41 protein-coding genes are annotated in these 40413 nt (G+C 53.4%); 23 read left to right on the top strand and 18 right to left on the bottom strand.

Annotated elements, in window-relative coordinates:
* Window positions 1-98: 98 nt before the first annotated feature.
* From Abor_RS08345 to Abor_RS08300, 10 genes are all read left to right on the top strand, one after another.
* Window positions 99-758 (top strand): ABC transporter substrate-binding protein, encoded by a 660-nt coding sequence (locus Abor_RS08345; protein ID WP_232015176.1) that lies wholly within the window; start codon window positions 99-101, stop codon window positions 756-758.
* A gap of 76 nt (window positions 759-834) precedes the next feature.
* Window positions 835-1998, top strand: a complete 1164-nt coding sequence (gene hpnI / locus Abor_RS08340) for a bacteriohopanetetrol glucosamine biosynthesis glycosyltransferase HpnI (RefSeq protein ID WP_048841403.1) — start codon at window positions 835-837, stop codon at window positions 1996-1998.
* Window positions 1999-2103: 105 nt separating this feature from the next.
* Entirely contained in the window at window positions 2104-3528 is a 1425-nt protein-coding gene (hpnJ, locus tag Abor_RS08335; RefSeq protein ID WP_048841402.1) for a hopanoid biosynthesis associated radical SAM protein HpnJ, read from the top strand.
* A 59-nt stretch (window positions 3529-3587) separates the two neighbouring features.
* Entirely contained in the window at window positions 3588-4445 is an 858-nt protein-coding gene (gene hpnK, locus Abor_RS08330) for a hopanoid biosynthesis-associated protein HpnK (protein ID WP_048841401.1), read from the top strand.
* 159 nt (window positions 4446-4604) lie between these two features.
* Window positions 4605-4793 carry a hypothetical protein gene (locus tag Abor_RS08325; RefSeq protein WP_126621174.1) on the top strand — a complete coding sequence of 63 codons (189 nt, stop codon included), beginning with the start codon at window positions 4605-4607 and terminating at the stop codon, window positions 4791-4793.
* A 183-nt stretch (window positions 4794-4976) separates the two neighbouring features.
* A complete protein-coding gene (locus tag Abor_RS08320; RefSeq protein ID WP_048841411.1) occupies window positions 4977-6635 on the top strand; it encodes a carbohydrate porin in 1659 nt (552 codons plus the stop codon).
* A 151-nt stretch (window positions 6636-6786) separates the two neighbouring features.
* Window positions 6787-7005, top strand: a complete 219-nt coding sequence (locus Abor_RS08315; RefSeq protein WP_048841399.1) for a hypothetical protein — start codon at window positions 6787-6789, stop codon at window positions 7003-7005.
* A complete protein-coding gene (gene dcd / locus Abor_RS08310) occupies window positions 6996-7550 on the top strand; it encodes a dCTP deaminase (RefSeq protein WP_048841398.1) in 555 nt (184 codons plus the stop codon). Before Abor_RS08315 ends, dcd begins: the two co-directional genes overlap by 10 nt.
* 9 nt (window positions 7551-7559) lie before the next feature.
* Complete coding sequence (gene murA / locus Abor_RS08305; protein ID WP_048841397.1) at window positions 7560-8822, top strand: UDP-N-acetylglucosamine 1-carboxyvinyltransferase; 1263 nt, start codon at window positions 7560-7562, stop codon at window positions 8820-8822.
* A 176-nt stretch (window positions 8823-8998) separates the two neighbouring features.
* Window positions 8999-10072, top strand: a complete 1074-nt coding sequence (locus Abor_RS08300; protein ID WP_048841396.1) for a hypothetical protein — start codon at window positions 8999-9001, stop codon at window positions 10070-10072.
* Window positions 10073-10170: 98 nt separating this feature from the next.
* Here the strand turns inward: Abor_RS08300 and Abor_RS08295 are convergent, their stop codons facing one another.
* The 4 genes from Abor_RS08295 to budA all read right to left on the bottom strand — a co-directional run bounded on the left by Abor_RS08295 (window position 10171) and on the right by budA (window position 14211).
* The gene (locus Abor_RS08295; protein WP_048841395.1) at window positions 10171-10758 is read right to left on the bottom strand and encodes a LutC/YkgG family protein; all 588 of its coding nucleotides are present in this window, start codon (window positions 10756-10758) and stop codon (window positions 10171-10173) included.
* Window positions 10755-12149, bottom strand: a complete 1395-nt coding sequence (locus Abor_RS08290) for a lactate utilization protein B (RefSeq protein ID WP_048841394.1) — start codon at window positions 12147-12149, stop codon at window positions 10755-10757. The genes Abor_RS08295 and Abor_RS08290 overlap by 4 nt, the downstream gene beginning before the upstream one ends.
* Complete coding sequence (locus Abor_RS08285; RefSeq protein WP_048841410.1) at window positions 12146-12889, bottom strand: (Fe-S)-binding protein; 744 nt, start codon at window positions 12887-12889, stop codon at window positions 12146-12148. Before Abor_RS08285 ends, Abor_RS08290 begins: the two co-directional genes overlap by 4 nt.
* Window positions 12890-13440: 551 nt before the next feature.
* Window positions 13441-14211 (bottom strand): acetolactate decarboxylase, encoded by a 771-nt coding sequence (gene budA / locus Abor_RS08280; protein WP_306297623.1) that lies wholly within the window; start codon window positions 14209-14211, stop codon window positions 13441-13443.
* A gap of 130 nt (window positions 14212-14341) precedes the next feature.
* Between budA and Abor_RS08275 the strand changes: the two genes are divergently transcribed.
* Together Abor_RS08275 and Abor_RS08270 are read left to right on the top strand one after the other, a co-directional pair.
* Window positions 14342-15277 (top strand): LysR family transcriptional regulator, encoded by a 936-nt coding sequence (locus Abor_RS08275; RefSeq protein WP_048841393.1) that lies wholly within the window; start codon window positions 14342-14344, stop codon window positions 15275-15277.
* Between the two features lie 108 nt (window positions 15278-15385).
* Complete coding sequence (locus tag Abor_RS08270) at window positions 15386-15694, top strand: STN domain-containing protein (RefSeq protein WP_052946399.1); 309 nt, start codon at window positions 15386-15388, stop codon at window positions 15692-15694.
* 264 nt (window positions 15695-15958) lie between these two features.
* On the opposite strand, the gene Abor_RS08265 is transcribed toward Abor_RS08270, so the two are convergent.
* From Abor_RS08265 to Abor_RS08235, 7 genes are all read right to left on the bottom strand, one after another.
* Window positions 15959-16414, bottom strand: a complete 456-nt coding sequence (locus tag Abor_RS08265; protein WP_048841392.1) for a 23S rRNA (pseudouridine(1915)-N(3))-methyltransferase RlmH — start codon at window positions 16412-16414, stop codon at window positions 15959-15961.
* Between the two features lie 62 nt (window positions 16415-16476).
* Window positions 16477-16899 carry a ribosome silencing factor gene (gene rsfS, locus Abor_RS08260; protein WP_048841391.1) on the bottom strand — a complete coding sequence of 141 codons (423 nt, stop codon included), beginning with the start codon at window positions 16897-16899 and terminating at the stop codon, window positions 16477-16479.
* 125 nt (window positions 16900-17024) lie between these two features.
* The gene (locus tag Abor_RS08255) at window positions 17025-17678 is read right to left on the bottom strand and encodes a nicotinate-nucleotide adenylyltransferase (RefSeq protein ID WP_048841390.1); all 654 of its coding nucleotides are present in this window, start codon (window positions 17676-17678) and stop codon (window positions 17025-17027) included.
* 20 nt (window positions 17679-17698) lie between these two features.
* Complete coding sequence (locus Abor_RS08250; protein ID WP_261767214.1) at window positions 17699-18997, bottom strand: glutamate-5-semialdehyde dehydrogenase; 1299 nt, start codon at window positions 18995-18997, stop codon at window positions 17699-17701.
* A gap of 53 nt (window positions 18998-19050) precedes the next feature.
* Window positions 19051-20145 (bottom strand): redox-regulated ATPase YchF, encoded by a 1095-nt coding sequence (gene ychF / locus Abor_RS08245; protein ID WP_048841388.1) that lies wholly within the window; start codon window positions 20143-20145, stop codon window positions 19051-19053.
* Entirely contained in the window at window positions 20145-20726 is a 582-nt protein-coding gene (gene pth, locus Abor_RS08240; protein WP_048841387.1) for an aminoacyl-tRNA hydrolase, read from the bottom strand. Before pth ends, ychF begins: the two co-directional genes overlap by 1 nt.
* Window positions 20727-20821: 95 nt before the next feature.
* Window positions 20822-21433, bottom strand: coding sequence for a 50S ribosomal protein L25/general stress protein Ctc (locus Abor_RS08235; RefSeq protein ID WP_048841386.1), 612 nt, complete (start codon window positions 21431-21433; stop codon window positions 20822-20824).
* Between the two features lie 196 nt (window positions 21434-21629).
* On the opposite strand from Abor_RS08235, the gene Abor_RS08230 reads away from it, so the two are divergent.
* The 4 genes from Abor_RS08230 (at window position 21630) to Abor_RS08215 (ending at window position 25829) form a co-directional block, all read left to right on the top strand.
* Complete coding sequence (locus Abor_RS08230; RefSeq protein WP_048841407.1) at window positions 21630-22676, top strand: threonine aldolase family protein; 1047 nt, start codon at window positions 21630-21632, stop codon at window positions 22674-22676.
* 123 nt (window positions 22677-22799) lie between these two features.
* The gene (gene aspS / locus Abor_RS08225; protein WP_048841406.1) at window positions 22800-24596 is read left to right on the top strand and encodes an aspartate--tRNA ligase; all 1797 of its coding nucleotides are present in this window, start codon (window positions 22800-22802) and stop codon (window positions 24594-24596) included.
* Window positions 24597-24660: 64 nt separating this feature from the next.
* Window positions 24661-25542 (top strand): EipB family protein, encoded by an 882-nt coding sequence (locus tag Abor_RS08220; protein ID WP_052946398.1) that lies wholly within the window; start codon window positions 24661-24663, stop codon window positions 25540-25542.
* On the top strand, window positions 25536-25829 hold the full coding sequence (locus tag Abor_RS08215) for a HigA family addiction module antitoxin (RefSeq protein ID WP_048841385.1): 294 nt from the start codon (window positions 25536-25538) through the stop codon (window positions 25827-25829). The genes Abor_RS08220 and Abor_RS08215 overlap by 7 nt, the downstream gene beginning before the upstream one ends.
* Here the strand turns inward: Abor_RS08215 and Abor_RS08210 are convergent.
* Window positions 25826-26101, bottom strand: coding sequence for a hypothetical protein (locus Abor_RS08210; RefSeq protein WP_158319725.1), 276 nt, complete (start codon window positions 26099-26101; stop codon window positions 25826-25828). The two genes, Abor_RS08215 and Abor_RS08210, sit on opposite strands and share 4 nt — an antisense overlap.
* Before the next feature lie 451 nt (window positions 26102-26552).
* Between Abor_RS08210 and Abor_RS08205 the strand changes: the two genes are divergently transcribed.
* Window positions 26553-27719, top strand: a complete 1167-nt coding sequence (locus tag Abor_RS08205; protein ID WP_158319724.1) for a sensor domain-containing diguanylate cyclase — start codon at window positions 26553-26555, stop codon at window positions 27717-27719.
* A 73-nt stretch (window positions 27720-27792) separates the two neighbouring features.
* Here Abor_RS08205 and Abor_RS08200 read toward each other — a convergent pair whose 3' ends face one another.
* From Abor_RS08200 to Abor_RS08190, 3 genes are all read right to left on the bottom strand, one after another.
* Window positions 27793-28338, bottom strand: a complete 546-nt coding sequence (locus Abor_RS08200) for a hypothetical protein (protein WP_048841382.1) — start codon at window positions 28336-28338, stop codon at window positions 27793-27795.
* Between the two features lie 19 nt (window positions 28339-28357).
* Window positions 28358-29578 (bottom strand): aminopeptidase, encoded by a 1221-nt coding sequence (locus Abor_RS08195; RefSeq protein WP_232015218.1) that lies wholly within the window; start codon window positions 29576-29578, stop codon window positions 28358-28360.
* Between the two features lie 288 nt (window positions 29579-29866).
* A complete protein-coding gene (locus Abor_RS08190; RefSeq protein WP_048841380.1) occupies window positions 29867-30421 on the bottom strand; it encodes a DUF1643 domain-containing protein in 555 nt (184 codons plus the stop codon).
* A 155-nt stretch (window positions 30422-30576) separates the two neighbouring features.
* Here Abor_RS08190 and Abor_RS08185 point away from each other — a divergent pair, with 155 nt between their 5' ends.
* Together Abor_RS08185 and gabT are read left to right on the top strand one after the other, a co-directional pair.
* On the top strand, window positions 30577-31533 hold the full coding sequence (locus Abor_RS08185; RefSeq protein ID WP_048841379.1) for a LysR substrate-binding domain-containing protein: 957 nt from the start codon (window positions 30577-30579) through the stop codon (window positions 31531-31533).
* A gap of 173 nt (window positions 31534-31706) precedes the next feature.
* Window positions 31707-32990 carry a 4-aminobutyrate--2-oxoglutarate transaminase gene (gabT, locus tag Abor_RS08180; protein ID WP_048841378.1) on the top strand — a complete coding sequence of 428 codons (1284 nt, stop codon included), beginning with the start codon at window positions 31707-31709 and terminating at the stop codon, window positions 32988-32990.
* Between the two features lie 86 nt (window positions 32991-33076).
* On the opposite strand, the gene Abor_RS08175 is transcribed toward gabT, so the two are convergent.
* The 3 genes from Abor_RS08175 to Abor_RS08165 all read right to left on the bottom strand — a co-directional run bounded on the left by Abor_RS08175 (window position 33077) and on the right by Abor_RS08165 (window position 36318).
* Window positions 33077-34291, bottom strand: coding sequence for a cation:proton antiporter (locus Abor_RS08175; RefSeq protein ID WP_048841377.1), 1215 nt, complete (start codon window positions 34289-34291; stop codon window positions 33077-33079).
* Window positions 34292-34773: 482 nt separating this feature from the next.
* On the bottom strand, window positions 34774-35379 hold the full coding sequence (locus tag Abor_RS08170) for a histidine phosphatase family protein (protein WP_048841375.1): 606 nt from the start codon (window positions 35377-35379) through the stop codon (window positions 34774-34776).
* 6 nt (window positions 35380-35385) lie between these two features.
* Window positions 35386-36318 (bottom strand): ribose-phosphate pyrophosphokinase, encoded by a 933-nt coding sequence (locus tag Abor_RS08165; protein WP_048841374.1) that lies wholly within the window; start codon window positions 36316-36318, stop codon window positions 35386-35388.
* 254 nt (window positions 36319-36572) lie between these two features.
* Between Abor_RS08165 and Abor_RS08160 the strand changes: the two genes are divergently transcribed.
* From Abor_RS08160 to Abor_RS08145, 4 genes are all read left to right on the top strand, one after another.
* On the top strand, window positions 36573-38075 hold the full coding sequence (locus tag Abor_RS08160; RefSeq protein WP_048841373.1) for an MATE family efflux transporter: 1503 nt from the start codon (window positions 36573-36575) through the stop codon (window positions 38073-38075).
* Window positions 38047-38256, top strand: coding sequence for a hypothetical protein (locus Abor_RS08155; protein WP_048841372.1), 210 nt, complete (start codon window positions 38047-38049; stop codon window positions 38254-38256). The genes Abor_RS08160 and Abor_RS08155 overlap by 29 nt, the downstream gene beginning before the upstream one ends.
* Window positions 38257-38382: 126 nt before the next feature.
* On the top strand, window positions 38383-38961 hold the full coding sequence (locus tag Abor_RS08150; RefSeq protein WP_048841404.1) for a YqaA family protein: 579 nt from the start codon (window positions 38383-38385) through the stop codon (window positions 38959-38961).
* A 124-nt stretch (window positions 38962-39085) separates the two neighbouring features.
* Complete coding sequence (locus Abor_RS08145; RefSeq protein ID WP_048841371.1) at window positions 39086-40090, top strand: SDR family oxidoreductase; 1005 nt, start codon at window positions 39086-39088, stop codon at window positions 40088-40090.
* Window positions 40091-40413: the final 323 nt, after the last annotated feature.

The raw sequence follows: 40413 nt of genomic DNA, 5'->3' as shown, positions 1-40413 counted from the left end.
CTTACCGCACCCCACATCGTACAAACCGCTCTCAGCGCGCTGGGCATCGGAGACATGCTTTCAGTGAACTTGCAAAACCGCTCAACGGGAACAAAATCATGAGCATGAAACGCATCTCTCTTCGCGCAGGGCTTATGCTTGGTCTGGGCATGGCTCTTCTCCCTACTGCTGGGCAGAGCGTGCTCGCTCCAGCGGCACTGGCACAAACCGCACCGGCTAACGCCGTAAGTGCGCCCGTTCAGCAGCTTTATGCCGCTTTAGGCAAAATTCAGACCTCGCACGCGAGCTTTGATGAGCGGGCAAAAATTGCAGGCGCTGCGGTTGACCAAGCGTTTGACCTTGATGCCGTACTGGCTGCCTCTATTGGCACACGCTATCAGGCTATTGCGGCAGACGATAAACAGAAGCTGCTTGCCGCATTCCGTGATTTTACCATTGCGCGCTACGTTTCCAGCTTCAAACCCGGTGCTGGCGCACGCTTTACCATTACCCCTACCGTTGAAAACTCACCCGTTGGTGGCAACAAAATCGTCAACACCTTCATTGGCTCAGATGACAGCATGCCCGGCACTCCGGTTAGCTACATTATGCACCAAGGGGCTTCTGGCTGGCGTATTACAGACGTGCTGTTGGCAGAGTCTCGTATTAGCCAGGCTGCCGCCCAGCGGTCAGATTTTCGTTCCACCCTCGCCTCTGGCGGTGTATCTGGCCTGATCACCGTGCTGGAACGCAAGGTCAAAGCATTCTCTAACGATTGAGGCAGGATACACGAGTCGTGACACAAAACGGACAGACCAATAGCCCGGCCAAGGGCCAGAAAGCGGCTACTCTGTAATGTCCGTCTTCCCTGTTTTGGCTTATGTAAGTGCTGCTGTTGCAGCGTGTGGTTGCCTTCAATCTTTTGCAGGTGCAGCCCTTTTGCGGCGCTTTCATATGCGAGAGCGCCGCCCTGTTACACTTAAACCCCTCCCGCCTGTTACGGTTCTTAAACCGCTTTACGGTTCCGAACCGTTGCTTGAAGAAGCTCTCGAGAGTTTCTGCACCCAAGACTACCCAAACATGCAGCTTGTGTTTGGTGTGCGCGAGCGTGACGACCCAGCCATAGACAGCGTAAAGCGGCTGCAAGAGCGCCACCCACATCTTACTATAGACGTGGTGGTTAACCCTGCGGTGCATGGGTTAAACCGCAAAATCAGTAATTTGCTTAACATGCTGCCGTTTGCCCAGCATGACATACTGGTTATTTCCGATTCTGATATTCACGTCAGCCCCGATTACCTGCGCCATATCGTCAGTGCGCTGCACAAACCGGGTACAGGGCTTGTCACCACGCTATATGCCGGGTTGCCAGCCACCCCCAGCTTTGTGCGTATGATGGCTGCCGGGCAGATTAACCATTGCTTCCTGCCCGGTGTTATTCTCTCGCGCTATCTTGGTCGCCAAGACTGTTTGGGGGCGACCATGGCCCTAACCCGCAGCATGCTAGAGACAGTCGGCGGTCTTGAAGCTCTGCTGCCACATGTCGCTGATGATGCCGTGTTGGGCAGGTTGGTACGCCAACATGGCTACGACATTACGATAGCCGACACCCTAACCTGGACAACCGTTGCCGAAAACACAGCCTCTGACCTGCTTTTGCACGAGCTACGCTGGGGCCGCACCGTTTGTGCGCTAGCACCCGCAGGCTATGCTGCCTCTTCTATCCAGTTACCCTTGTTCTGGGCCGCACTGGCGGTAGTGTTCCAGCCTCATGCTCTGTGGGCATACCTGCTTTTTGGTACGGTGTGGGGCGTTCGGGCCATTACGGCCTTTATTATTGACCGCACGGTTGGCTCACGCCCTGTATGGCCGCTGCTCCTGCTGCCTATGCGGGACTGGCTGTCTGCTGCCATTATGGTGGGCAGCGCCAGTGGCACACGGGTAGACTGGCGCGGCCAAACCATGCACGTGGCCCCCCATACTGTTACCCCCCCTGTCAGCAAGCAATTATCCCCCTGATGAGTGATACGGCTTGTCTCAGGCCGCTCTCAGGGGTAATGCCTTCCCAACAAATTCTTTGAGTCTTCTCAAAAACACCTCCCAGCCTTGTCAGGACATACTCCCATGATGAGAACCCTTTTTCTGCAACCCCCGTCTTTTGATGGTTTTGATGGTGGCGCAGGCTCCCGTTACCAAGCCAAGCGCGAAATCAAATCTTTCTGGTACCCGACATGGCTGGCACAACCCGCTGCTATGGTTGAAGGTAGCCGTTTAATTGACGCCCCCCCTGCCCGTATGGGTATGGAGCCGATTCTAGAAGACGTAAAAAACCGCGATCTGGTTATTCTGCACACCTCTACCCCGTCTTTCGCGAAAGACGTGCAGGTTGCCCAGATGCTCAAAGACACCAACCCAAAACTGATTATCGGGATGGTTGGTGCTAAAGTTGCTGTTCAGCCAGAAGAAAGCCTGCTGAAAGGCCCACCGATTGACTTCGTGGCCCGCAACGAATTTGACTACACCATTAAAGAAATCGCTGAAGGCCGCGATTTCAAAGATGTAGACGGCATTACATGGCGCAACAAAGACGGTGAAATTATCACCAACCGCGACCGCGCCATGATTGAAGACATGGACAGCCTGCCCTTCGTGACCGAAGTATACAAGCGTGACCTGAAGATTGAAGACTACTTCATTGGTTACCTGATGCACCCCTATATTTCTATTTATACGGGCCGTGGCTGTAAGTCTCGCTGCACCTTCTGCCTGTGGCCGCAGACCGTTGGCGGCCACCGCTACCGTACCCGTAGCCCAGAACATGTGGCTGCCGAAATTCGGTTGGCAAAACAATACTTCCCGCAGGTCAAAGAATTCTTCTTTGATGATGACACCTTCACCGATGACCTGCCCCGCGCAGAAGCCATTGCACGTGAACTAGGCAAACTGGGTGTTACGTGGTCTTGCAACGCAAAAGCCAACGTACCGCGCGAAACCCTAAAGGTACTGCGTGACAACGGCCTGCGCCTGCTGCTGGTTGGTTACGAAAGCGGTAACCAGCAGATTCTGCACAACATTAAAAAGGGCATGCGCGTAGAAGTAGCCCGTGAATTCACCAAAAACTGCCATGAACTTGGCATTAAAATTCACGGCACCTTCATTCTCGGCCTGCCGGGCGAAACGAAGGAAACCATTCAGGAAACCATCAACTTCGCCAAAGAAATCAACCCGCACACTTTGCAGGTTTCTCTGGCCGCGCCATACCCCGGCACAGCGCTGCACAAGCAGGCTACCGAAAACGGCTGGCTGGACGAAAGCAATGCTGAGCTGATTGACGAAAACGGCGTGCAGATGGCACCGCTGCACTACCCGCACCTGTCACACACGGAAATTTTCAACAGCGTTGAAGAATTCTATAAAAAATTCTACTTCCGTGCGCCTAAAATTGCTTCCATCGTGAGCGAAATGGTGCGCTCACCCCAGATGATGAAACGCCGCCTGCGTGAAGGGGTTGAGTTCTTCCACTTCCTTCGTGACCGTAACGCGGCCTAACGCTTTTACCGCCTGCTTTCTAGGCTTTACGCTACAGAAAGCAGGCTGAAATTTTGCTTATGAAACGCGCCATTATCTCGGCTGATGATTTCGGCCTTTCTGTTGAAGTCAATGAAGCTATAGAGATTGCACACCGCGATGGCGTGCTTTCAACTGCCAGCCTTATGGTGGCTGGCCCTGCGGTAGACGATGCCATTGAGCGTGCAAAACGCCTGCCCACCCTTAAGGTTGGGTTGCATTTGGTGGTTATTGAAGGGGCCTCTGTACTACCCCACCTACAGCTACCGCTTATTACCCAACCCGATGGCTGGTTTTCCTCTTCACAACTTGGGCTTGGGGTTGATTACTTCTTTCGCCCTGAAGGCCGTGCTGAATTACGCTCAGAAATTACAGCTCAATTTGAAGCCTTCAAACGTACTGGCTTAGTGCTAGACCACGCTAATGCCCACAAACACATGCACCTGCACCCAACAGTTGCCCGCATGATGATTGATGTTGGCCGCCCCTATGGCCTGCGCGCCATTCGTACCCCGTTTGAGCCAATAGAACCCCTTCTGGCGGCAGGTACCTATACAGACACGCTCGGCGATGCCGCCTTGCGGTACTGGACACGCTTGCTCCGCCACCAAATTCGCTCTGCCGGTATGGTAACAAATGACTGGTGCTTTGGGTTGGCATGGAGCGGGCACATGACACCAGACCGGGTTGCAGCCCTAGCCGCACACCTGCCCGAAGGTGTGTCCGAAATTTATTTCCATCCCGCCACGCAAAAAAACGCTTTGCTGCAAAAACTCATGCCCACTTACGAACACGAGGCAGAATTTGAAGCCCTGTGCTCATCGGGCTTTAAAGCCGTGCTGCACCATGCGCATGCTGTTCTATCAAGCTGGCAAGATATTCAGCCAACACATAGCTAGTTGTTATAACATTTTAAATATGCATAGCTTTGGGTAACAATATTATCAAAACATCTTTATTTGTGTTATAACTGCAAAAGTTGCGTTGACGCCTAGCGCCCTTTCTGTTTCAAATTTCTGCCTGACCACAAAATAATAAAGAAATGGTCTCGCCTTAAAATGAAACAGTCTTTCTGCTCTACAGCCTTGCTCTCTCCCTCCCACAGTGCGGCTCTGGCCGCGCCTGTGGCATCTGGTGCTGTCGTGTTTTTTCCGGCTTTTAAGACAAAAGCCGCTGTCGTGTTTGTGGGCACATCTGCAGTGCCCCCTCGGTTCGTGTTTAACCCTGTATGGCAAGGTTTTGCATAAAGCAGCCCTTGCTGTGTCTGGGTTTTACTGGCCCGCCTGAACCGTTTTACGACCCCCCATTTTTCAAAAAAGAGCTGCCCCATGAGACAGTCACAAGAACGCCGCACAAAGCGGCGCACGACGTCGTGTTTTTCTAAGCACCCAGACAAAACGCGAGATAAAGGCTTTGTAGCCCTTGCCGCTATGGCTTTGTGGTCTGGCGCCTATACCCACGCCGGTTATGCAGCCCCCGTTTCGCTTGAAAAATCTGTGGCGCCGGTTACAGATTCCATCGTAAGCCCAGCCAGCAAAGCACGCCCTAACCCAACAGCCGCTATACGCCCCCTTAATACCGGGCAGTTAGATGCTGGCAGCTTAGGGCCAGACCCATCTGCCATTAAGCGGCCGAGCAATACGCCTATTCCGCCAAGCGGTGTGCCTATTTTGCCCTCTCCGGGTTACGCCACCATGAGCGTACCCTCTTATGCCCCAGCGGGTGAGGAACAAGGTGCTGCACATACGCTAGAACTTGATGCGCTCACCAATTGGGAAGGCCCCTCCGGCCTTTTGCCCCCCCGCCTTGATGCCCTGCGCCGTATGGATATGAACGACCCATACTACGTACCCACCGCTGGTACTGGCCACCTTGTGCCTTTTCTCAACAAACCACGGGCATGGATGCACGACCGCGGCTTTACCTTTTCTTTCACCTACAAAGGCGAGGCCATGGGCGTTGCCACAGGGGGCTTGAAAAAAGGGGTTAGCTATGTACACGAGCTCACCCTGCAAGGTATTTTTGACCTAGAGCGCATGGCCCGCCTTAAAGGCTGGTCTGTGCATGCGCTGGTTATGGAGCGCGCCGGTAAAGCCCTGCAAAGTGGCCGCTTGGGCGAAAACTATATTGCCATGCAAGAGGTTTACTCTCTCTCTGGCAACGTGGCCGCTCATCTGGTTGATTTGTATGCAGAAAAGCGCACGCTCCATAACAAACTAGACGTTATTTTTGGCCGCATGTCGCTTACCCATGTGTTTGCCACATCGCCCCTGTTGTGCTCCTTCATGGTCACGTGCTCTGCACCTGTAGCGCTTAAACAAAACCCCGGCTTTAGCGTGTACCCCAAAGCAACATGGGGGGCCCGCGTGCGCCTACGCCCTACCAGAGACACTGCCTTGCAGGTTGGCGCCTACTCTGTCAGTGCCTTAACAGACAACCCAAGTGGCTGGTCTTGGGGGGCGGAGAACACTACCGGTCTGTCTTTGCCGGTTGAGTTCACATGGCAGCCTTTTTTGACCCGCAACCGCCTACCCGGCCACTATGTTATTGGCTACGCGCACGACACCACGCGCTATGCTGATAAAGTGGCGTCGTCCCTACCCGCTAAAGTGGCAGCTACAATACCAGGCAGGCGCTCTGCCCCATCTGATATGTTCTGGCTTGAAGCAGACCAAATGGTTTACCGCTTGGGTGGCCGTAACATGATGGCCGGTGGCTACCTGATGGCCGGTTATGTGCATGTTACCCCCCGCGTGGTTAACCTGTCTGACCAAGCCTATGGTGGGTTTTCGTTTGTGGGGCTTATTCCCGGCCGCCTGACAGACCGCTTTGGCGCGCTCTATTCTTGGTACCATGTCAGCCGCCGCCGCCGCGAAAGCCAACTTATTGCCCAAGATGCCGGGCTGCCTTTGGGTGCAGGTGTGCATGGCGTGCAAGACAACTCACACGTTATCGAGTCCTATTACGCGATAGATGCTGCACCCGGCCTGCTTATACAGCCCTCGTTTCAGTACATGATTCACCCCGGTGAGACGCACCATATTAAAGATGCAGCCATTATTGGGCTTAAGCTTATTGCCAACCTGTAAATAACCGGCAGCCCGCCCACCTTGCGTGGTCGGGCTATGGCCTAACATCTTTGCTTATTACGCTCAGCAGGCAAGCCCGCAGCCCTAGGCATAGCGGGCCTGCTCTGCTACTCAACCAAAGCAAGACTATCCACCCTTATTAGACGCTGGCATGACTGACACGCCTTCACACTCCCCTTCGGGCACCAACCTGTCTGACAAAACCGCAAAAGCACAGGCCGAGCGCGCCGCCCGGCAGGCTGCTGCCCTACGCGCCAACCTGCGCCGCCGTAAACAGCAGGCCCGCACCCGGCAGGAGCAGGAGGCAGACGCGCAGGCACCCACAGCCCTGACCACAGATAACAACGGAGACACCCCACCATGCCCGTGATGCCCGATACCTGGATCCGTCAAATGGCAACCGATCACGGTATGATCGAACCGTTTGTCGAGTCTCAAAAGCGTGAAGGCGTCATTTCCTACGGGTTGTCTTCTTACGGTTACGATGCTCGCGTAGCAGATGACTTCCGTATTTTTACGGACGTTAACAACGCCATTGTAGACCCCAAAAATTTCTCACCCGATGGCTTTGTGTCTCGCAAGGCTGATGAGTGCATTATTCCGCCCAACAGCTTTGTGCTGGCCCATACGATTGAGTATTTCCGTATCCCGCGTGATGTGCTGGTGGTGTGCCTTGGCAAATCTACCTATGCACGGTGCGGTATTATTGTGAATGTCACCCCGCTTGAACCAGAGTGGGAAGGCCAAGTCACAATTGAAATTAGCAACACCACACCGCTGCCTGCCCGCATTTATGCCAATGAAGGTATTTGCCAGTTTCTGTTCTTTAAAGGCGACAGCCCGTGCGAGACCAGCTACGCAGACCGCGCAGGCAAGTATATGGGCCAAAACGGCGTTACCACCCCCCGCATGTAAGCGAGACTAATGGACAAATTTATTATTCGGGGCGGGCGGCCTCTCCACGGTGAAATTACCATTGGTGGGGCTAAAAACGCAGGACTTAAGCTGCTTGTTGCTGGCCTGCTTACCTCTGAGCGCCTTGTGCTTACAAACGTGCCGCATATTGCCGATATTGCAACAATGCGCGCCCTGCTTACCCAGCATGGCCTAAGCGCTGAAGCCGTTAATGGTGATAAAACCACCCTGTCTGTAGGGGGGGATATTACCAGCACAGAAGCCCCTTACGACATTGTGTCCAAAATGCGGGCCTCTATTTTGGTGCTTGGCCCGTTGCTAGCTCGCTGCCGCGAAGCCCGCGTGTCTTTGCCCGGTGGCTGCGCTATTGGCACCCGCCCGGTAGACCTGCACCTTAAAGGGCTGGAAACACTCGGGGCCAAAATTACACTCGAAAACGGCTATATTAATGCCCGCGCACCTAATGGGCTGGTGGGTGAGCGCATTGTGCTGCCGTTTGCCTCTGTCGGGGCAACAGAAAACCTGATGATGGCCGCCACCCTCGCTAAAGGCCGCACAGAAATAGTCAATGCCGCGCGCGAACCTGAAATGGTTGATCTGGCAAACTGCCTGAACGCCATGGGCGCCAAAATTACCGGCGCAGGCTCCGGCCATATCATGATTGATGGGGTTGAGGCCCTGCACGGCGCACAACACCGCATTATGTCTGACCGTATTGAATGCGGCACCTACGCCTGTGCTGCCGCCATTACCGGTGGTGACCTACGCCTTATTGGTGGCCAAATAGAGCATTTGGGCGCTGTTGTGCGCGCGTTTGAAGAAGCCGGGGTTGAGGTCACACAAGAAGGAGACGCCATGCGCGTGCGCCGCACAGGCGCGTTGCGCGGGGTCGATATCATGACCGAGCCTTACCCCGGTTTTCCAACAGATATGCAGGCCCAGTTTATGGCGCTGCTCTCTGTGGCCGAAGGGGCGTCCATGATTACGGAAACCATTTTTGAAAACCGTTTCATGCATGTGCCCGAGCTTAACCGCATGGGGGCGCGTATTAACGTACACGGGTCTTCTGCCATTATTCGTGGTGTGCATGGCCTTTCTGGCGCACCCGTTATGGCCACAGACCTGCGGGCCTCTTTCTCTCTTATCATTGCAGGTCTTGCCGCCCACGGAGAGACAATTTTAAGCCGCGTCTACCACCTAGACCGTGGGTATGAAGCAGTAGAACGCAAACTGGCAGCCTGTGGTGCTGCTATTGAGCGCGTTAAAGACTAAACCACACATAAAGCCTGCTGGTTTGAGGGTTAAACGGCCCCAAACCAGCCTTTGGCCTTTTGGTAGCCTACACGGGTTGGCAAACCCTGCCCCCGCACGCTAGGCTTTACCCAACCTGCTACCCACATGCCCGTCCCTTACGCCCGCCTCTAACACAGAGAAGCAAGTCGCCCCGCATGCGTGGATTTTTAAAACCAGTTTTTTACACTGCCCTCATGCTGCTAAGCAGTTGTTACAATGTTGGGTCTGTACGGCTAGACCAAGACCAAAACGACTATTCCCGCGCCTTGATTGAGTCGAGCAAACGGCAAACCCTGCTTAATGTTGTACGCCTGCGCTATGGTGATACGCCGGGCTTTTTAGACACCACTCAACTTATTTCTGGCTACCAGTTGCAACGCTCTGTGTCTGTAGGTGTGGGCACAGATACAGGCTATGTACGGCCCTATGGCGGCGTAGGCGCCCAACTACAAGAAAGCCCCACTTTTACCTTTCAGCCTGTAACGGGCGACGCTTACGCCCAAAGTTTTTTACGCCCCTTACCGCCGGGTAGTCTGCTGCCCCTTGCTATGGGTGGCCTCCCTATTGATGTGCTGTTCAGGCTTGCGGTGCAATCTGTCAACATGATCAGCAATGCCGGGGCTATTGGTGGCAATGTTGGCCGTGGTTCACCCGAATTTTTTGAACTCATTCACGACTTACGGCTCCTGCAAGTTGCGGGTTTATTGGGTATCCAGCTTGAACATAGCCAAGAAATACCGGGTAAAACGCCTTCTTTTGACCGCGTGTTCCTTACCATTTCGTCAACCAGTGACCCGCTCCTGGCAGAAACAGTTTTTGAAACACGGCACTTTTTCAATATGCAACAAAACGATGAACGCGTTGAGGTTGTGTATGGCGCAGGCAAACCTGCACCGGGGCAAATAAGGCTGCTTACCCGCACCATGCTAGGTGTGCTGGGCCAAATTGCTTACCAGATTGAAGTGCCAAAAACAGACATTACCTCTGGCCAGACCCTACCCCGTGTTTCTCTTGTTGGGCGCGAGACCAAACCGGTGGTCACTATTCGGGTCGATGAAGAGCAGCCCAAAGCCCCCTTTGTCTCTATTCGCTACGAAAAACGCTATTACTGGATTGCCAAAGACGATTTTGACAGCAAGCTGGCCTTTACCATGCTGCAAATTTTGCTTGAGCTGTCCAAAACCACCAAAAACCCCGGTGCTATTGTCACTATTCCTATTAGCAAGTAGCGCCACACCATAAAAAAAGGGGGCACTCAAGGCCCCCTTTAAAACGCTATAGGGTAGCACGCGCAGGCGCTAACCTATGCTGGCAAACAGGGGAGAGTTTACTCCCACCAGACAGACAGCGTTCTTACACCCTGTGCACCACGGATAAGCACACCTTGAATATCTGCCGTGGCAGAAGGGCCGGTCATAAGAACCCCATAATTGGCGGTATGAAACTCTGGCCGCTCCAGATACGCAGTGTGCATATTTGCTGTCAGGTTATCTTCAGACAAAATAACAACAATATGCTGGGTTAAATGCGCGGCTGAGTTCAGGCTGTTCAGTTGTGCCTCACTCAAAAAGATAGACCCCATTTCGGCAATACCAAAGGGGGAGCGCACAACCAGCACATCTGTTGCGGCAGCCTGTTGGGGGCTGGCCACATCTTCAATACGAAGGGTGCCTTCAAAATCTGGCACAGCAGAGCAAATAATTTTTGCATCGGGAAAGCGGCGGGCAATGGCAGTTGCCAGAGTATCGCCTTCCTGACGGAGCAATATTTGCCCGCCCAAAAGCTGGAGAGCGTTTTCAAAACGCTCACGCCCTTTATCCATGTCCCCCAAAACAGCAACAGGGGGGAGCGGGTGGGCTGCCGGGTCTGGGCGGTTAGCCCGCAAAGTAGCCAGAACTTTATCACGCGAACTCATTGTGCTTTCCCCTTTTTCAGGCGGTTTTCCTTGTACCAGCTATGGAAAGTCTGCTTGACCGGGTGCGGCAGCTCGCGGTGCTTACCCCAAGGGTTTAACCAGTTATACAGCACAAAACGTGGCAAGGTGCTTAGGGCCACCTCTGTGCCGTTAATGGCCGTACGGTACAGTGTTGGCTGGCCCATGAGGCGGCCCGCCATGTGCATAATTTCGCGTTTTACAAACGGTAGCTCGTGGTGCTCGGCCAGCACACGTCGCCATTTATAAAGCTGCTCATGAATATTAATTTTAACCGGGCACACATTTGTGCAGCTGCCATTCATGGTAGAGGCAAATGGTAGAGCGCTGTATTTGCGTTCGTTAAAGGTGGGGTCAATAATTGCCCCAATTGGCCCAGAATACACAGCACCATAAGACAGCCCGCCAGAACGGCGGTACACTGGGCAGGTGTTCATACACGCACCGCAGCGAATGCACTTAAGAGATGTCCAGAACTCTTCCATACCCAAACGGGCAGAGCGGCCGTTATCTACCAAAATAACGTGCATTTCCCCGCCCTTTTGTGGGCCACGGAAATGCGTCGTGTACTGGGTAATAGGAGAGCCAAGCGCACTCCGCGACAGCAGGCGTATAAACACACCCATATCTGCCATACGGGGCACAATGCGCTCTATACCCAGTGTAGCAATATGCAGGTTTGGCACGGTAGAGCTTAGGTCTGCGTTGCCTTCGTTGGTGCACACCACAAAGGTGCCGGTTTCTGCCACCAGAAAATTACCACCGGTCATGCCCGCATCGGCTGCCAAAATAACTGGGCGGGCAGCCATACGCTGCGCTTCAGCCAAAGACTGGGGGCTGTTGTCGTTGGGGTCTGTGTTGTAATTTTTGGCAAAAATTTTGGCAACATCGGGCACCAGCTTATGCACGGCTGGCACCACAATATGGCTTGGCATCTGGCCATCAAGCTGCTGAATACGCTCACCAAGGTCGGTTTCTGTCACCGTTACGCCACGTGGCTCAAGGTAGCTGCGCATGTCACATTCTTCCGTGACCATGGACTTGCTCTTGATAAGCGACTTTGAGCCGTGCCTTTCCAGAATTTCGCCAACAATACGGTTGTGCTCGGCAGCATCGGCCGCCCAATGCACATGAATGCCGTTTTTCTTGGCGTTCGCTTCAAACTGCTCCAAATATTCGGGCAGGTTAGCCAAGGTGTGTTCTTTAATTTCAGACGCACGGCTGCGCAGGTCTTGCCATTCAGGCAAAATATGCATCTGCTGGTCACGTTTTTGGCGCATGTCCCACAGGCGTTCGTCATGAAACGTCAGGTGCGGGGCATCTTCCAAAAACTCTTCTGCGGCTTTGGCATGGTTTACGCGTTTTACTTTCATGCCCGTGCTCCGTTCAGAATTTCTGCAATATGGATAAAGCGGATAGGCACACCATTCCGTTCTGCACAGCCCTGCTGGTGCATCATGCAAGACGTATCGGCAGACACAATGTACTCGGCCCCCGCTTCATGGTGGTCGCGCACTTTGTCGTAACCCATACGGGCCGAAACAGCTTCTTCTGTTACCGAAAAGGTGCCACCAAAACCACAGCATTCATCTGGGCGTTTTGGCGTTGCAAAAGAAATACCTTTAACTTTCTTCAACAAATCCATTGGTTTAGAGAAAAACGGCTCGCCTAGCTCAGACATGCTGGCCGTGCGCAGCGCACGCAACGTGCCGCAACTATTATGCAGCCCCACTTTGTGCGGAAATTCCGCCCACGGAAAGTCTTCCACTTTTAAAATATCGTGCAAAAACTCTACCAGTTCGTAGGTATGGGCACGCACATGTTTAACTTCATCCGTTTGCGGAATAGCGTCAAAATTATCCCGCACATGGTGGGTGCAACTGCCAGACGGCATAACAATGGCATCGTATTTGGCAAAGTTTTTCACAAACAAGGCCTCAGCCGCAGCCGCGTCAGAGTTACAACCCGAGTTTGCCATAGGCTGGCCACAGCAGGTCTGGTTCATGGGGTAGTCTACGTCTTGGCCCAGTTTTTCCAGCAGTTCGAGCGTTGCAATGCCAGTGTTGGGGTAGAATGCATCAATATAACACGGAATAAACAAACCGATTTTCATTAAGGCCTCCGGTTGGGGTGCAAAACGGGGCAGCACCACTCATGGTTTTAACAGATGGGGAACCACCGGAGGCAAAGCAGACCTCACTGGCGGGGGCATTTTTGACCACATGCAGCACGAAGAGCAAAAGCGCATGCCCTGCGCCTGCTCTCTGTACTTTGCCTATGGTCGGGCTAATAAGTTTTGTCTGATACGCATAAGAGCTTATCTAAAAAAGCGTTTAGGCCTGCACGTTCTTTAACAGAACCCAGCACAGCACATCACTTTTGAGAGAACAGCAAGGCGGGCCTGCATAAACCAGGCAACACAACAGCAACCACCGTAAAGGGTTACTGTTGGAGTAAAGCTGCGAAATCAGAGGGGGCGTCTGATAAGGTCGCTCTTATGCTCCTTTTACGGTGCGGTAAGCCCTCTTGACGGCACAAGACGACCGCTTTGAGCTTACGTTTCTATTTTTGTTATAACAAAAATCCGTAAAAGGGAAACAGGAAAAGCGCATGCCAATTTACAAAGGCTGCCACCCTTTTTGTGCAAGGGTTACAAACTAGGTGTTAGCCGCCTTCGGCTTCCATAATAGCATCGTGCAAATGCTCTGGGTTGAGGTTGGCTTGGGCAAATTGCTGCGTGCGCGGCAAGCGAATATCAAGGTCTGCAATAGTGGCAACCTCTAGCTGCCCACGGGTTACTTTATAGTCTGTTACATGGCCGCCACGGGCGCAGTCTTCGGTTAAAAAATGCACATGGTAACCCGCTACGTTTACCCCTTGCATATAAGCCGGGGTACGAAAGCCAATCATGGTGCCGTTTACAGACTCCATGCTGAATGTGGGCTGCTTTTTAACCACTTCCAGCATATGGGGGTAAGGCTGGCATTGGCAAAAAACGGTGCGTGTTTCTACCCGCTCAAACTGGCCGGTAAAGCGCACGGCGGCAAACAGGTTGGGGTTACCCACCAGCCGGTCAACTTCGGCTTCAAAACCTTCTTTACCAAGGGGGCGGTCAATATTGAAGCACTGCTCAGGCTCAAAATACGTAACACACGCAAAGGGTGTTTTTAGGCTGCCGGGGGCCTGTGCCGCTACACCTTCAGCCCTAAACTGGCGGGCCACGCCGTTGGTCACAATCATCTCGCCATCTAGGGCGTTAAAGGTGCCAAGGCCAAAATTACCGTGCTGGAGCAACTCATCCAGCGTGGTTTCGCCATCATACACAGCATCGAGCAGGGCTGCCATGGTAGAGGTCTGGTACAGGCGGTTGGCTACGGGCTTACTTTTAAAGGCATCGCCTGCAATACGGGGGCGTGTCTCAACATCTCTTAACAAGCCTGTTTTGATACCACGCACCGTTTTCTACTTTCGCTGGTCTGCACTGTGGGCTGCCATGTTATGACAGGCCCAGCCAGTCAGCCAATATATATTGAATAACTAACCCATACTCTTTACATATAGGCGCATGGATATCCGGCATTTGCGTTATTTTGTAACCGTGGGCGACAAAGGCAGCATTACCCGTGCAGCCGAAGAGCTGGGTATGGAGCAGCCGCCCCTTAGCCAGCAAATACGCCAGCTAGAGCAAAAACTTGGTGTACAGCTTTTTGAACGCCAGACACGTGGTGTCACCTTAACTGAAATTGGCGCAACCCTCATGCCCCGCGCCCGCGCCATATTAGAGCTACAGCACCAGTTTATGCTCACAGCCGAGGGCATGGCACGCGGTGAGGTTGGGCATATTCGGCTGGGCCTAGCAGGAGCTGTACCACTTTTACCGGTTATTCCGCTTGCTATCAGAGCATTCCGAGACATTGCGCCAGATGTCACGCTGTCTATGGAAGAGAGCAACACCCCCGCCCTGTGCGCAGCCTTGCATGAAACCAGCACCGATATTGCCATTATACGCCCACCAGTACCCGACCCCGCCCGCCTGTCTGTATCGCATTTGCTTGATGAACCCACAGTAATTGCCCTACCGCGCGGCCACCGGCTCACAAACGAACCTGTTATTCGCCTTGATATGGTGGCTGATGAACCTCTGATCATCTTTCCGCGTGAGCTGGGGCCGGGCTTTCATGATGCCATTTTATCAGCTTACCAAATGGCAGGCGTGACCCCAAAACTTGGGCAGCAAGCCCCCCAAATTGCCGGTACAGTGCCGCTGGTTGCTGCGGGCTTTGGCGTATCTGTCGTACCGCGCTCCTTATGCCAAATTCATGCAGGGGGGGTAACTTTCCATACTATTAGCGACCCCGCTCCACGCGCTACACTGGCTGTGGCCATACGTGCGGGGCAAAATACGCCTATTGTCAGCAAGTTTGTAAAAATACTGCGCACGCATTGCCGTAAATGGGAAAAACTCAGCCCAGAAGAACAGTTTCCTGCCGCTGAATACTGAGGGGTGCAAAACAAGCACTCCTCATCTCTCTTACAGTATCCGATACTGTGCAAGCACTTAGCGTGCCTTGTTTTTTCATGCCCTTATACATTGTTTAAGAGAGACACTATGCTGACCCGTTCAAAACTCTGCCTTCTTGGTGCTGCGCTGCTCCTTTCGGCTTGTGCAGACAGCAAAACCTGTAAACCCAGTGCGGTGCGCTACGACTACCCCCAGCAAAGGCTAGATCAGGCGTTGCAAGACTTCTCTCATAAATCTGGCTGTTTTGTAGAAGTAGACCCGGCTCTGCTGCAAAACCAGCAAGCCCATAAAGTGCACGGCTCTTACAAGCCCAAACAAGCTCTGGCACATATTTTACACGGCACGGGCCTTAAAGGCTCCAGAACAGACAATGGCATGAAAATTCAGGCCAGATAAGCACACTAAACTGCCTACCAGCCCCCTTTACACCAAGGCATGCTTAGCCTGTGTCTGGTTAAAGCGGGGCCACAAGCATACACCCCTGCTCCAAAAGCCTTAAAAGACAGCTTCAAATATTCAAAGTTGCAATCAGACTGGTATATTTTGGTGGTTACATAAGCAGCTTTACAGCCGCAACCATGCAATAAACCGAAGTCAAAACAACGCCTTCAGCCCACAAAGAGCATGCCAGCCCGCCCTAAATAACTTTTAAGCAGTCGTTCAAGGCCGGCCAGACCTATGGTACGGGTGCCCTGCGGCAATAGCTTGTGCGCGGTAAATTTGCTCTACCAGCATAATACGCACCAGCATGTGCGGCCATGTAAGCGTACCAAAAGACAGTGTGGCATCTGCCCGGTTTACCACAGAGGCATCTAGCCCCTCTGCCCCACCAATAATAAAACAGGGTATGCGGCCCAGTGCAGACCACTGGGCAAGATTTTGCGAAAAATCAACGCTGCTAAAATTGCGTCCGGCTTCGTCCAGCACCACAACAAAGGCCTGCGCAGGGCACGCTGCCACTATGGCTTGCCCTTCTTTGCGCTTTATTTCGTCTGGGCTGCCACGGCCGTCTGCCAGTTCAACAATATCCAGCTTGGGCCGCAACCGTTTAAGATAGCGCTCAACAAGCGCAACCTCTGCACGGTCTTTCATGCGGCCAACGGCAATCAGCTTCATGCCAGCCCCACGGTCATGGGGCTGGGTTTTGCAGGCGTATCACACACTGTTAAACAACCGTATCAGGCTACGGGTACGGCCTCTGCGGCGCCATCATCAAGTTCGGCACCCCACATTTCTTCAAGGCCATACAGTTCGCGAGCTTCTGGCTTAAACAGGTGCACAACAATATCACCCGTGTCTAGCAGCACCCAGTCAGAGCCGTTCGCCCCTTCTACGGTAATGCGCTTTAAGCCAATTTCTTTCAGCTTACGCTCAATATGCTGGGCCATAGCAGCAATCTGGCGGTCAGCTAAACCGGTTGCAATAACCATTTTATCTGCAAACGATGCACGGCCGGTTAACGTAATAACCACAATGTTCTCGGCCTTATCATCATCCAAACTGGTGGTGATGATAGACAGCGCTTGTTCCAGCACATCAGGGGCGACTGGCTGGCGTTTAGTTCTGGCTTTAGGGCCAGAGGCTGAGGCTTTTTTGCGCACAGAACCTGCGGCAGCAACTGCACCTTCAGCTTTAGTCCGTGTAGACGCTGCTTTGGCAGCACCCGTTTTGGCGGTACCCGCAGCGGCCCGTGTACGCTTGGGGGGTTCGGTAGGGGGTTGAGTGGTTATGACCGTTCTCCTGTGTGTGACAAGCCAGAGCGAGCCGCGTAGCCAAGGCTACTGTCAAACTCCCCATTCTGGCGGATAGATGTTGCAGATATACCGTTTTGTGGCCCCGGAAGAAAAGTCCATACCGGGGGGGAAAGTGTTGCCAAAAGGGCAGCACGGCATGCGGGTATACGCCACCGCGCCATATAATGCCCAGCCGGGCCATGCAAGGCCGCATTATTTTGCCCGGGCCGGGGCATAACCGCTATGGGCACCTGCGCTACCAGCTTATGCCACCCTTTCCAGCGAGAAAGTGTGGCAAAACCGTCAGCCCCGGTTAACCAAACAAAATGCACAAACGGAAAACGCTGTTGCAGCTTGCGCATGGTTTCAACGGTGTAACGGGTACCGAGTCGGGCTTCTATATCGGTAGCAATAAGCCTGCGGCCATCAGCCAATGCACTAACTGAAGCCAGCCTTTTCGCAAACGGTGCCATACCCTTGGCGGGCTTAAGCGGGTTACCCGGTGACACCATGAACCACACTTGGTCTAGCCGCAAAGCCCGCAAGGCCCGTTGTGCTATCGCCAAATGCCCACGGTGCGCCGGGTTAAAAGACCCCCCCAATAGCCCTATGCGCAAACGCCGCGCATCACCATAAGTCGGGATCACACCCTGTTGCCGCCTTACATTCAGGACCTTACCTGCCCGGTGCCCAGCACTTCGTAACGGAAGGTCGTCAACTGCTCGACCCCCACCGGCCCACGGGCATGGAAGCGCCCTGTAGCAATGCCAATTTCAGCCCCAAAGCCAAACTCACCACCATCGCAGAACTGGGTGGAGGCATTCCACATCACCACAGCGCTGTCTGTGCCGTTCATAAAGCGGTTCGCCACCGCTTCATCGGCCGTCACAATCGCTTCAGTATGAGACGAGCCGTAGCGGCTAATATGGTCAAGCGCTTCATCCACCCCATCAACCACAGCAATATTCAACACAGCATCAAGCCATTCTGTGCTGAAGTCTTTATCTGTTGCGGCGGGCAGTGTGGGCACAATGGCACGCGCCTGCGTATCAGCTTTAAACGTGCAGCCAAACTCAGCAAGGTCTGCCACAATGGCAGGCAGCAAAGTGGCTGCTACGGCGGCATCTATCAGCAGGGTTTCTGTAGCCCCACAAATGCCAGTACGGCGCATTTTGGCATTAAGGATAATACGGCGCGCCATGCCGTGGTCTGCCGCGGCATGAATATAAGTGTGGCACAGGCCATCTGCATGGGCCAACACAGGCACGCGGGCCTCTTGTTGCACACGCTCCACCAAAGACCGCCCACCACGTGGAATAAGCAGGTCAACCAGCCCAGCGGCACCCAGCATTTCTGCTACATGTTTGCGGTCTGCATCGGGGGCAATCTGCACCGTATCTTCGGGCAGCTCTGCCGCACGCAGGCCAGCCTGCATAGCCGCATGGATAGCCCGTGCACTATGGAGGCTTTCAGACCCACCGCGCAGCAGCACAGCATTGCCAGACTTAATGCACAAACCCGCTGCATCGGCCCCTACATTGGGGCGGCTTTCGTAAATAACGCCAATCACGCCCACAGGTGTTGCCACCCGGCGAATGCGCAGGCCGTTAGGGCGTGTCCATTCTTCCAGCACACGGCCAACGGGATCTGGCAGGTCTGCCATATCTTCCAAACCCCGCGCCATCGCTTCAATACGCTCAGGCGTTAAGGTAAGGCGGTCACGGAAAGCATCTTTTGCGGTAGAGGCCGCAAGGTCTTTCGCGTTTTCTGCCAAAATGGTGTCAGACGCCTCACGCAAAGCGGCAGCGGCCGCCCAAAGCGCTCTATCCCGCGCAGAAGTAGGGCTGGTGGCGAGAGTTCTTGCAGCAAGCCGTGCCCGTTTTGCCAAGGCGGTCATTGGCCCTGGCACTGCGGCAGACACAGCCTGCGTTATGGTACTCTCCGCTCCGTCTTCATGCGCCTTCATGGCGTCCTTCATCCTCATTTTGGTGTGTGTGTTAACCAGATAAGCCTATCTGATTACACATTAAAGCGGAACAGCAGAACGTCACCGTCCTGCACAACGTAATCCCGCCCTTCAATACGCAAACGGCCAGCCTCTTTGGCTCCGGCTTCGCCGTTATACTGCACGTAATCTTTGTATGCGATGGTTTCGCACGCAATGAAACCACGTTCAAAGTCATTGTGAATAACAGCCGCTGCCTGCGGGGCTTTGGTGCCAGCAGTAATGGTCCAAGCACGGGCTTCTTTTGGGCCTACGGTAAAGTAGGTACGCAGGCCAAGTAGCCCGTAACCCGCAGCAATAACTCGGTCTAGCCCGCTATCTTTCAGGCCAAGCCCGTCCAGAAATTCGCGGCGTTCTTCATCTGCAAGTTGGCTGACCTCTGCTTCAATAGCCGCAGAAACCACAACCATGGCAGCGCCTTCGGCATCAGCTTTGGCACGCACTTTTTCAGAAAACGCATTGCCGGTTGAAGCGCTGTCTTCATCAACATTGCACACATACAACACCGGTTTGGTGGTCATAAGCTGCAAGCGGTTAACGGCCTCTTCCTGCCCTTCTGGTATGGCAGTACGGGCAGGCTTGCCTTCTTTCAGGGCTTCAATAAGCGGTTCTGCCACAGCCAACTGTGCCACGGCTTCTGCATCGCGGTTTTTGGCACGCTTTTGCAGGGCTGGCAGGCGTTTTTCCAGAGAATCGAGGTCGGCCAGCATCAGCTCGGTCTCAATAATCTCGGCATCGCGTACCGGGTCTACGCCCCCTTCAACGTGGGTAATGTCATCATCTTCAAAGCAGCGCAGCACATGAATAATGGCATCAACTTCACGAATATTTGCCAAAAACTGGTTACCCAGCCCTTCCCCGCGAGAGGCACCACGCACAAGGCCTGCAATATCGACAAACTCAAGGCTGGTAGGCACCGTTTTTTGCGACTTGCCAATTTCCACCAGCTTTTCCAACCGGGGGTCGGGCACAGCAACACGGCCAACGTTTGGCTCAATGGTGCAAAACGGGTAATTGGCAGCCTGTGCCGTTGCCGTTGCCGTTAGCGCGTTAAAGAGCGTGGACTTGCCCACATTGGGCAGACCGACAATACCGCAGTTAAACCCCATCAGCCCTTACTCCCTTCTGGCAACGCAACCTGCGTCATGAATTTTTCTGGCTGGCCATCGGCCAGCAGCGGCGCAGCAGCCGCCATTTTATCCAGCAGGGGCTCTAGCCACTCCTGCCGGTCTGTGTCTGTAAAATTACCCAGCACCCAACCGTGCACGCGCTCTTTGGCACCGGGGTGGCCAATGCCAATACGCACCCGCCAATAGTCTGGTGTGCCCAACATTTTATCCATTGAGCGCAAGCCATTATGGCCCGCAGCCCCACCGCCACGTTTAACGCGCACCTTACCGGGGGCAAGGTCTAGCTCATCATGGAAAGCGGTAATCTGCTCGGGGGCAATTTTGTAAAAAGCCGCAGCTTCCTGCACGCTATCGCCCGAGCGGTTCATGTAGGTCAGGGGGCGCAACAGCAAAACACGCTGTGTGCCTATACGGCCCTCAGCACTCTCCCCCTTAAAGCGGGAGCGCCACGGAGCAAAACCGTACCGTTCAGCTATGGCATCTATAGCCATAAAGCCAACGTTGTGCCTGTGTCGGCGCATGGAAGGCTCAGGATTACCAAGCCCGGCCCAGAGCAACATCACTGGTCCTGTACTTAAAAAAACAAGCTGGGGGCACATGCACAACGCACGTACCCCCCACTTTACATTCAGGTCAGAAAACTGGCCTGCGTGACTTAGGAAGCAGCGTCTTCCGTGCTTTCTTCAGCGTCTGCATCAACACTTGGTGCTGCAACTGTTGCAATCACAAAGTTTGGTGTGTGGTTAACCGGGGTCACGTTTTCGGTGCCCTTCAGGTCTTCCCAACGCACGTTGTCGTTGATGTCGAGGGTAGACAGATCAACGGTGAAGAATTCAGGAATGTGCTCGGCATCGGTTTCAACTTCAACCGTATGACGCACAATGTTCAGCACGCCGCCGCGCTTGAGGCCCGGAGCTTTTTCTTCACCAGAGAAGTGAACGGAGACTTCAACGGTCACGCGCTGGCCAGCTGCCAGACGCATGAAGTCAACATGTTCTGGGGTGTCTTTAACTGGGTGCAGCTGAATGTCACGAATCAGGGCGCGTTCGGTGTTACCACCTTCAACCTTGATTTCGTAAACGCGTGAGCGCCAGCCAGAAGCCTGAATGCCTTTGATCACGATACGTGGGTCGAGCGCGATCAGAGCGGGTTCTTTGCCTGCACCGTAAACAACTGCGGGCACCAGACCAGCACGCCTTGTTGCACGCGCTGCCCCCTTACCAGCCTTCGCGCGCACAGAAGCTTGGATTGATGTAATTTTGGACACGTTGAATTCTCCTAAAACCAGATCATGCAGGCCTCCAGGGGTGCCTACACGGTACGCTGCCCATACCGGAAAACCGCCCCCAAAGCAATGCCAGCATGTTGCACACCCACCACAACTACGCTGCCAAAATGCTTTAAAAGCTGCTATAATTTGCCTTCAATCTTCGCATATTTGCCTCAGAAAGCCTTTTGTTGTCATGACAAACACCCCGCCCCCGCAGCAATTTGGCAGCGACAATTACAGCGGCATTTGCCCACAAGCCCTAGAGGCCATAACCCGTGCCTCGGCCCTTGGGTCTGCCCCCGCCTATGGTGATGACCCATGGACTCGGCTGGCAGAAGACAGCATTCGGGCCCTGTTTGGTATAGATGCCGCAGTCTTTTTTGTTTTTAACGGCACCGCTGCCAACGCGCTGGCTCTGGCAACCCTATGCCCACCCTATTGCAGTATTATTGCAACAGACATTGCCCACGCTGAAACATCAGAACGCGGTGCACCAGAGTTTTTTACCGGCGGCAGCAAGCTCATGACGCCCCCATGCCCAGAGGGCAAACTCACCCCTGCGGCCATTAAACTTTGCTGCCGCAAAACCCAGAGTTTTCAGGCCTCTGCCCCCGCTGTTGTTACCATTACCCAACCCACAGAAAACGGCCTGCTTTACACCCCAGAAGAAATTCGTGCTCTGGCCGATGTATGCCAAGAACATGGCCTTAAACTCCACATGGACGGCGCACGCTTTGCCAACGCTGTAGCCGCACTAGGCTGCACATCTGCCGCCCTAACATGGCAGGCTGGGGTGGATGTCTTAAGTTTTGGTGGCACAAAAAATGGCATGGCAATGGGCGATGCTGTGGTGTTTTTTAACCGTGCAAACGCCCGTGGCTTTGCAGAACGCGCCAAACAGGGTGGGCAAACAGCCTCTAAAATGCGCTTTCTTTCTGCCCCATGGCTGAGCCTTATAAAAAACGGCGCATGGCTCGATAATGCCCGCCACGCCAATGAAAGTGCACGGCTTTTTGCCCAAAAAATAACACCCATACCCGGCATAAAGCTGGCTTGGCCGGTTGAGGCAAACTCTGTTTTTGTGCTGCTGCCCGAGCACCCGGCTAACACGCTACGGGCACAAGGCTGGCGATTCTATACCATGTTTGGCGGTGTAGCCCGCTTCCAGTTTGGGTGGGACGCCAAACCGGAGGCCATAGAAGCCCTAGTAGACGCCGTTGAAAGCGCCATGTTGCGCTGAATCGACCTCTTTCCCTTGACAGATGGGCACCGCCCCGGCTTCCTCCCGCTCATAAAGATCAATAGAGCACAAACGCCCCCTGCCCGGCAGGCGCAGCTTGGGGCCATAATTCAGGACGACACCATGCACCCTTACCGTACCCATAGCTGCTCGGCCCTTCGCGCCCACGACGCAGGCACAACCGCCCGCCTGTCTGGCTGGGTGCACAGCAAGCGGGACCACGGCGGGCTGCTGTTTATAGACCTGCGGGACGAAACCGGCGTAACCCAAATTGTTATTCCCGCAGGCTCACCCGCACTGCAAACGGCTGAAAATATTCGTGTTGAAAGCGTTGTAACCGTAACGGGTGATGTAGTTGAGCGCCAAGAAGGCACCCGCAACCCAGACCTTGCCACTGGTGATATTGAAGTACGCGCGCGTGAATTTGTGGTGCAGTCTGCCGCTGCCGTGCTGCCTTTTCAGGTTGCCGGGCACGAAAATTACCCAGAAGACCTGCGCCTGAAATACCGCTACATTGACCTGCGCCGCGACAGCGTACACCGCAACATGCTGCTGCGCGCCCGTGTTATTCAAAGCATGCGCCGCCGCATGACCGATCTGGGCTTTATTGAACTCCAGACCCCCATTCTCACCGCATCCTCTCCTGAAGGTGCGCGAGACTTTTTGGTGCCTGCCCGCCTGCACCCCGGCAAATTTTACGCTCTGCCGCAGGCCCCACAGCAGTTTAAGCAGCTTGCTATGGTGGCTGGTTTCGACCGCTACTTCCAGATTGCCCCCTGCTTCCGCGATGAAGCCTCTCGCGCAGACCGCTCACCCGGTGAGTTTTACCAACTCGACTTTGAAATGGCCTTTGCCACCCAAGACGAAGTTTTTGCGACCCTAGAAAACGTTATGTCTGGCCTGTTCACAGAGTTTGGTAATGGCCGCACGGTTAGCCAAGCCCCCTTTGAGCAAATCCCTTATGCACGCGCCATGAAAGTGTATGGCTCAGACAAGCCAGACCTGCGCAACCCGCTGCTTATTTCTGATGTAACAGAAGAATTTAGCAACTCTGGCTTTGGTCTGTTCTCCCGCATCGCGGCAGATGGTGGCGAAATTCGCGCCATTCCGGCTCCCGGCGCTGGCGATAAACCACGCGGCTTTTTTGATAAGCTCAACACATGGGCACGCGAAGCAGGCGCTGGTGGCCTTGGCTACATTATTTTTGCCGAAGATGGCGGCAAAGGCCCCATTGCCAAAAACCTTGAAGCCGACCGCGTTGAAGCCATTCGCGCCAAGCTGGGCCTGCAAGCGGGCGATGCCGTCTTCTTCGCTGCTGGCAAGGGTGATGAGGTTGTAAAGTTCTCTGGCCTTGTGCGCACCCGCATTGCCGAAGAACTTGATCTGGTTGAAAAAGAGGCCTTTCGCTTCTGCTGGATTACGGACTTCCCGATGTATGAAGTCAATGAAGAAACGGGCCGTATCGACTTCTCGCACAACCCCTTCTCTATGCCGCAGGGCGGGCTTGACGCACTGAACACCAAAAACCCGCTGGAAATTAACGCTTACCAGTACGACATTGTTTGTAACGGTATTGAACTCTCTTCTGGCGCTATCCGTAACCACCTGCCAGAAGTAATGATCCGCGCTTTTGAAATTGCTGGTTACCCAGAAAGCGAAGTTGAAGCCCGCTTTGGTGGTATGCTCAACGCCTTCCGTTACGGTGCGCCGCCCCACGGTGGGTCTGCACCAGGTGTTGACCGTATTGTCATGCTGTTAGCTGATGAACCCAATATTCGTGAGGTCATTCTCTTCCCGCTCAACCAGCAGGGCGAAGACCTGATGATGGGGGCACCTGCTACCGTTGAAGCCGCCCGCCTGAAAGAACTGTCTTTGGCGCTCGACCTGCCAAAACCCAAGCCTACCCTCAAAAAAGCCTAAACACAGGGCTGTTTCGCATCTGGCGTGGTTGCACCACCACGCCAGATGCTCTTTTCTAGCAGGCATGACCGGATTACCGCACCGCCTGACACACGGCCTACGGCCTTCCCGCCCGCACCACACAACAGCATCTGCCGCAGTGCGGTTTGGCAAGTGCTTGGCCTTGTTTGGTTTTATGAGCGCCTTTGTAGCGCCCACCACCTATGCCACACCAACACACGACATTCGCTTAAGTGCGCAACGCGCCAGTTACGAGCTTACTTTGGCAGAATCCTCTGGCGGTACAACGCTCTCAGCCAGCGGGCACATGACCTATAGCGTGCACGACACCTGCACAGCATGGGCTACCCAACAACACCTTGATATTCAAAGTGTAACCCGTAATGGCGGCGAAACCCATCTGGTTTCAGACTACACAACACTGGAAAGCAAAGACGGCCACCACCTCGCTTTTCGCACTGTGCAAAAATCAAACAATACCATACTGCAAGCTGTAAGTGGTGAAGCAACGCTTACACCCAATGGTGGAGAGGTACATTACGAAAAACCGCTCCGTAAAACACTTAAGCTGCAAGCAGGCACGCTTTTTCCCATGGCGCATACCGCAGCCATTTTGGAAGCAGCCGCAAGCGGTAAAACTGAAATTTCACCTTTGTTGTTTGATGGCACTGCCGCAGATGGCGCACAATATACCTATATTTCCACTTACGGTTGGGAAGCCACGCCCCCTGCCCCACCTTTTGCGCTTTTGGCACACCTACCCACAACCCGAGTGCATGTTGCTTTTTTCAACACAACCCCTGACAGCATGATGCCAGATTATGAAATAGGCATGCGCTATTTTGCCAATGGCGTTTCAGATAAACTTGATATGGATTTTGGAGATTTTAGAATGTCTGGCACGCTCCAGCATCTAAGCATTCCACAAGCTCCTAAAAAATGCTGAGCAACCCACGCCCAACAAGCACCCTCACCCGCCACCACCATAACCCAACACACCCCGGCACGCTCCTGCGTGAAGACGTGCTACCCGCCTATGGCGCGACAGAAGCCAACGTGGCGGCACAACTCGGCATAAAGGCACAAACCCTTGCAGGCATTTTAGCCGCCCGACAGCCCGTAACACCCGCCATTGCCGCACGTTTAGGCATTCTTTTTGGTAATGGCCCCGCTCTTTGGTTGGGCCTACAAGCACAATATGATAGAGTGCAATACACACAAGCTACAGACTAACACACCACATCAACCACAGCTTTTAAAGCGGCCTGCTTTTTTACAATATTTATTTTTACCGGCAGGCTTCTTATAAAAATTATAAATAACAGGCTTACAATGTTTAGTAATAGTCTCTCCCAGCACTCACCACTCTGGAAGCAAGCACTTTTTTCTTTTTTATACATAGTTACTGCCTGCATTTCTATGAAATATACTGTTTTTTCAGATGGGCACGCAACCATATGGCCAGCAGATGCCCTTATGCTGGCGGCTATTTTTTCCAAAAACATAAAGAATATTCGTGAAATAACGACTATTACATTTCTTTCTAATGCTTTTAGCCAATACGCCTGTGGGTCTCATTCTATTTACATTTTTTTCTATGCGTTTATTAGTTCTCTACAAGTATTTTTATCTAATAAGGCATATATAAGATATGTTGGAAACGGCACACTGTTTTCTGATTATAAATCCATTGTAAAATTTAACCTCAACTCAGGCATTGTGTTCCCGTTTATTTGCGCAGTATTGGGTACGACCTTTAATGCTATCGATACGGGAACCCCCTCCCTTAATGACTTTGCGGGGTGGTTTTTTGCACTTTCACTGGGCAATATTACCTTTACGCGTCCTTTAACCTATATTTTAGACGGTACTTTTATAGGCAGTTTAAAAAACCTTACAAAAATAAAACCATTGCATGCTCTCGCTATTGTTTCTTCAGTTCTTGCAACAATAGCAGTGTCTTTTTACGTTTTCTACCAAAGCAAATATCCTTTCCTTTTTGTGCCAAGCTCTCTTATTATTGCCAACTCTCTTATCTCTGGCGAAATATTTGGCTCTGTTACCGTTATGGTTATTGCCATTATTGCAACAATAGCGGCCTTCTCCAGCCTTGGCCCCATGATGCTTTTGCAAATAGGGGCTCTGGGGCGCCAAGCGGTATTACAGACCTACCTCATTTTTGCTGTTTTTACTGAAAGAACAATTTCTGTTCTTTTCATGCGCAACAAAAATCTTGTGCAAAGCGTTTCTACACGGGAGCAAATGCTGGCTCTTGTTATGGTCAATTCAACCGATAGCATTGTCAACATCAACCATGCGGGCCTATGCCTGTGGTCGGGTGGGGCGTCTTTAGATTTATTAGGCTACAGCAACCAAGATATTGTTGGTAAAAACTTGAACGATGTTCTCTCGATAGAAAATAAAAACCCTGACTTCATCGAAAATTTCTTTAATAGCAGCACCGAAAAACTAGAAACGGTTTTGGCAAAACCTATTTTTGACCCATCGCGGGCATTAAACCTCAGTTTTCGAAAATTTATTACAGATGGCATTGTTTCTGGGGCTATTATTACTGTTAACGACATAACAGAAGAATCTGAAAAACTTGCTGTAGCAGTTGAAAAGTCTGAGAAAGACCCGCTCACCCGTCTTTTAAACCGCTATGGGTTTAATGAAAAAATAAAAAGCGTTTTAGAGACACAAGCAGAGAATATTTGTATTTCTTACCTTGATATCGACCACTTTAAACAAATTAATGACACCTATGGCCACGAGGCTGGAGACCGTATTTTAACAGAACTTGCGCGCCTTATGCAGGCCACCGTACCCCCGCCCAATATTATTTCCCGCTTTGGGGGGGACGAATTTGTTATTGCCATTATAGCCAACCCGACCGATGCGCAAAACAGCCTCAACACCCTTATCGAGACAATCAGCACGACCGTTTTCTCGCTGACAGATACGGTAAAAGCCCACATTACTATTAGCTGTGGTTACTCTTTTTACAAAAAGGGCAAACCACTGGATATTCTGATCCAAGAGGCTGATTCTGCTCTTTATAACGCCAAGCAATCTGGCCGGAACCGTGTATGTAACTTTGTGCAAAGTAATTCTGCTACATAGCACGCGGCCTATAAAAAAAAGCGGGCACCTACCGGCACCCGCTTTACTAAACGCTCACACAATAGCTGTGTTTTTATTGTGGTGTCTGCTCTTCACGCAAAACAGAAATAAGCGCCTGTAGCTCGTCTGGTTTTGCTTTAAGCAAAGCCACATTTTGTGGCTCAGGCGTTGGCATTTGGGCCGTTTGCTGCGTTTGCGGCACGTTCATCAGGCTGCCTGTCAGACCCACGCAGGTTAAACTCATCACAAAGTCATGGGCACTAAACCCATTCGTTTTCAAAATGGGGTCAAGCCCAGGCACTTTATTGACCATGCCAATCTGCTCATCAAGCGACATGCCTACATGGCCGGGGGGCTGAATATGCGCTGCATGGATTGCTTTAAGGGCCGCCGTTAAGCGTGGCAGCACATCTGGTGCCAGTTTGTAGTGCAGAGCCGTGTCCATATCGCGGCGCATGGTGGTCATTTGTTGGGCAGATAGCGCAGGCGTACCGGCTTGGGCTGGCCCTGTTACGGCAGCCGTTTGCGCACCTGCGGCAGGGGCACAGAGTATTGCTGCAAGCACAGCCAGAGAGGCGCATTTTCCAACAAAGGAAAATCTTTTTTTATGGCAGAACATTGTGAGCATTCCCTTTTTATTAGGCCGCAATAACCCATTCACCTTGGCGCATAAGTGGCACGCGGCCTCCGTCTGCGGCAAGGCCATCAACATCAATGCTGCCAGACCCAATCATCCAATCAATATGGATCATGCTGCTATTGGCCCCACGGGCAGCAAGGGCGTTTGTGTCTTGCCCGTCTGTATCGCGCATGCATTTGGTATAGGCTTGCCCCAAAGCAAGGTGGCTGGCGGCGTTTTCGTCAAACAAGGTATTTTGAAACAAAATACCGCTCCGTGAAATGGGGGAGGAGTGGGGTACAAGAGCAACCTCACCCAACCGGCGTGCCCCTTCATCAGTATCCAACACACGGGCCAATACGTCTTGGCCTTTGCTGGCGTGCATTTCTACAATTGTGCCACCTTCAAAGCGCACACGAATATCATCAATTAACGTGCCTTGGTGCGAAAGCGGTTTAGTGCTGACCACATAGCCGTCCACTTTCAGGCGGTGCGGGGTGGTAAACACTTCCTCGGTCGGAATATTGGGGTTACACACCACGCCATTACCGGCTTTTTCGGCCCCTCCGGCCCAGTCATGCCCCTCTGCCAAGCCTACAGTCAGGTCTGTGCCGGGGCCTGTAAAATGCAGGGCTGCATAATTGGCATTATTTAAAAATGCCGCACGCTTATGCAAAATTGCGTTGTGCTCTGCCCACTCCGCTACCGGGTCTGGGCTGGTTAAGCGCGATACTTCAAAAATCGCCTGCCACAAACGGGCTACGGCCTCTTGCTCTGGCACACCGGGAAAAACCTGCCGCGCCCATGCGGGTGTTGCGGTGGCAACAATGCTCCAGTTCACATCAAAATTAGTAATAATTTCCATAGCGGGGCGGTTTACCCGTGCAGCCGCTTTGCTAGCGCGGGAGATATGCTCGGCATTCTGGCCAGCCAGCAAAGCCGGGTTAGAGCCGGTAATGGCCATACGTGCAGCCCCAGCCCTAAACCCTTCTGCCATACCTTTTGCCAGCCAGTCTGCTGCGGTATCAAACGTTGCCTCTTGCGCAAAGCGATAGCGGGCCAGTGTGGTTTCTTCATCGGCATAAAACGTGGTCACCAAAGAGGCACCCGCTTTATAGGCATGCTCTGTTACGCGGCGCACAAGGGGTACGGCATCAAGCGGGGCGGTAATAATGACCTGCTGGCCCGGCAGCACGTTAAGCCCCGTGCGCACAGCAACCTCACCCAATTTGTCCAGCATGGTTTCAAACTCTGCGCTGCCCGGTGCATATGGTAAAGCACCATGCGTGCCTGATGCAGCGCCTGCTGGCTGAAACGTTTCTGTCATGCTGCGTCTTCCCTACTGCTTGCACATAAGCCCTGTGGCACCAAGAGCAAAAGCCCCGTACAGCCCCTGCCCTGTTTCTTACCCCATCGGATACTGAAGCCGCGCGTTCGTCAACTCCACGGCGAATATGGTGCAGGTGTGGCCTGCTCTAAACAGAGCAAATGCCCCCTTTAACCGCCCCAACCCAACAGGCATGTGGGTTTATACGCTTGGCAGCACCACAGGTTTAAGGGCGGCTGGTAAATAAAGTGGGTGGCATGGGCGGCCATTTGCCCCAATTTTCATGGCGTGCACGACAATGCCGTGCTGTTGCAGCATGCTGACAACCTGCGGCCCACGCGCATGCAGGCTCTTAATGCGTGGCGTGCCATAGGCCGCAATAACCATGCCCGCTTGCTGCGCCATAGTAAGCAATGCGGCATCGTTTTCTGGGCCAACAGGGTCTGTTACCTCGGTCAAGCGTTCTTGGTCTGTACAGCGGTAGGCAAAGGTATTGCCAACAAACATACTGCCATACCCCCAGGCCCGTGCATAACGCTGGCATTTGGCCACAGTACGGTCATCCCCTATTTCTGTGGCCACGGACGGGTTCATCATCAACCACATAAGAGAGGGTAACTTGGCGTTCCATACCCGCTTGAGTGTGTAACGGTAGCATTTATCTGGCCCACCATAAGTGGCCGTGCTCACCACATCGTCTGACAAGGTAAGGGGGCGGGAATCTCCCACATGGTGGGCATCAAAAAGGTCTGGCATGGTTTGGTCTGGCTTTTATTTAGCACGTTTACAAGGCTGTGGTGCCTTTTTGACCTACAAACCGGGTTTATAAAACCCATAAGGCAATCTTGCCCCCGTTTACCCAACCTCTGCCCTTGCCTGAAAAGGGCGCGTAAGAGACACTGCGTTTTATTATGGATCAGCGATACCGCATTCCCCCCCTTGCTGCCCTGAATGCGTTTGCAGCCTTTGCCCGCACTGGCGGTATAAGGCGTGCCGCGGCCGAACTGCGCATGGACCATGCCGCCGTAAGCCGCCACCTGCGCGAGCTAGAACACCGCTTGGGCACCACATTGCGTGACCGCACAACCGGTAACCTAACACTGGCAGGCCACACCTATTACAGCCAGATAGCCCCCCTGCTAGAAGGCTTGGCCCGCGCCACGGCCGACATAAAACAGCAGGCCCCACACCTAACCGTAACCTGCGCCCACGGCTTTGCGTACCATTGGCTGTTGCCCCGCTTGGCAGCGTTTAGGCGCGCCCACCCCGATATTGACCTGCTTTTACGCCCGGTTGATGCCAACACGGGCTTTCATGGCACGGGCATAGAAACAGACAGCCATGCAGATATTTTTTACGACCGAGACAGCACCGCTCCTACAACCCAGCGCGACATACGCAGCGTAGCCATTGCACGCCCTGCGGTTTTTCCCGTTATCTCGCCTGCCGGGTTAGCCGCGTTAGGGGGGCAACCGCACACATGGGCCGACCTGCTTAACGCCCCCTTATTGCTGGAAGAAGACGATTCTGAGTGGCGTTTGTGGTTTGCCGCACACCATGTGCCTTTTACGCACGTACCCAGTGCTGGCCGCCTGTGGCAGGCCCATATTACCCTAGCCGCCGCCCGCGCGGGGGAAGGCATAGCCCTAGCTAATGTCTTTTTATTAGGTGACGCCCTCCAAACCGGCCAACTGGTGCGCCTACACCCCAAAAATGCAGAAGCAGATGAAACCCCGCTGGGCTCTTACGTACTGCGTGCCTCTGAACGCGCGTGGGACAAAAAGGCGCTCTCGGTTTTTCGGGCATGGCTGCTGGAGCAAGTGGCTATTCAAGCCACACATGCCCCAGAAACTGACCCGCCTCCATAACTCCTTTACCGCCAGTAACGCCCTTGCAAAAGGGTGGTGATTTTTAGTCACCACTGGGTCGATTAAATATCGCCTCCCCATACTTTCCTGAATCCCTTACGACACAAGAACAAACACGGCAGGCACACTTAAACCCTGCTATTTTACCTCTTGTTTCAGGAACTTTCTCAACCATGAGCATAACCAACAAAGCCCTGTTAGACCGCCGCGCCAACGCTGTGCCACGCGGTGTTGCAACCTCAACCCCCGTTTTTGCCGACCGCGCCGAAAACGCAGAACTGTGGGACGTAGAAGGCCGCCGTTATATTGATTTTGGCGGCGGTATTGCCGTGCTTAACGTTGGCCACCGCCACCCAAAAGTTATGGCCGCCGTTAAAACCCAGCTAGAACGCTTTACGCACACAGCTTTTCAGGTTTCTGCCTATGAAAGCTATATTGAGCTGGCCGAAAAGCTAAACGCCCGCGCCCCCTTTACCGGCCCTGCTAAAACCATTTTCTTTTCTACCGGTGGTGAGGCAACCGAAAACGCTGTTAAAATTGCACGCGCCGCCACTGGCCGTAACGGCGTTATTGCATTTTGTGGTGGCTTTCATGGCCGCACCCTGCTGGCCTCAGCCATGACCGGCAAAGTGCTGCCTTACAAAGCCCCGTTTGGCACCCTGCCCGGCCAAGTTTACCACCTGCCCTTCCCCGATGGTCAGGATGTTTCTGTTGAAGACAGCCTGAAAATGCTCGGCTTCCTGTTTGCATCTGACATTGGGCCAGAGCAGGTTGCGGCCATTATTATTGAGCCAGTACAGGGCGAAGGCGGGTTCCGTATTGCGCCAACAGAACTGCTCCAGCAGCTACGCGCTCTTTGCGACCAGCACGGCATTAAACTGATTGCCGATGAAGTGCAGACCGGCTTTGCCCGTACCGGCAAACTGTTTGGCATTGAGCACTCAGGCGTAGAACCTGACCTTGTGTCTGTTGCCAAGTCTTTGGGCGGCGGCATGCCAATTTCTGGCGTTATTGGCCGCGCAGACCTGATGGACAGCGTACCCCCCGGCGGCTTGGGCGGCACCTACGCAGGCGCACCTCTTGCCTGTGCCGCAGCCCTAGCCGTGCTTGACGTGATTGAAGAAGAAAAGCTGGTTGAGCGTGCCAACACCATGGGCAAACGCTTTGAAGACCGCATTACCGCTTGGAGCAGCCGTAAAGACCTGCTGCCAGTAAGCGCACCACGCGGCTTGGGCGCCATGATTGCGTTTGACGTGCTCGAAAGCCACGGCAGCACAGAACAGCGCGCCGGTTTTGCCGCAACAGTTTGCGCTAAAGCCTGCGAAAAAGGGCTTATTCTGCTTTCTTGCGGTGTAAAAGGGGCAACCATCCGCCTTCTTACCCCGCTTACAGCCTCTGACGCGCTGGTGGATGAAGGGCTGGATATTATTGAGCAGGTTCTGGCTGAACTGGCCTAACCCGACCGCTCATAAAAGACGCACTAAAAAGGGGCCTTCCGGCATGGAAGGCCCCTTTTTTATACACACCATAACGCGCTCTCAAATTACCCCGCGCTGTTGGCCTTACCCGCAAACAACCGGAAAAGCGGCCCCGTAAGAGAGGTTGAAATAACCGCCAAGACCATAAGCGATGCAAACGCAAATTCAGAAATCATGCCTTGGCTATGCAAAATGGTGGCCGCTACAATTTCCATAAGCCCTTTGCATTGCAGCAAAGCCCCTACGCTCAATTTTTGGCGGTTGCTCAAGCCCGCAGCCGGTGGGTACAGATAAACCGCACCCATTTTAACCAGCACAGAAATGGCAACCAGCGCTAAAGAGGCCACAACTGAAGGCCATGTCAGAGCATCACCATCAATATGCAAACCACTATGCCCAAAGAACATGGGGGCCAGCCAGATAAGGGCAAATGTGCCCACACGCTCTACCGGTAAGCGGCGTACCCAGCTTGGGGGCATAACGGCACCCGCAAAATACGCGCCAATAAGCTCATGCAAGCCCAGTTGCATACTGGCCCAAGACCCCGCAGCCAAATAAAGCGGCACAGCAAGCCAGATAACAAACAAGGGCGGCTTTTTAAAATTGCGGGTAGCCCATGTGCCCAACAAAGCAAGCCCTACCAGCAATGCAACAGCCACAAACTCTAGCCCTGTCCAGCCATGTAAAGCGGCAGGCCCTTTTGCGGCAAATTGTAAAATAGCCAAGCCAACCCAAAGGGCCGCATCATCTACGACCGCAAGCTTAAGCGCTAATTGGCCCAACGGGCGGTGTTGGGGCTCAAGTTCGCGCACAATACCGATCAAAACCGGTAAGGCGCTTACTGCAATACATAACCCCAAAGACAAAGCCGCAACCCATTGCGGCACATGCGGTACACCCCACCCATGTAGGGGCAGAAAAAACTGGTAAACCAGCACCGCCCCTATAACCAAAGGCAGACCGAGTGCCACCACGGCCCCCCCCAGTAAGCGGCCTAGGGTTGGAGCAATAACCTCTGCGTTTGGGTCTTGTCCGGGGTGCTGCCACATTTCCAAACCAGCGGTAAACGCCAGCACCAGCACCGCAAGCCAGCCAATATCGTTACCGTATAAAGAAGGTATACCCCACTGCCCAACAGGTACATGCCAGACCGCAAAGAGAATACCCAATAATATTGGCAGTACAACAATAGGTAATATTTTACGTGTTAAGCGCCATAACACCCAAGGCAGAATGACAAAAACACAAAAATCTGCAAAAAGAGAGATTATTTTTTCCATATTTGCCTTTCCAGCCGATATTGGATTTTATATATTTATCGTGTTAAATATGCTTATACATTATATTATTAAGATATACAAAATTTTTATATATAGCGATTTTTACAGTATTATTATTTCTCATTTTATTCCAGAATTTTTAAAAACTATTCTAAGTAATACCACTCTATACACAAAGTATTTTTATCAGCTTTTTCGTTTACTGCTATTAGTAAATATAATAACCAAACAAAAAAGGCCCATTCCAGGCTCTCAACACACCCCAAAATGGGCGCGCATTCTTACTCCATGCTCAAAACAAGCAGGTAAACACTCTATAACTTAACCGAGTTTATAAGGCACAACTCGCCTTTTAGGCATAAGCACGGGAGTGCCACGCCTTAAAACAAGGTATCAAATTTTGTTGAGAGACACCAAACCGAGCGGTGTAAAACCCTTTAATACCGCCCAGTAAACATACTCGGGCGGTACAATAAGCGGGTTTAGGCGTGTTCCATAACCGTAAGCTGCCACGCTTCCTGCTCGGCCTTACCGGGCTGTAACCACAAGGGGGTAGCATTAGGCAAACGTACATTGGCAGGCAGGTTCATGGCAGCACGTAACGCCCTAAACAACGCCCCATGCGCCACAATAAGGGGCACGCCGCCCAAGCCCGTGGCCCGGTTTACTGCGGCAATGGCGCGGTGGCGTAGTTCGGCAAATGGTTCAGCGCCAGCGGGTGTGTACGCGCCAGCAATCCAGCTATCGTACCAGTCCCCCATTGGTTGGCCTTCTTGCTCGCCAAAGCAAACCTCTTCCAGCCCGTCATCTGTCTCAAGCGGCAGTGCCTCAAAACCGGCAGCAATCAACCCTTCACGGACAATTGCTGCGGTTTGAAACGCCCGGTCTAGGGGCGAGCTAACAATATGCGTAAACGGGCTATGGTTTTTAAGGGCTGTTTTAAACAAACCAACCGCCGCCTGTGCCTGCTCGATACCTGTTGCATTCAACGGTACATCGGTACGGCCCTGAGACAGTCCGTCACGGTTCCAATCGGTTTGGCCGTGACGAAGGTACCAGTAAGGGCGGAGGGTGATTTGTTGTGTCATGCGGCCTCAGTCAAACAAAGAAGAGACAGAACTTTCGTCAGACACCGCACGCATGGCGCGTGCCAGCAGCCCTGCAATGGTTATCTGGCGAATATTGCTTGCAGCCTGCACACTCTCGGTTGCTCTAATGCTATCCGTCAAGGTCAGCATTTCAATGCAGGAGTTGCCAATACGCTCAACAGCCTGCCCGGTTAGCACACCATGCGTTACATACGCCCCCACAGAGGCCGCACCCATATTGGCAATAGCCTGTGCTGCATTACACAAAGACCCACCACTATCCACAATGTCATCAACCAACAGGCAGTGGCGGCCTTTAACATCACCAATCACGTTCATCACTTCAGACACGCCAGCGCGCTCGCGGCGTTTATCAATAATAGCTAAATCGGTGTTCAGGCGCTGCGCGAGCTGGCGGGCACGCACAACCCCCCCAACATCGGGAGAGACAATCATCAGGTCGCGGTCGCCGTAGCGTTCTTTAATGTCGCGTACAAACAGGGGGGCTGCGTACAGGTTATCAACCGGAATATCAAAAAAGCCCTGAATTTGCATAGCGTGCAGGTCAAGTGTGAGCACACGGCTGGCACCGGCTTCTACCAAAAGGTTAGCCACCAATTTGGCGCTAATAGGCGTACGGGGGCCAGACTTACGATCCTGACGGGCATAGCCAAAATACGGCATAACTGCGGTAATACGCCGTGCAGAGCCCCGGCGCAGGGCGTCCAGCATAATCAGCAGTTCCATCAGGTGGTCGTTTGTGGGGGTGCATGTGCTCTGCATCACGAACACATCTTCGCCGCGCACATTTTCATGAATTTCGACAAAAACTTCCATATCCGCAAAGCGGCGAACCGTGACATTGCACAGGCGCATGCCCAGTTCTTTGGCAACGGCTTCAGCCAGCGGCAGGTTGCTGTTACAGGCGACAATCTTCATGGTAATGGCTGGTCCCGGCTTTTCAGGGTTGGCGGTAAGCTATGAGTCGTGGGGGGTTTAGCAACCAAGGCCGCAATTGTCATCAACCGCGTGCATGCAAGCAGGGCAAAGCACATAAAAGGGTAAAAAAACCACACCCTCCGGCGCATAACAAAATGGCTTTTTCTCCCATTCGCATCAGTGCCGAGACATGACATAATAGCCCTTCCCTAACACCATTTGCCTTCTCGCACGGCAGCAGGAACGGAGTACGCATGACCCGGCCAAGCCCGCCTACCAGACAAAAAGCCTGCTTTGTAACAGGCAGTATTATGCGGCACGTTCTGGTTATGGCAGGTACTGGGGCTATTGGGCTTATGGCCGTTTTTGCGGTTGATATGCTCAATATGGTCTATATTGCCCACTTGGGCGAAAACGCCCTTACCGCAGCTATTGGCTTTGCTGGCGCTGTTATTGGGCTGCAAATTGCGGTTTCTATTGGGCTAACTATTGGCATTAGCGCTGCCACCGGGCGTGCCATTGGCGCAGGCCAACATGAAGAAGCCCGCCAGATTGCCTCTTCCGCTCTGGCGGTTATGCTGGGGCTTTCATGCCTGCTGGGCTTTGGCACCATGGCTGCGGCCCACCCCATTTTGCACCTGTTTGGCGCACGTGGGGCCGCATTGGAGCATGCCAGCACGTACCTGCAAATTGTCAGCCCTTTTCTGCCACTTATCTGCCTTGGCATGGGCAGCTCGTCTCTTATGCGTGTGGTGGGTGATGCCAAAGGCTCCATGCATATTACGCTGCTGGGCGCACTGGTTGCCGCCATACTCGACCCCATTCTTATTTTTGGTTTGCACGAGGGGCTAACGGGTGCTGCCATTAGTACCGCACTCTCGCGCTTTGTGGTGGCAACCGTGGGGCTACGCGGTGCCCTGCGCCACGACATGGTAACATGGCCCACCCCAAGCCGTATTTTACCCGATGCAAAGCATGTAGCCTCTGTGGCCATGCCTGCCATATTAACCAACCTGGCCACCCCTGTGGGCGGGGTTTACGTTACACAGTCTATGGCCCGTTTTGGGCTAGAGGCCGTAGGCGGCCAAGCCTCTATTGAGCGTACTGTGCCGGTATTGTTTTCTCTTGTCTTTGCTCTTACCGGCTCTGTCGGGCCTATTATGGCGCAAAACATGGGGGCCGGTTTTTATGGCCGTGTGCGAGAAACCCTGACAGCAGCCCTTAAACTGGTTTTACTGAGCATTGGGGCCACATGGCTTATTTTGGTCGCACTGCAAAATTACGTGGTGGCTGTGTTTAATGCACAGGGTGATGCCGCCATGCTTATTCACCTATTCTGCTCTTTAACCATTGGCAGCTATCTCTTTGTTGGCATGCTGTTTGTGGCTAACGCCGCCTTTAACAACCTAGGCCACCCGCTTTATTCTACCGCTTTTAACTGGGGGCGGGCGACACTGGGCACTATTCCGTTTGTGGGTATAGGGCTGCATTATGGGCCAGCGGGTGTGCAACTGGGCCAAGCGGCGGGCGTTTTAGTGTTTGGCACGCTGGCCGTTATTACAGCCTTTAGAGTAACCCGTAACCTGAGCGGCCCTGCCCTACCACACAGCACGGCCCCCCTTACGGCATCAGACATACCAACAACCAGTGCCGAGGCCGCCATGGCCGAACTAGATGAACTCACCCCTTTACCCGCACTCTGCGACCAAGATGGGAGCTTGCAAAACCATGTCAAAACTGACAGCCGCCCAACGTAACGCCTTACCAGATGAGGCCTTTGCCCTACCCGGCCGCCGCTACCCCATACCAGATGCTACGCATGCGCGTGATGCTTTGGCCCGCGCCAGCGAAATGCTGCACAACGGCCACTTAACCCAAGAAGAATACGACACCATTCACCAAAAAGCAGAAAACGTTTTACGCCGCGAACGTCTTTAAAAAGGGTACCGAGGGCGCGCATCTGCCCTCCACCCCACACAGGCAAAATGCTGGCAAAAATTATACACTCATGGCATTGCAGCGGGCATGTCTAATGCACCCCCACCACCCGCTACGCGCCCCGGCCTGCTCAACCGCCTTTATGCAAGGGTTTTACGCCACGCAGGTAGCCCGCATGCGCCTTTATGGCTCGCGCTTTTAGCCTTTTGCGAAGCCAGTTTTTTCCCGCTACCGCCAGAAACACTGCTTATTCCCATGACGCTGTCTCAGCGCCAAAAGGCATGGCGTTATGCGCTTATTTGCACCATTGCCAGTGTAACTGGGGGCATTTTGGGATGGGCTATCGGGGCCATGCTGCTAGACTATGCCGCCCGCCCCATTGTGCATTTTTACCATGCCGAGCACACGCTAACAGCCCTGCAAGATAAATTCAGGCAATGGGGTGTCTGGATTATTTTGTTCAAGGGGCTCACCCCTATTCCCTACAAATTTGTGACCATTGCCAGCGGTATGGCCCATTTTGCCCTTGTGCCCTTTATTGTGGCCAGCACGGTAACACGGGGCGTACGTTTCTTTCTGGTGGCTGGCCTGTTGCGCCGCTTTGGCGCACCCATTGAAGCCTTTATTGAAACACGCCTGCCCTTACTTATGGGCATTTTTGCTGTGCTGCTACTCGGCGGTTTTCTGGCCCTGCGCTACCTATAAAGGGCGTAAGGCTTAGTTTTACGCACAGCAGCCTGCCTGCAAGCCACCTTGCGGGCAAAGAGCAGGCAAGGCAAAAACAACCGACCTATTGACCACGCGCCAAAACGCAGGGAGAGCCTCCACCATGTCATCTCAGATCGCTGTTATTACCGGTGCAGGGGCAGGCATTGGCCGCGCTGCTGCCCGTACCTTGGGCCGCGCGGGCTTTGATATTGCTTTGCTGGGCCGCAATGAAGAACGCTTACAAGACGCCGCACAAGACCTGAAAACCCACGGTATTCGTACCTTGGTTGTACAAGTTGACGTTGCCGATGCCGACGCAGTTGCTAAAGCCGCCCACCGTGTAGAAAGCGAGCTTGGCCCCATAAAGGTGTGGGCCAATTGCGCAGGGGCTACTGTTATTGGGCAGGTTGCCACCTTGTCTGCCCAAGATATACGCCGCGCAACAGAAGTAACCTATCTGGGCAGCGTTAATGGCACACTGGCAGCGCTAGAGCATATGCGCCGCCGCGGGCATGGGGCTATTATTAACCTAGACCTAGCACCATCTTTACGCGGCCTGCCCCTGCAAGCCGTAGAAAACGGGGCACGCGCAGCCCTGCGTGGTTTTTGTGAAAGCCTACGCCCAGAACTGCTGCATGATGCAGATAATATTCGCGTGGTTATGGTTGACCTACCCGCCATTAATACCCCCCGCTATAGCTGGACACGCAACACCACAGGCAAACGCCTTAAACCCGTTGGCCCCGTGTACGAGCCAGAAGTAGCGGCTGAGGCCATTTGCAGGGCCGTTTTTACCACCAGCCGCTCTATTTCTGTTGGGCCAAGCACCACGTTTGCAGCCCTATGGAGCCTACTCGGCCCCGGCTGCCGCGAAAAACGGCTGGCCGAGCACGGCTACAAAGCCCAGCTTGAAAAAACCTGTGCAGAAGCTGACGCACAAGATGACCTGTACAACAGCCCCCCCGGTGCCTTTGGTGCCCAAGGCGCGTTTGATGCAAAAGCCCGCCGCTTAGACAGCCCACTGTCTTTCTTTGTCACGTCTAGCGTGCGCGCAGGCCTTGCTGGCGCAGCTTTGGCCGCGGGCCTAACAGGCTTGCTCAACCACATTCGTAATGGCCGCCGCTAAGTTTTAAATGGTGCTGGCAGCAGGTACACTTATCCACCCTGCCAGCATACCTCCCGCACCAGCCACTTCACCCTGTAGAAATACTATTTCAAAACTCTCTCTGGGGTTTGAAGGGAATTTTAAGCCTGCAAACATCACCTCTTTGCCAAACAAAGCGGTGTTATGGCTTTAAAGCTGAGTATTTATTAGCCGCAAAAAACACACAGCGAGCGCCTAAGTGCGCATTTGCGAAGGCCCCCCCTAAACGCCAGCGCAACGCCTAGTTTTTCTTACAACCATAGCACTGGCACTGGCACTGGCACTGGCACTGGCACTGGCACTGG

Source organism: Acetobacter orientalis, assembly GCF_000963965.1.
Taxonomy (GTDB): domain Bacteria; phylum Pseudomonadota; class Alphaproteobacteria; order Acetobacterales; family Acetobacteraceae; genus Acetobacter; species Acetobacter orientalis.
This window is presented reverse-complemented; position numbering and strand designations above follow the sequence as displayed.

Bases quoted from the DNA above. Each gene is read 5' to 3' on its own strand.
- Abor_RS08250 (WP_261767214.1), bottom strand. From the start codon at position 18,997: ATGAAGGCGCATGAAGACGGAGCGGAGAGTACCATAACGCAGGCTGTG.
- Abor_RS08190 (WP_048841380.1), bottom strand. From the start codon at position 30,421: ATGCCAGACCTTTTTGATGCCCACCATGTGGGAGATTCCCGCCCCCTT.
- pth (WP_048841387.1), bottom strand. From the start codon at position 20,726: ATGTTGCTCTGGGCCGGGCTTGGTAATCCTGAGCCTTCCATGCGCCGA.
- Abor_RS08210 (WP_158319725.1), bottom strand. From the start codon at position 26,101: ATGTTTTTGGAAAAAATAGCCGCCAGCATAAGGGCATCTGCTGGCCAT.
- dcd (WP_048841398.1), top strand. From the start codon at position 6,996: ATGCCCGTGATGCCCGATACCTGGATCCGTCAAATGGCAACCGATCAC.
- Abor_RS08170 (WP_048841375.1), bottom strand. From the start codon at position 35,379: ATGACACAACAAATCACCCTCCGCCCTTACTGGTACCTTCGTCACGGC.
- Abor_RS08300 (WP_048841396.1), top strand. From the start codon at position 8,999: ATGCGTGGATTTTTAAAACCAGTTTTTTACACTGCCCTCATGCTGCTA.
- Abor_RS08345 (WP_232015176.1), top strand. From the start codon at position 99: ATGAGCATGAAACGCATCTCTCTTCGCGCAGGGCTTATGCTTGGTCTG.
- Abor_RS08175 (WP_048841377.1), bottom strand. From the start codon at position 34,291: ATGGAAAAAATAATCTCTCTTTTTGCAGATTTTTGTGTTTTTGTCATT.
- Abor_RS08145 (WP_048841371.1), top strand. From the start codon at position 39,086: ATGTCATCTCAGATCGCTGTTATTACCGGTGCAGGGGCAGGCATTGGC.
- ychF (WP_048841388.1), bottom strand. From the start codon at position 20,145: ATGGGGTTTAACTGCGGTATTGTCGGTCTGCCCAATGTGGGCAAGTCC.
- Abor_RS08165 (WP_048841374.1), bottom strand. From the start codon at position 36,318: ATGAAGATTGTCGCCTGTAACAGCAACCTGCCGCTGGCTGAAGCCGTT.
- Abor_RS08220 (WP_052946398.1), top strand. From the start codon at position 24,661: ATGACCGGATTACCGCACCGCCTGACACACGGCCTACGGCCTTCCCGC.
- Abor_RS08265 (WP_048841392.1), bottom strand. From the start codon at position 16,414: ATGAAGCTGATTGCCGTTGGCCGCATGAAAGACCGTGCAGAGGTTGCG.
- Abor_RS08275 (WP_048841393.1), top strand. From the start codon at position 14,342: ATGGATATCCGGCATTTGCGTTATTTTGTAACCGTGGGCGACAAAGGC.
- Abor_RS08160 (WP_048841373.1), top strand. From the start codon at position 36,573: ATGACCCGGCCAAGCCCGCCTACCAGACAAAAAGCCTGCTTTGTAACA.
- Abor_RS08315 (WP_048841399.1), top strand. From the start codon at position 6,787: ATGACTGACACGCCTTCACACTCCCCTTCGGGCACCAACCTGTCTGAC.
- murA (WP_048841397.1), top strand. From the start codon at position 7,560: ATGGACAAATTTATTATTCGGGGCGGGCGGCCTCTCCACGGTGAAATT.
- Abor_RS08195 (WP_232015218.1), bottom strand. From the start codon at position 29,578: ATGCTGGACAAATTGGGTGAGGTTGCTGTGCGCACGGGGCTTAACGTG.
- Abor_RS08285 (WP_048841410.1), bottom strand. From the start codon at position 12,889: ATGAAAATCGGTTTGTTTATTCCGTGTTATATTGATGCATTCTACCCC.
- hpnI (WP_048841403.1), top strand. From the start codon at position 835: ATGTCCGTCTTCCCTGTTTTGGCTTATGTAAGTGCTGCTGTTGCAGCG.
- Abor_RS08155 (WP_048841372.1), top strand. From the start codon at position 38,047: ATGTCAAAACTGACAGCCGCCCAACGTAACGCCTTACCAGATGAGGCC.
- Abor_RS08290 (WP_048841394.1), bottom strand. From the start codon at position 12,149: ATGAAAGTAAAACGCGTAAACCATGCCAAAGCCGCAGAAGAGTTTTTG.
- Abor_RS08295 (WP_048841395.1), bottom strand. From the start codon at position 10,758: ATGAGTTCGCGTGATAAAGTTCTGGCTACTTTGCGGGCTAACCGCCCA.
- Abor_RS08200 (WP_048841382.1), bottom strand. From the start codon at position 28,338: ATGTTCTGCCATAAAAAAAGATTTTCCTTTGTTGGAAAATGCGCCTCT.
- Abor_RS08325 (WP_126621174.1), top strand. From the start codon at position 4,605: ATGAAACAGTCTTTCTGCTCTACAGCCTTGCTCTCTCCCTCCCACAGT.
- hpnJ (WP_048841402.1), top strand. From the start codon at position 2,104: ATGATGAGAACCCTTTTTCTGCAACCCCCGTCTTTTGATGGTTTTGAT.
- Abor_RS08320 (WP_048841411.1), top strand. From the start codon at position 4,977: ATGGCTTTGTGGTCTGGCGCCTATACCCACGCCGGTTATGCAGCCCCC.
- hpnK (WP_048841401.1), top strand. From the start codon at position 3,588: ATGAAACGCGCCATTATCTCGGCTGATGATTTCGGCCTTTCTGTTGAA.
- gabT (WP_048841378.1), top strand. From the start codon at position 31,707: ATGAGCATAACCAACAAAGCCCTGTTAGACCGCCGCGCCAACGCTGTG.
- Abor_RS08185 (WP_048841379.1), top strand. From the start codon at position 30,577: ATGGATCAGCGATACCGCATTCCCCCCCTTGCTGCCCTGAATGCGTTT.
- Abor_RS08215 (WP_048841385.1), top strand. From the start codon at position 25,536: ATGCTGAGCAACCCACGCCCAACAAGCACCCTCACCCGCCACCACCAT.
- Abor_RS08230 (WP_048841407.1), top strand. From the start codon at position 21,630: ATGACAAACACCCCGCCCCCGCAGCAATTTGGCAGCGACAATTACAGC.
- aspS (WP_048841406.1), top strand. From the start codon at position 22,800: ATGCACCCTTACCGTACCCATAGCTGCTCGGCCCTTCGCGCCCACGAC.
- Abor_RS08270 (WP_052946399.1), top strand. From the start codon at position 15,386: ATGCTGACCCGTTCAAAACTCTGCCTTCTTGGTGCTGCGCTGCTCCTT.